This window comes from Pontibacter sp. LHS1 (assembly GCF_058932855.1).
Genome location: NZ_JBZYWF010000007.1, coordinates 1 through 57,671 on the forward strand (window position 1 = coordinate 1; position 57,671 = coordinate 57,671).

Here is a 57,671-nt window from a genome sequence, read left to right on the forward strand (position 1 = left end):
TGGCTATACCTATCAGCTGATTGACAATCTCACAAAAAAGCATTCCTATTTTTTTTGTTTTAGCAAAAGCCCCTCTTCAATCCCTCCTTTTTTTACGAATTTTAAATTAGGATTTTGTGCCAGCCCTGAGCCCGAGATTCATTTTCAACAATTCCTTTAAGGCTATTCGCACCTGATAAACAGGCAATTATAGACAATATTTAATATTGACGTAGTTTTGACGTAGTCGAAAAGTAACCATGCAGTGTCTACTTTTTATGTGTTTATCAATAACATGACTAAAATTATAACACAAAGTAGCCGAAGAGATAAAGCAAAGAGCCTTGCCAATTCAGAGTAACCTGTCATATTCCGATTTGGGATTGAAGGCCAGACAGACTTTGCCTATAGCTATTTCCAAAAGTGCAATTACCAATTTCTCACCTGTATATATTGAGTTTAATTATTTAACCAAATAATTTATGAGAAAATATCTATACACATCTGTGGTTTGCCTTACCATAGCGACCTGTATACCTTGTGCAGCTTTTGCAGCAGAGGCAGGCATGGTAAGGCCAAACAAAGAGAAGTACTTCGCCAAAACAATTTCGGGCAAGGTAACTTCTGACACCGGAGAGCCCTTGATTGGGGCTAGTGTATCCTTAAAAGGAACAAGCACTGGCGCTTCAACCGATGCGAATGGCAACTATACCATCACAGTGCCCGATGAGGGAGGTGTGTTGGTGGTATCCTACATTGGTTTCCTGCGACAGGAAGTCCCTATCAACGACCGCACCACCATTAACATCGTGCTGCAGACGGATGCAAAATCGCTGGAAGAAGTAGTAGTGATTGGCTATGGCGTGCAAAAGAAAAGCGTCGTAACAGGGGCCATCTCAAGCGTTCGCTCCTCTGACCTTGAAAACCAACAGATTACACGTGTGGAGCAAGCCCTACAGGGTAGAACATCAGGCGTAACGGTAGCATCTAACTCAGGAGCGCCGGGAGCAGCGTCAACGGTTAGGGTACGTGGTATTACCACTCTGAATAGTAACGAACCACTTTATGTAGTAGACGGTGTAGTGGTGAGCGGAGGTATAGACTACCTGAACCAATCTGACATTGAGTCCATCGAGTTACTGAAAGACGCTGCTTCGGCTGCCATATATGGTACGCGTGGTGCGGCTGGCGTTATCCTGGTAACGACCAAGAAAGGTCGTCAGGGCAGCATGAGAATCAACTACAATGCTTATCTAGGTACGCAGGCGCCTGTCAGAAAGCTGGATCTGCTCAACGCCACGCAGTATGCAACCCTGCGCAACGAAGCTTATGCGAATGGCTGGCAGCCTGGGCAGCCTTTTAACCTCCCCTACCCTGATCCACAGGCCTTGGGTGAAGGCACTGACTGGCAATCCACTGTTTTCAATGACAATGCCATCATCCAGAACCATGACTTTGCATTGAGCGGTGGCAACGACAAATCTACTTTCTATGCCTCCTATGGCTACCTGAATCAGGAAGGTATTGTCACAACAGCCATTTCGAACTTTGAGCGCCACAACATCCGCCTCAACTCTACTCACAAGGCAACCAAATGGCTGACCATCGGCCAGACACTGGGCTACTCCCATATCAAAAGCCAGGGCGGTCTCAATCCAAACACAGAATTTGGTGGTCCGCTGAGTTCAGCCATCAACCTCGACCCCACTACCCCAGTACTCATCACAGATCCGAACATTCTCAATAACCCTGAGAGTGTGTACAACAGGCAACCTGTAGTCAGAAATGGGCAGGGCTTCCCGTATGGCATCTCCAATACAGTGCAGCAGGAAATGACGAACCCACTTGCTTACGTGCAGACACAACTGGGCAATTATGGTTGGTCTGACAATATTGTAGGCAATGCGTTTGTGGAAGTGGAGCCACTCACAGGCTTGCGCCTGCGCTCTACACTAGGCGGCAAGTTGGCCTATTGGGGCGGTGAAAGCTTCAGGCCAATCTACTACCTCAATGCTTCTACCGCCAGTCCTCAAACTGCCAGAAGCCGTGACCGGAACATGGTGCTGGACTATAATATTGAGAACACCATATCTTATGCCCGCTCCATTGGTGGCCACAATTTCTCAGTTATGCTGGGACAGGGTGCTTACAAGGACGGTGAGGTAGACGGTTTGGGCGTTTCTTACAATGCTATACCTGCCAATAACTTTGGTGATGCTTCTTTCAACCTGCAGGTGCCTACAGCCAATATCACAGCCTATGGTTACGACAACGTAGCGCACACCATCAGCTCGCTGTTCAGCCGTGTGACGTATGATTATAAAGAAAGGTACCTTTTGACGGGTATCATCAGACGTGATGGTTCTTCCAGATTCGGTGATAACAACAAGTATGGCTACTTCCCATCCATCTCCCTTGGTTGGGTTGCCTCTAACGAGTCCTTTTGGCCAACCAATCCAGTTGTAGACTTCCTGAAAGTTCGTGGTTCGTATGGCGTGGTTGGTAACGACAACACCGGCAACTTTGCATTCGTGTCTACAGTGGGTGCTGGCAGAAACTACACCTTCGGTAACGAGGGTTATACCATCGGTTACAGCCCGAACGCCCCGGCTAACCCGGATCTGCGTTGGGAAGAAACTGCCCAAACGAACATTGGCTTCGAAACCACCCTCTTCAATGCCATCAACCTCACGTTCGACTGGTATAACAAGAAGACCTCTGGCATTTTGAGACCATTGGAAATACCGGGCTATGTTGGCTCAACGGGCTTCCCTGTGGCTAACATTGCTGACATGCAAAACCGAGGTATAGAACTGGAACTGGGTTACAATCGCCAGGTGGGTGACTTCAACTTTGGTCTGACCGGTAATGCCTCCTATGTAAAGAACAAGATCCTTTCGCTGGAGGGCGGCAAAGAGTTTACGGAAGACGGCGCTGCTTCGATCCACACCTTCAATGGACGCCTGAACCGCATGATCGTGGGTCAGCCTTACGGCACCTTCTATGGCTACAAGACAAACGGCATCTTCCAGAACGAAGAAGAGGTAGCGAGTTATGTGAACTCTGCCGGCCAGGTGATACAGCCTAATGCCAGACCAGGTGATTTCCGCTGGGTTGACGCAAACGATGATGGTGTGATCAACGAAGCCGACCGCATGGTGCTGGGCAAGCCACTTCCTGACTGGACATTCGGTGTAACCTTCAACGCCTCCTGGAAAAACTTCGACCTGATGGTGTTCGGACAGGGCGTGACTGGCAACAAGATATTCCAGGGACTGCGCAGACTGGATGTGGCGAATGCTAACTGGCAGACCAGAGCACTGGGCCGCTGGACGGGCGAAGGCACCTCGAACGAATACCCAAGACTGTCAACAAGCGATCCGAACAACAATTTCTCCAACCCATCTGACTTCTACCTGGAGGATGGCGATTACTTCCGGATCAAGACCTTCCAGATCGGCTATACCTTGCCAAGCAGCCTGACCGATAAAATATCGCTGCAGAAGGCCCGATTCTACGTGAGTGCCAACAACCTGCTCACCTTCACCAACTACACGGGTTACGACCCGGAGATCGGTGGCAACATCATGGGTGTTGACCGTGCCTTCTACCCGCAGGCGCGCACCCTGATGGCTGGTATTAACATTGGTTTTTAATCTGACAGATTTTTAGAAGCGTAGCGATATGAAAAATAGATATCTCACCTACATGGCATGCATCGTTTTAGGCCTGCCCTTATTAAGCTCTTGCAAAGACGATTTTCTGGACGTGGACCCGAAAGGCACCATCCTGGAGTCAAATTACTACAGAAACCCCGAGGAAGCCTATGCCGGTCTGGTAGCCGCCTACGACCCGCTCGGCTGGCAGGCCAGCAACACCTACCACAACTTTGGGGCAGTAAACGCCGCCTCAGACGATGCCCATGCAGGCGGTGGTGGCCCATCAGACATGAACACCTGGCAGGTATGGAACAGGTTCTCTCTAAACCCAGCCATTGGTCCGCAGGAAGAGTACTGGAACAGAAACTTCAGAGGCGTAGCACGTGCCAACACCATCCTTTCTAAAGTAGAGGCAGGCGTACCCGGCATGTCAGAGGCGATGTCAGCACGGTTTATCGCGGAGGCTAAGTTCCTGCGTGCCTACTACTACTTCGACTTAGTGCGCCTTTTCAGAAACGTGCCCCTGTTCACGGCTCCGCTCGAAACTGCTGAGCTTTTTAACCAGGAACAGACTACCCCAGAGCAGGTATATGCTCAAATTGAGAAAGACCTGAGAGAGGCTATACCTAATCTGCCGACTACGGTGCCTGCCTCTACAGAAGGCGGCCGCGTAACGCAAGGTGCAGGCAAAGCGCTTTTAGGCAAGGTATTCCTGTATCAGAAAAAATGGACAGAAGCCGCCGCACAGCTAGCTGATGTAAACGGCACCCCAGGAGGCACGAGCATGTATGGCTACAGATTGCTGGAAGATTACGGCGCCATCTTCAGCCCGGGCAACAAGTTCAATAGCGAGAACATCTTCGAGATTGTGCACACCTCGCTTGGCAACGCCGGCTGGGGAAGCTGGCCGAACTTCGACGGTAACATTGCTGTGCTCATGTTTGGCCCGAGGGGCTACTCAGGACCAACGTACGAAGCTGGCTGGGGCTTTAACCCACTTACCAATGACTTGGTGACTGCCTTGGACGGTGACCCACGCTACGAGCACACGGTACTTGATATCAAGAGCATACCTGATGCTACCTACGAACCTGGCTTCGACGACACGGGCTACTTTGTGAAGAAATATGCGCCAACAAAAGAATGGCTGAGCACAGGTGGTGGCGACATCATTCTGAACTACCCGAATAACTACATCGAGATCCGCCTGGCAGACACTTACCTGATGGAGGCAGAAGCGCTTGTACAGGGTGGTGGCAACAGCACAAGAGCAGGTGAACTGCTCAATGCCGTTCGTGCCCGGGTAGGGTTGGCTCCTGTAGCTCCTACCCTGGAAAACATTTATCGTGAGCGCAGACTTGAGTTGGCAACAGAAGGTCACCGCTTCTACGACCTGGTGCGTACCGGCAGGGCCGCTGCTGTGCTTGGATCCATGGGCTTTGTGGAAGGCAAGCATGAAGTGCTACCGATACCGCAGAACGAGCTGATCAACACCAAGCTGGTTCAGAATCCTGAGTATAGATAACAGGCAGACACTAAAACTGAAAGACATCATGAAATACAATAAGATCATATCAGGCCTTTGCTTCTACCTGGCAATTGCGCTGACGGCGGTGAGCCACACAGGCTGTACCCCGGATGAAATAGATGGTGGTCTGGCACCTGCACCAAAGTCAGAAATGGTGCAGTTTACTGCCACTCCTACAGCCGACAACCCTAACATCATCACCTTCACCAATACAACCCCTGGTACTTTCAAGGCCATCTGGGATTTCGGGAACGGAAACTCTGCAGAGGGTAACCAGGTGAGCGGGGCCTACCCGGTTGAGGGAAGCTATACCGTGAAGTTAACGGTGATCACCAACGGTGGCCATGCCTCCAACACGCAGACCGTTACCATCGCCGAGACGAACGTGACGATGCTCGACAGAGAGGACTATAATACGCTCACTGGTGGTGGCGCTTCTAATGCAGCTGGCAAAACCTGGGTAATCGATCGTCATAAAGCAGGCCATATGGGTGTGGGACCAATTGCAGCGGCAACGCCAGAATGGTGGTCAGCACCGCCAAACGATAAAGCCTCCGAGGGTCTGTATGACGATGAGATGACCTTTAACCTGAACGGCTTTGCCTATACCTACCAGAACAACGGCAACACTTTTGTGAACGGCTCAAATGCAGCAGGACTGGGTGGTGCTGCGCAAGGCGATGACTATACCTTGTCGTATACCCCGCCGGCCAACATGACCTGGAGCATTGCAGAGGAAGGTGGCAAGAAGTTTCTGGTACTCTCCAACAATGGCTTCATTGGTTATTATACCGGTGTGTCACGTTACGAAATTCTGACGCTCTCAGAGAACGAGCTATACCTGAAAGCCGGTGACGGTGCAAATGCTGCCAATGCCTGGTGGCTGCGCCTGGTGCCGAAAGGATACGAACATCCGGTAGAACCACGTGCCATCAAAATCGAAAACATGTTCGACAGTTTCGACGGGAACGGCAACATGGTCTGGAAGAAGGACAACCTCATGTTCAATGAGAGCTACGACAACCCTGCCCCACTTCCGATCAATACATCGCCAAAGGTTGCCATGTACGTGAAGCAGGAAGGAGAGCAGTTCGCATTTGCAAACCTGTTTGCCGACTATGAATACAACTTCGACCTGACATCGCGCAATGTATTTAAGCTGAAAGTGTTCATGCCTAGCTACAACGACTTCACATCCATGGCAGGCTACGACTGGGCAATCAAGAACATGCTGAAGCAGGTGTCGGTGAAGTTGCAGGACGGCACTTCGGGTGCCCCTTGGGAAACGCAAGTAGAGATCAAGAAAGAGGTGACACAGCTGGATAAGTGGGTGGAACTGAGCTTCGATTTCTCGCCATACGCGGACAGAAAAGACCTGAACAGAATCGTGATTCAGATTGGCGGCGAGGGTCACTTTATCCCCGGCATATTCTTCATAGATGATTTTAAGTTAGAATAGTAGTAGTAGTAGTAGTGATGATTGAAAGCAGCCAGGCTCCGCTGTTGACCTGGCTGCCTTTTCACTATTTCAACAACCTTCCGACACAATACTACATCAGGGAACAAAGCACATGCTTTACACTTACACCATTAAACCAATGCATATATTATTTGCAGTTATAGCCTACTGCCTATCCTTTACTGTATGCTCCTGCTCTTCCGGCAAGGAGGAGCCACAGCCTTTCATATCACAGCCTAAAATCCCCGAAGACCTCAACTGGAAGTTCGAAAGCACCCCGGTCTGGTCCGATGAATTTGACTACAACGGCAAGCCTAATTCAGAGAAATGGGGCTATGACATTGGCGGCACCGGCTGGGGCAACAACGAGCTGCAGTATTATACTGATCACTTGAACAATGCCAGCGTATCGGATGGCACTTTGAAGATTACAGCCCGAAAAGAAAACACGGATAACAGAGAATACTCCTCAGCCAGACTAGTTACCAAAAACAAGGGAGATTTTCTGTACGGCCGCTTCGAGTTCAGAGCCAAGCTCCCCACGGGCAGAGGCACCTGGCCCGCCATCTGGATGCTGCCAACTGACTGGGCTTACGGTGGCTGGCCAAAGTCTGGCGAGATCGACGTGATGGAGCATGTGGGTTACGACCAGAACAATGTGCACATTACTGTGCACACCGAGGCTTATAACCACAGCAAGAACACCCAGAAAGGGAAAAGCAAAATCGTAGAGACAGCCAGCACAGATTTTCACCTATACCGTGTCGACTGGACGCCTTACGCCATCAGGGGCTACATCGACAACATACCTGTGTTCGAGTTCATCAACGAAGGTAAAGGCTCTGATTACTGGCCTTTCGACAAACGCTTTCACCTGCTCATGAACATTGCCGTGGGGGGCAACTGGGGTGGTGCACAAGGTGTCGACCCAAGTGTATACCCACAGACGATGGAAGTTGACTATGTGCGGGTTTATAAGATGATCGAAAAGTAAATTATTGAAGCGCTATACCTGCCAGCGTGCACGGTGTAAACACGCCTTCATGCACTAGCAAATTTCTGCCAAACAAGTTACACTGCCCATGAAACACTTTGCCTCCAAACGGTTCGGGAAAGCCTTATTGTTTCTCTTATTCGTGCCCTTGCTGCTTTCCTGCAAAAAGGAAGTGGCACAAGCCGAACCAGAAGAAACGACAAAAGGTACTAAATCAGGCAAAGTTGATTTCTGGCTGACAGACCCGGCCAATGCGGTGCTGTTCAAGCAGCAGAACACGCAGCTTATCTTCCAGGAAACTGCCAATCAGCACCTTACCATTACAGTAGACACCACTGAGACCTACCAGACAATGGATGGCTTCGGCTATACCTTGACCGGAGGTAGCGCTTTGATGCTCAACAGGATGTCAGCCGCTGACAGGACCATTCTGCTTAAAGAGCTTTTCTCGACGGAGGGCAATGGCATCGGGGTAAACTACCTGCGCCTCAGCATCGGTGCTTCGGACCTGAGCAGCTTTGTATTCTCTTACAACGATCTGCCTGCCGGACAAACCGACCCGAACATGACGAAGTTCGACCTGGGTCCAGACCGTGCCGACCTTATACCTGTGCTGAAGGAAATTCTGGCTATCAACCCGGATATTAAACTGATGGGATCACCTTGGTCCCCTCCTACCTGGATGAAGACCAACAACAGCTCCATCGGTGGCAGCCTGAAGCCAGAGTTTTACGATGCCTATGCCAAATATTTCGTCAGGTATGTGCAGGAAATGGCCGCTGAAGGTATACACATTGATGCCATTACGGTACAGAACGAACCACTGCACCCCGGCAACAACCCGAGTTTGCTGATGCTGGCCCCTGAGCAGGCGCAGTTTATCAAGCAGAGCCTCGGCCCCGCTTTCAGAGCTGCTGGGCTTGATACCAAAATTATCATCTACGACCACAATGCCGACCGCGTCGACTACCCGATCAGCATCCTCAACGACCCGGAGGCGAAGCAGTACATCGACGGTTCCGCCTTTCACCTGTATGGCGGTACTATCGATGCGCTGAGTCAGGTGCACGAAGCGCACCCCGACAAGAACCTGTACTTCACGGAGCAATGGGTGGGCGCACCGGGTAACCTGGCCGGAGATTTACACTGGCACACCAAAAACCTGATCATAGGCGCGACCCGCAACTGGTGCAAAACGGTACTGGAATGGAACCTGGCAGCCGACGCAAACCAGGACCCGCATACCGAAGGCGGCTGTACCGAATGCCTGGGTGCGATCACGATCGATAAAGGTATAACCCGCAACCCGGCCTACTACGTGGTGGCACACGCCTCCAAATTTGTGCGGGATGGTTCTGTGCGGGTGGGCTCCAATATGCCGGATGGCCTGCCCAATGTGGCTTTCAAAACTCCAAAGGGCAACAAGGTGCTGATCGTACTGAACGACGGCCAGGCTGCTTCGACTTTCAACATACAATTCAACGGAAAATCATTTACCACCAGCCTCGCAAAAGGGGCAGTAGGCACTTATGTATGGTAAAGCACGGAGCAAAAAAATCCCTTAAATGGAAACCTGTTAACCTGTGGAAGACGAATCACTTCTGTGCATTCCCGCAGAGCTTTAAGAACAAATCCTACTTCACCAGACGAGGCGAATTGCTGCTCATTCTGAAGCCAAAAGAAACAGAAACAACTGAATAACAGCCGCTATGCAATAGAGCACGGCCTTTGAAATACGTTTACAAAACCGATACAGCATGAAATTAAAAAATGCAACCCTGACAGCTTTTGCAGCCTGTTTGCTGCTCGCTAACTGCCAGACCCCCAAACCAGCCGCTGAGTCCGCTGATAGCACGGCCACGAACGTGCAGGAAGCACCACAACTTTCCGAGATCGACCGGAAAATTGAGGACATGCTCAGTAAGATGACGCTGGAAGAGAAGGTAGGCCAGATGGCCCAGATCACACTCGATGTGGTGGGCAAAGGCGAGAACAGATTCAGCAGTTATGAGCCTTTTGAACTAGATATGGTGGAGCTTCGCAAAGCACTGGTCGACTACAAAATAGGCTCGATCCTGAATACGGCCAATAACCGCGCCCGCACACCGGAGCAGTGGTATACCGTCATCAGCGCAATCCAGGACATGGCCATGAATCAGACCCGCATGAAAATCCCGGTGATTTACGGTGTGGACCAGATTCACGGGGCTACCTATACGGCAGGAGGCACCATGTTTCCGCAGCAGATCGGGCAGGCAGCCAGCCGCAACCGCGAACTGGTTCGTCGTGGCGCCGAGATAACCGCCTACGAAACCCGTGCCAGCTCTATCCCCTGGAACTTCTCCCCTGTGCTGGACCTGGGCCCCGATCCGCGCTTCTCACGCCAATTCGAAACCTTCGGTGAAGACCCTTACCTGATCACAGAACTTGGTTTGGAGATGATCAAGGGTTACGAAGGCGAAGATAACAGCATTGGGCATCACGAGCATGTGGCTTCGTGCATGAAACACTTTTTGGGCTATCAAGTACCCACTTCCGGCAAAGACAGAACACCGACTTATATACCGGAGGAGGCCCTGCGAGAATATCATTTACCCCCATTCAAAGCTGCGATTGAAGCAGGTTCTCAAACCATCATGATCAACTCAGGCATCATCAACGGCGTACCGGTGCACTCCAACCCTGATATTCTGACCAAGCTACTGAAAGAAGAGCTCGGCTTTAAAGGCCTGGTAGTAACAGACTGGGGCGATATCGAGTACCTGCATACCCGCGACAAAGTAGCTCCTACCATGAAGGATGCCATTGCGCTTGCCATCAATGCGGGCGTGGATATGTCGATGATCGCGTACCAGTACGAACCGTTTTGTGAAGGACTGGTAGAGCTGGTGAAGGAAGGCAGAGTGAAGCAGGAGCGGATAGACGATGCCGTACGCCGCATTCTGCGCGTGAAGCACAACCTGAACCTGTTTGAGAAACCAACTACCAACCCGAAGGATTACCCAAAATTCGGAAGCAAAGAGTTTGAGGAGGCCGCCTACCAAATGGCTGCTGAGTCAATTACTTTGCTTAAGAACGACAACAATGTGCTGCCGCTCCGCAAGAGTATGAAAGTGCTGATAACCGGCCCGAACGCCAACAGCATGCGCACCCTAAACGGTGCCTGGACCTACTCCTGGCAGGGCGAAAAAGTAGAGGAATTTGCTGGCAGGTACAACACTATTGTGGAGGCACTGCAGAACGAAATAGGCGCTGCCAATGTGAACTTTGTGCCGGGCGTGAGCTACAAAATGGACGGATTCTACTACGAAGAGTATGCCGACAAAATGGAACAGGCCGTTGCCGCCGCTAAAAAAGCTGACGTGATCATCCTCTGCCTCGGTGAAAACACCTCTACCGAAACCCCAGGCAATATCAACGACATCTACATCTCAGATCTGCAAACCGAACTGGCCAAGAAAATGGCAGCTACAGGTAAGCCGGTGATCCTGGTGCTAAACGAGGGCCGTCCGCGTGTGATCAGCAAGTTTGAGCAGCAGATGCAGGCCATCGTGCAGATTTACCAACCCGGCAACTTCGGTGGCGACGCCCTGGCGGATGTACTGTTTGGCGATGTGAACCCTTCGGGCAAACTGCCTTACAACTACCCACGCTACCCGAATGCACTCGTGCCTTTCATCCACAAGCCGTCTGCTGAGCAGCGAAAGGCCGAGGGGGTGTACAACTACGAAGCGGATTACAACCCGCAGTACGAATTCGGTCACGGCCTGAGCTATACCACCTTCTCCTATGAAAACCTGACCGTGAAGGAAAACATTAAAATGGACGAACCAATTGAAGTGACAATCAAAGTGACGAACACGGGCAAACGAGAAGGTAAAGAATCGGTGCACCTCTATACCTCCGACCTGTACGCAACAGGCATCACACCAGACGTGAAACGCCTCCGCCGCTTTGAGAAGATCAACCTAAAACCACAGGAAAGCAGAACCCTTTCGTTAACCCTAACTGCCGATGACCTGAGCTATACCAACCGTGAAGGTAAAAAGGTAACTGAAGCCGGTGAATTCGAGGTACGCATTGGCAACCAGGTGAAGAAGTTCACCCTGCTGGATGCCGACGCCAGAGTATCGAAGTAATTAGAATGGAAGATTAATTATAGTGAGTATATTGATTAGAAAAAGCGCCCGGTGATGCCGGGCGCTTTCTTTATTATGTATTCTGTTTTTGTCATTATTCAACGCTGCCGAGGTATAAGCTCCTGCACTTAATATCTCAAAATCACATCCGCCAGGTTTTCGTCCTGCTCCAGATTCATTTTCTTCCGGATCCTATACCTGCTCGTCTCTACACCTCTCAGCGAGAGTTTCAGTAGCGCAGCAATGTCTTTACTGGACAAATTGAGGCGGAGGTAGGCGCACATTTTCAGGTCTTTATGGGTGAGCTCGGGGTAATCCTGGCTCAGGCGTTTAAGGAAGTCCTGGTGTACCTGGTTGAAATGGGTCTCAAACTGTTCCCAGTTGTTTTCGATCTTGATCTCCTCTTCCACAGCCCGCAGAATCTTGCGCAATTGCATGCGGGTCTCTTTCTCGCTCACATCGTCCATAACACGCTGCAGTTGCTCCTTCACTTTGTGCACCGCCTCCACATTGTGCATCACGTGAAGGGCTGAGGAGGTCAATTCCTGGGTTTTGTGGTTGAGCTCGCTTTCCAGCTTTTCATTGTTGAGTCGGATGATCTCTTTTTCGGCTTTCAGCACCTCTTCCATGTGCTGCGCCTCTTTGAGCCTAAGCGCCTTCTGCTGTTCCTGCTGCAGCTTTATCTTGGCCAGGTATATTCGGCGGTCCATCATCTTCCAAACCAGATAGCCTGCCAGAAGCCCCAAAAGCACATACGCGGCATAAGCCCAAACCGACCTGTACCACGGCGGGGAAACAGTAAAGGCATAACTTGCTTCTTCACTTTCCTGGTTGTACACATTGCGTGCCTTTACCCGAAAGGTATAGGTGCCCTCCCGCAGATTGGTATACTCCTTTTGCAGGGTACTGCCCCAAGGCGACCAGTCCTCGTCAAATCCCTCCAGATAGTAGCGGTACTGCACATCTTCGATGCCATCGTAGAGAATCGCCCCGAACGTGAACTTAAGTGAATTAAGCACATACGGCAAGGTCGGGATGCTGTGGCCGGGCTGCGCGTTTTCAATCAACCCATTATTCACAAACGAGCCACCATAGATCAGCGAGTCACCGGCCTGTTTTCGCACTTCCACCTGACGGATCAAGGTATAGAACTTCTCTTGCAGGCTGTTCTTCTGCAAAAAGTTGGGCTGGTACTGCACAAAGCCTTCGTCTATACCTATCAGCACGTTTTGGTTGTTGTAGTAGGCCATGTGCTCAAAGCCGCCCACCAGTTTGCCTTCCAGCTTATTGAACACGTTTTTGATCACTTCATAACTGCCGTTGCTCAGCTTCCGGATCAGGCCCATTTCGTCGCCCGCAGAGAACCAGATGTTGCCCTCTTTGTCTTCGACCAGCTTACGTACCTGCACCCGACTGTCAAAGAGCTTATTCAGCTCGTCGTATACCTCAAATCTGTCGATTCTGCTGTTGTACAGGTATACGCCCTGTAGCCCCGTGAAAACCAGCTTGCCGTTTATCTTATACACATTGATGCCCAGGTTGGAAGGCAAACCGTTCTGCTCGCCATAAAAAGCCACCTGGTCCACCTTTGTCAGGTCTTCGGACAGCTTGAGTTTGAACAGACCGATATAGCCGTGTGCCACCCAGATATTGCCTTCACTGTCTTCTTCCATCACCCGGGAGGATTCCCCGAACCCACTGATCTTATTCTGAAAAACCAGTCTACCGTCAACCATTCTATAAAGCATCAGGCCGTGGTAAGTACCGCAGAGGTAGTAGCCTGGGCGGGACTGAAGCGGTAGAAACAGCCATGCGCCCCGGTGTTCCGAAAGCCTGACCGCTTTGTTATCGACGATCTCGAAAGGCCCATTGTGGTGCGAGAGAATAATCTTCCCGCCAATCTGCTGCAGGTTGTATACCTGCCCTTCTGTGTTCTCTACTCGCTGCAGAGGTAGTGGACTCAGCGGGTTTTCGTCGTCAGCAATCGGTTTGTAGAACAAGCCGTCGCTGGTACCCAGGTATAGCGTGGATTGATTTACCAGGGAAGCATAGCCTGTTCCCGGCAAACCCAGCCTGTTGTTGAAAACCTTAAAGGGTGAGTTAACCTCCACGTAATCGATGCCGTAATTCAGGGCCAGCCAGAGGTTCTCTTTGTGGTCCTGATAAATGCTGCGAACGGTGCTGTTCTGCAGGCCCTTGCTGCTGTTGAGGTGCTGAGTAGGCCGGCCGTCCATGTCGATGACCACAAGGCCATTTAAGAGGGTGCCAATGGCATAGCCTTCTGTAAGGGTAGTGGCTGTGTTTACTTTATTTCTGATCAGGAAGTCCTCCACCGGCCAGTTACTAGGGCTAAAGCCGCTATACCCATCATAGATGAAGATCCCTTTTTCCTCTGTTACGATCAGGGCTTTTCCTCCGGGGTATGGCAGGATGGAGGCTATGTTATAGTCAGCGATCCGCTCGCTTCCCTGCACGTGTACCAGCCGCTCGTTTTTCAGTTCGTAAAGCCCCTGCCCTAGCACGGGCACCAAAAGCCTGCCCTGCACATAAAACGGGAAGCCAGTCGGTTCGAAGGGTGTTTTGTATACCTTGATGCTGTCGCCATCGAAATGGTAAACACCCGACACGGTGCAGAAAAACACTTCATCGTCTCTGGTGAAGATGTTCCAGACATCTGCAAATGTTCTGTGTTCACTGCTGATAAGCGGCTTGAGTGACACATAGGCCATCATACCTGATTCGTTGGGCTGCAGGTAGCCGAACTCATCCTGTCCGCCTACATAAACCCGTCCCTCCTTGTTTACGGCCAGCGAGTGTACCGTAGACCGATTCGGGAGTCCGAGTCTGCGCCAGTGGTTGCCGTCGAACTCCAGCACACCATAGTTGTTTCCGAAGTACATGATGCCCCGGTGGTCCTGCACCACGGCCCAGTTTTGCGGGGAAGCCTGGTATTCTTTAAGCGAATAATTTTTGATATAGGGCACTCCCTCTCCCTTTGCCTGGATGCAAAGCGAACAGCATAGAAACAGAATGAAGATTAATAAGAAAGAAAGCTTTTTCACAATGCCCTTGTGTAATTTGAGACTTTGAATATCAACAATTCAAAGCATATTTCAAATTCAGCCAAAACAAGACACCGGTAATACTAAAAAGGAGCACTAACCAGACAAAAAAGTCTTCTGACAGTGAAGCGTTAAATTTAAGGTATAGACTATTATTTTAATAGCTTTATATAAGCCTAACAGCATAGGGAGCGTTATGCCTATGCAGGATTAAGATAAAGCGTGCACAATTCTGACAAGTCGCGACCTGTCCCTACAAAACCACAAATCGCACATCCACTCAATCACTAACTTACTCAATCAGTAATTCCACGGGTATAACTCCGGCTCTTTGGCGCCACGGGTTTTCATGTGGAGCGGGTGTACGCCCTCGGTCTCGTCGAAGTAGAGGAAGGCATCGTAGCGATCAGGTATAACAGTTGGTACGTAGTTGCCGAATTGCTCGAATTTAGGATCATAGACCACCCCGATGGCACGGTGCGGAATGCGGTGCTGCAACTCCGGCACCTCTCTCAGATCCTTGGAAAGGATGATCTTGTCGTCTGTGCTCATTTCGTGGAGCATGTGTTCCCAACTGCCTGGCTGCGCAGGCGGCACGTCCATCTTTTGCATAGGCGCCCCCCACGATCGGCCAGCGATGACATTGCCTTGGTAGGTGCCGAAGCCAACCAGTTTCACCTGCTCACGCCCATACCTTTCACGCGCCAGCTGCCCGATATTGAACATGCCGTCATCGGCCATATCGGTGAAGCGGGCATCGCCGATGTGCGTGTTATGCTCCCATACGATGGCTTTTGCGTCGGGCTCGTGGAATTCCAGCAGGCGGTCCAGCGTCTCCATCATGTGCGTATCGCGCACGTTCCAGGAGTTCACCCCTCCCCTGATCATGGCGCGGTAGTACTTTTCGGCATTTACTGCCACCAGCGCGTTTTGGGTAGTATTAAACTCATGCTCCGGATCATCAGGGTATATGGCCCGCTTCGATACCTGCTCCAGCATTTGTATCACTTCACTTTCGCAGTCGGTCGGCACAAAAGCCGTTGCCTGCGCATAGGTTTGCGGATCGCGGTGGAAGGGCTCGAAACACTGCACGGCGGCTCGCGCAGCCTCTGCGGCTTTGCCATCATGCTGCTCCATATATTTGAGCACCTGCTCCAGCGATTCCCACAGGCTGTAAACATCCAGTCCGTAGAAGCCTATCTTCTGCTGTGCGTTGCGGGTGTGATTGAAATCCCGGATCCACTCCACCAGTGCGGCTACCTCCCAATTTGCCCACATCCAGGTAGGCCAGCGGCGATAGACACCCAGCACATCGGCAATCTTTCGTCCTGAGTTCTGGTAACCTTTTACGAAGCGGTTCACAGCGTAGCATTCGGGCCAATCGCCTTCCACAGCTATGAAAGTAAAGTTTTTGTCTTCAATCAGCCGCCGCGAAATGGCCGTGCGCCAGGTGTAATACTCTGAAGTGCCATGTGAGGCCTCTCCCAGCATCACCACCCGGGCATCACCGATCTCTTCGATCAGCATATCCAGATCCTTCTCTTTGGTGATAGGGCTGTATTTGAAGCGTTTGTTTTCCATAGGTATCAGGGGCGATTAAGCGTAGCTAACTCATTCTTAAAATTTTGTGTATTGTACTTTCAATCTGGTTTTAATGTTTTGCAAAAAAGAAAGCCCACCGTATCAAACGATACAACGGGCTTACAGAAATAGTATAACAGGGATAGCTTAGGACTGATTTTCCTTGGCAAACACCCTGCGAAGCAACTCAGTCGTGCGGGCAATCGGATTTTCGCGGATGTTAGCTTCTTCCTGGGCAATCAGCAGAAACAGACCTTCCATAGCTTTTTGCGTAGCATACTCGTCCAGGTTCGGGTTCACCTTCTGCACCAGCGGAATTTGGTTATAATGGGTCACCAGATCGGTATAATAGCGAGTGGCATTCGTCTTCTCCAGTGACTGTCGGATTACGGGCATAAAAGCAGCCTGCAATTGCGTTGAAGTCGTGCGCTTGAGGTACTGCGTAGCGGCGTCTTTGTCGCCTTTCAGGATACTCCAGGCATCTTGAATCGTCATTTGCTTGATGGCATTTACAAAGATCGGCGCAGCACTTTTGGCGGCATCCTCGGCTCCACGGTTCAGCGTCATCACGAAGCGGTCCACTTCCTTACCCAAGCCTACCTGACGCAGCGTGTTTTCCACCTTTTGCACATCCGGCGGGAAAGGAATACGGATCAGAGAGTTTTTGTAATAGCCGTCTGTCTGAGCGGCTTGGTTAGAGCCTTTGTTTATACCTACTTCCAGGGCCTGTTTCAGGCCAGAAGCTACTTCTTCGCGGGTAACGGCTCCTCCGGTTCCGGCCATCACACCATCTACAGTTCGTTGAATGTCAGCCACTGTGCAGGCCGAGGCACCCAGGGTAAGGGCTACGAGTGAGGTGTAGAGTAATTTTTTCATGGGTTGTGCTTTTTGTTTGTCAGGCTATACCTGCGCATTGGCTAAAATTACGGAAAATAATGCTTGTCCTGCGCCAAATTGCCCGAACATCTTTAACTTGAATGAGTTTTACTTGGCAACGCACAAATCAGACCAAAATTAATTTTATGAAAGCGGTATATGCAGAAATTATCACGGTAGGCGACGAGATCCTGTACGGGCAGATAGTGGACACCAACTCTGCGTGGATGGGAACCGAACTGACCAAAATAGGCGTGCGGGTGAAACAGATCACCTCTGTTTCTGATGAAGCAAGCCACATCGTGCAGGCGCTCGACGATGCCCGCACCCGCGCCGACATCATCCTGATCACCGGCGGCCTTGGTCCTACCAAAGACGACCTCACCAAAAATGTGCTGGCTGACTACTTCCATACAGAGCTCAAACTGGACGAGCAATCGCTGGCTGACGTGACGGAACTGTTCAAAAGTCGCGGCTATGAGCTGACGGAGCTGAACCGGCAACAGGCTTTTTTGCCGGCCTCTTGCACACCGGTGCGTAATGTGCTGGGTACGGCTCCCGGTATGTGGTTTGAGGATGCGGGCAAAGTGTTTGTGTCGATGCCGGGGGTGCCATTCGAGATGAAGCGCATGATGGAAGACACGGTGCTGCCACAACTTAAAGCTTACTTCAAACCCCCGCATATTATCCACAAAGTGATTCAGACAGTAGGTATACCTGAATCGATGCTGGCCGAGAAGCTTGAGGATTGGGAAACGAGTTTGCCTCCACACATCCGGCTGGCCTACCTGCCCCACCTCGGTGGCGTGCGCCTGCGCCTGACCGGCACCAGCGACAATGCCGAACAATTGGAAAAAGAGCTCGAGGTAGAAGTAGGTAAGCTGACGGCTCTCGTACCAAAGCACATCTTTGCATATGGTGAAGTGCCGTTGGAGGAGGCCCTGGGGCAGCTCCTGAAAGAGCGCGGTCTGACTATCTCCGTTGCCGAGAGCTGCACGGGCGGCTATCTGGCGCACCGCATCACCAGCGTGCCGGGCAGTTCAGCTTATTTTATGGGTGGTGTGGTAGCCTACGACAACAGCGTGAAAATGCAGGTGCTAGGCGTGCAACCCGAAACCCTGCAACAGCACGGTGCCGTGAGTGAGGCAACGGTGCTGGAAATGGCCAAAAACGTGCGCCAGAAGCTGGGAACGGATATTGGCGTCGCCACTAGCGGTATAGCCGGACCGGACGGCGGCACAGCCGAAAAGCCGGTTGGTACGATCTGGATCGCCTATGCCGACCAGCATGGAAGCCGTGCAAAACTTTTGCAATACAATAAAAACCGACAACTCAATATTGAGTATACAGCCTTGGCCGTGCTCAACCTCGTACGCCAAAGTTTGAATATAGCGGTTGAGGAATAGGCTAAAATCATTAACTTTGTTTGCAAATTCGGGTCGCCAGGTATAGCGTGGCTTTGCTTTTCTGTGTCTTCCGGCCCAAAAACTGTCCCTTAATAGAACAACGAATAAACAAAATATGGCACTTGTAGAAATGGTTATGCCCAAAATGGGCGAGAGTATCATGGAAGGTACCGTTCTGAAATGGCTCAAAAACGTGGGTGACACGATTGAGCAGGACGAATCGGTGCTGGAAGTAGCTACAGACAAAGTGGACACGGAAGTACCTGCCATTCAGGGCGGCGTGCTGAAGGAGATACTGGTACAGGAAGGTGACGTGGTAGCCGTAGGCGCCCCGATCGCGATTATCTCTACCAACGGCGAAGATACTGCCGCTCCAGCTCCGGCCGCTACAGAGGCTCCTGCCGCCGATCCGGCACCACAGGCAGCCGAACAGCCTGCAGCCGCTTCTTCTGACGCTTCCGTTGCCAAACTCGACCAGCCAGCCTCCGGCCGTTTCTACTCTCCGCTTGTACTCAACATTGCCCGCGAAGAAGGCATCTCTATGCAGGAACTGGAGTACATACCAGGCACTGGAAAAGAAGGTCGTGTATCTAAGAAAGATATTCTGGCTTACGTAGAGAGCCGCAAAAACGCACCACAGCAAGCAGCCGCTCCGCAGGCTCAGCCGCAGGCACAAGCTCCTGCTGCAGCACCGCAACAGCAAGCCGCTCCGGCACCAGCTGCTCAGCCACAAGCGCAGGCTGCTCCTGCCGCCTCCAAGCCAGCTGCTTCTTACAGCGGAAACGTGGAGATTATCGAAATGGACCGCATGCGCAAAATGATTGCCGACCGCATGGTAGACAGCAAGCGCATTTCGCCGCACGTAACTTCTTTCGTGGAAGCCGACGTGACCAACATTGTGAACTGGCGCAACAAATGGAAAAACGAGTATAAGAAGCGCGAAGGTGAGAACCTGACCTTCACGCCTATCTTCATCGATGCGATTGCCAAAGCGATCAAAGACTTCCCGATGATCAACGTGTCTGTGGACGGTGGCAACATCATCCGCCACAAAGACATCAACATCGGTATGGCCGTGGCCCTGCCAAGCGGTAACCTGATCGTGCCGAACATCAAGAATGCCGACCAGCTGAACCTGAACGGTCTGACCAAGAAAGTGAACGACCTCGCCAACCGTGGCCGTATGAACAAACTCACTCCGGACGACCTGGCCGGCGGTACCTATACCGTATCGAATGTGGGTTCATTTGGCAACGTAATGGGCACACCGATCATCATGCAGCCGCAGGTGGCTATTATGGCCGTTGGTGCTATCAAGAAGAAGCCAGCCGTGATCGAAACACCAGAAGGTGACCTGATCGGTATCCGTCACTTCATGTTCCTGTCGCACTCTTACGACCACCGCGTAGTGGACGGCTCGCTGGGTGGCATGTTCGTGCGCCGTGTGGCTGACTACCTCGAGAACTTCGACGTGAACCAAACGATTTAATTTCTGACAAAAGAGTTTTTTGACAAAAGACAAAAGACCTCAGGTATAAACAGAAAGCCTGCCTCCAGAAAATGGGGCAGGCTTTTTTGCAGGTATAGCTTTAAACATACCTTTTTACTAATATTGATACATCTGTTTCAAACCGCTTCCGTTTATGTGGAAGTATAACCCATCATTAAAACTATGAGAGTTGCCATTGCCTGGATTTTAGCTGCTATTTTTCTTTTTGCAGCTGTTTATTTCTACTGGAAGAAGAATGACGCCGAAAGCCGGCTGCGTATAGCCGACAACAAACTGGCCGAAACCGGTCAGCAACTGGAGCAGGAAGAAGCTGAAACTGATACGCTCGGAGACATGATGCTGCCGCCTGATACCATGGCAGTCGTGCCTCCAGGTGGTGTGGAGTTCGTAGACGAGATGGGTAGCCTGAGCGAAAGTGATGTCCAAAGGCTCCGTAAAAAAGGCCTGCGCAACCCTGAAGTAGACCTGATGAATGACCTGAGCCGAAAGCAAGGGCAGCTTATACCTAGGGAGGGCGTAGTAGGCGGAACCATGACTATCCGTGACAGCCGCATTTTGAACGACCGCTATGCCATGGCCTATTATGAGGACGGCCACATCGGTGGCTATATGATCTTGAAATACGAAGTGAATAACGGTAATATCACCTGGAGAGTGATCGATAGCTCAAGTTTGTAGCCTTCTGCACGATATTTGAGTATAGGAAAACAGGTATAAAATCCAAAGATATGGCGCCTCTCTCCTTCCTGCTTCCTGTATTCATCGCTTTCATCTTGAACCAAGGCAGTAATCTGCAGTTGAGTCAGGATCTCAACAAAGACGTCAAGATACTTGCTAACACATCTGTGTTCATCAGCGACAATGCTACACTGAGCCCTTCTATGCGGACTGTAGAAAGCGATCTGGAGTTATTTTACGTCATGGCCAGCATCAACCTTTCAGAAAGTAAGTATAGCGCCAGGCAGCAAGGCAAGCACCATGTGCAGACGTGGCGTTTCGATGAAGGCAATATCAAGGCTATTCACCAGATCGAGACGACCATAGCGCTTGACACCGTTGTTACCCAGCGTTACCTCGAGAACCGGGCACCCACGCAGCAGCGCATCCAAAACAACTTTAAGTTTCGCACCTACGCTGTTTCCACCGCAGATGCGCTGATCAAGCTCTACTACCTCACCGAAGACGAGCAGGGCTTAATCGAATATAAGATTGACGACCGCCACGTGGAACTTATGTATTCGAAGAAGAAGCTAGGCCTGAGTGATGTCATGCCGAAAGTGAAAGACGAGCTGGATCAGTTGGTGGTGGGGTTGAGCAAGGAGTAAGGTATATAAAAACAGCGGCCGTTCCCTCACGAGAACGGCCGCTGCCATTTATAAAAGCTATACCTTACAGAGACGCCAGACTCTGCTCAATCGCATGAATCTTCGCTTCGGCATCCGCTTGCTTCTTACGCTCGTTGGCGATTACCGCTTCCGGAGCACCGCTCACGAAACGCTCGTTACTCAACTTCTTCACCACTGAGTTCAGGAAGCCTCTGGTATACTCCAACTCCTTCTGCAGACGCTCCCGCTCGGCTTCTACGTCGATATTACCCTCCATCGGGATAAAGAACTCGTCGCCGGCCTCTACAAAGCTGATCGCGCCCTCCACATTCTCCTGCACCAGCGTAATTTCGTTGATGTTCGCCAGCTTGCGGATGATGCTGATGAAATCCTCATAGCCGTCCTGGTTCATCACCTTGATCGCCAGATCAAGGGACTTGTTAGGTGATATGTTTTTCGAGTTGCGGATGTTGCGGATGGCGGCCACGATCTTGAGCACACTCTCCATTTTCTCCGTCAGCTGCTTGTCAAACTTGTCCTGCTTTGGCCAAGGGGCTACGATCAGGTACTCCTTCTCCTTACGCTCTTTCAGGTCATGCCAGATTTCCTCTGTGATGAACGGCATGAACGGATGCAATACCTTCAGCACTTTCTCCAGGAATTCCACAGTCGTGTCCAGCGTTTGCTTGTCGATTGGCTGCTGGTAGGCTGGCTTGATCATCTCGAGGTAGCTCGAGCAGAAATCATCCCATACCAGTTTGTAAACTGATAACAAAGCATCTGAAATACGGAACTTGCTGAAGTGGTCTTCTAGCTGAACAAACGCCTCGTTGAAGCGGGAGTCGAACCACTGCATAGCCGTTTCGTTCGGGCAAGGCAGGCTCTCGTCTACTTCCCATCCTTTAATCAGGCGGTAAGCGTTCCAGATTTTGTTGCTGAAGTTACGTCCTTGCTCTACCAGTTTCTCATCGAACAGCAGGTCGTTACCCGCTGGCGAACTGAACAGCATACCGGCACGTACGCCGTCGGCACCGTACTGGTCGATCAGGTCAAGCGGATCTGGTGAGTTGCCCAGTTGCTTCGACATCTTACGACCTTGCGTATCACGCACGATACCGGTCAGGTATACATTGCGGAATGGCGGCTCATTGCGGAACTCAAATCCGGCCATGATCATACGCGCTACCCAGAAGAACAAAATCTCCGGAGCTGTTACCAGATCGTTGGTCGGATAGTAGTAGAGGATATCCTTGTTATCCGGATCTTTGAAGCCGTCAAATACAGAGATCGGCCACAGCCAGGAAGAGAACCAGGTATCCAGCACATCGTCATCCTGGCGCAGGTCTTCTGCCTGCAGGTTGTCGTTACCGCTTTGCTTACGGGCCAGTTCAAGGGCCTCTTCAGCTGAAGTTGCCACTACAAACGAACCATCTGGCAGGTAGTAAGCAGGTATCTGCTGTCCCCACCACAGCTGGCGTGAAATACACCAGTCGTGCACGTTCTCCATCCAGGAGCGGTACATGTTCTTGAACTTCGGCGGGTGCAGGCGGATTTCGTCATTCATCACCGCGTCAAGGGCTGGCTTGGCCATCTTGTCCATCTTGCACCACCACTGCATTGACAAGCGCGGCTCAATTACAGCACCTGTACGCTCAGAAGTCTGCAGTACGCTCGCATACTCTTCTATCTTCACCAGCAAGCCAGCTTCCTGCAGGTCCTTTACGATGTTGCGACGTGCCGCAAAACGGTCCTGCCCCACGTATAGCTGCGCCTTTTCGTTCAGCGTACCGTCGTCGTTCAGAATGTCGATGGTCGGCAGCTGGTGCTTCTGGCCCAGTTCGTAGTCGTTCAGATCATGTGCAGGAGTTACTTTCAGGGCACCTGTACCGAACTCAATCGACACATACTCGTCCAGAATCACCGGAATTTCTTTGCCCAGCAAAGGAATACGCACGGACTTGCCGTGCAGGTGGGTATAGCGCTCGTCATTTGGGTTCACAGCCACGGCCACGTCGGCCATAATCGTTTCCGGTCGTGAAGTCGCCACGGTGATATAAGTTGGCTCTGCAGCACCTACTACTTCATAGTTCAGGTGGTACATCTTGGCCATGGTGTCTTTCGGAACCACCTCTTCGTCAGAAAGAGCGGTTTTACCCTGCGGATCCCAATTTACCATGCGCACACCGCGGTAGATCTGGCCTTTGCGGTACAGGTCCACAAACACCTCGATTACGGCCGCGCTCATGTCGTCTTCCATCGTGAAGCGGGTACGGTCCCAGTCGCAGGAAGCGCCTAGTTTCTTGAGCTGCTCCAGGATGATGCCGCCGTACTTCTCTTTCCACTCCCAAGCATACTCCAGGAACTCCTCACGGGTCAAGTCTGCTTTGTTGATGCCTTTCTCCTTCAGCATGGCCACCACTTTTGCCTCTGTGGCGATAGAAGCGTGGTCAGTGCCCGGCACCCAGCAAGCCTCCTTGCCCTTCATGCGCGCGCGACGAATCAGCACATCCTGAATCGTGTTATTGAGCATGTGACCCATGTGCAGCACGCCTGTTACGTTTGGCGGCGGGATCACGATGGTGTAAGGTTCCTTTTTCGGGTTAGGCGTAGAACGGAAAAAGCCGCGCTGCATCCAGCTGCTGTACCACTTCTCCTCTACTTCTCTGGGGTTATATTTCGTTGAAATCGACATCGTAAACTAGTTTTTTCTGCTATTTGCGCTAAAAGGCAAAATTAGGGATTTTGATTTAATTGTTGATTGCTATTTGTGGATTGTTACCCTACAGGTATAACAAAACTCCTCTGCCTAGTTATACTCAATAAGACAGTAAGTATAAGCGTAGGAGGTATCCATTAATTATACCTTTCAGACGAGTCGAATGTCATACCTCGTCAGCAGGCCTGCCAATCCATTCTGCGAGAATCGGGCTTTTTTGATGCTGTTCAGCTCTGGGTCGATGACGTAATTGTAGGCTGTGGAGAAGTCGGCCTCACTGAGGTTGGTTCGTTCAAAGACAGCCCCGGCAAGGTCTGTGTTGTCAAATCTGGCCTTTGTGAGCGTAGCTTGCTCAAACACTGCATTTCTTAAGGAACAATCAACAAAGTGTATCTTGGGCATTTTACGCCTTAGGAAAGAGGTGTAGTCCATGAGGCAGCTTTCAAACCCCACCGTGAATAGGAACTCTTCGCATTCGCTGAAGTTTATACCTGTAAGCTTGCACTCTCTGAATGTCACGTTGTTTAGTGTTGAGCCGTGTAGCTTAAGCATGGCGAGGTTGCAGCCTATAAACTGGCAGTCAGTAAAGCGATTGTTTGAGAAATCACTGTTAGAGAAATCGCAGTTTTTGAACACACAGTCCTCAAACTCACGCCCTTTGATGGCTTTGCCTGGGTACGTGATTTTATCGAATGTTTTATCCTGGTGTAGTTGTCCTTCCATAGGTATAGCCTGTAAAGATGAAATAAAAAAACCTGCCGTGAAAGACAGGTTTTTACGCTTTTGGTGTTTGCTATACCTTAGCTGGCCTGGTGCAGCCAGTCTTTTTTCGCCAATAGCTCTTCTTCTGTCTCGCGGTAGTCTGGGTCATCGACGCAGCAGTCAACCGGGCAGACAGCAGCACACTGAGGCTCTTCGTGGAAGCCCATGCACTCGGTACACTTATCTGATACAATGTAGTAGAACTCGTCGGAAATAGGAGGCTGTGCCGCATCGCCGGGGATGATCTCGCCACCGTCGATCTCTACTTCTTTTAGAGCCGTGCCACCGCCCCAGGTCCATTCCGCACCGCCTTCGTAAATAGCAGTATTCGGACATTCTGGTTCGCAGGCGCCACAGTTTATACATTCATCAGTGATCATTATCGCCATAATCGTATCTCCTGTATATTTTTAGTACTTTTGTATCGCTTTATTTATCGAACAAAATTAGGAACATTAAGTATCCCTATCAAATAAATTTTAACACAGCGGCCAGCCATGACATTAGAGAACAGAATCGAAGCTTTTGTGAAGTTGGGGAAGCAACTGCAGGACATGACACCTGAGGATCGCCAGGCCCTCGCCTTTGTGGCAAAAGCCCGGAACCCCTGGTTTGACGAGGCCAACGTTTCGGCTGCCCTGCAAGGCATCATCACCCTGCTCGATGAACAGTATCTCCGTGAATGGCTTTACCCCTACCACCTCAAACAGGTTACACCTAAAAAGGTTGGCGTGGTCATGGCGGGCAACATCCCGATGGTTGGTTTCCACGATTTTCTGTCGGTTTTGGTGAGCGGCCACTTCCTGCTGGCCAAGCTAAGCTCCGATGATGATGTGCTCATGCGCCGCCTTGCCAGCATGCTGGTAGGTATAGAGCCGGCTTTTGCCAATCAGTTTGAGTTCGTGGATTTGCTCAAAGAGGCCGACGCCATCATCGCAACCGGCTCGGACAACACGGCCCGCTACTTCGAGTACTACTTTGCCAAGCGCCCGCACATCATCCGTAAGAACCGCACCAGCATCGGCGTGCTCACAGGTCATGAAGAGGAAGAGGACTTGCGCGCGCTGGGCAACGACATTTTCCAGTACTACGGACTCGGTTGCCGCAATGTGTCCAAGGTGTATGTGCCGGAGGGCTATACCTTCGACAAACTGTATGAAGCCAACGAGCATCATAAAACGATCCTCGACCATCACAAGTACCAGAACAACTACGACTATAACAAGTCCATCCTGCTCGTCAACCGTGTGCCGCACTTTGATAATGGGTTCTTGTTAGTGCAGGAGAGTGAGCAACTGGTTTCTCCTATCTCGGTGCTGTTCTACGAAACCTTCACCTCCCTTCCTGACCTGCGCCACAAGCTGACTGCCGTAAAGGAGAAGACACAGTGTGTGGTATCCGCACACGGTTGGCTCGAGGGTAGCATCCCTTTCGGTGAGGCCCAGTGCCCGATGCCGTGGGATTATGCTGACGGCGTGGATACGATGGCCTTTTTGCAGAAGCTGTAAGGTATAGCCGTAAATATGAGGACTCACGTTCTTTGGTCTATACTCGCGCTTATATTAGCCACAGCTTCAGGTTTAGTTGTTTACAGTTTGCTTAAACCTACTTATACCTACAGCCGTCCCGCACAACCAGCTTTTGTCATCAGTTTTGACGATAAGTATGTCAGTGAATGGCATGCTCACAAAGAACTTTTCAAGAAGTACAAGGTTAAAGCCACTTTCTTTATCACAGTGCCACATCAGCTCTCCAAGTCTGAAATAGAAATGCTACAGGAGTTAGCTGCAGATGGACACGAGATCGCCTCCCACGGTTATCAACATGAAAACTCCAGCAAGTTCATCAAGGAGCATGGTGTAGCCGCATATGTTGCACATGAAATCACGCCTGCTATTAAAGCTATGCAGGCAATTGGATTCTCTCCCTCCACATTTGCTTACCCCTATGGCGCACGCTCCCTTAAGCTTGACCAAGAGCTTACAAAGTACTTCCATCTGCTGAGAGGCGATTCGTGGAAGGTGACGGGGAAAGGTATAGAGGAACTGGACAGAATTTTTTACAAATATGATGGCAGCCGATTGGTTCACGGCCTAGGTGTAGATAGCAACAGTGGCGTTACGTTGCAGGATTTGGAGGCAGGCTTTAAGCGGGCTTCTCAAAACAAAGAAGCAATCCTTATTTATGCACACAATATTTCAGAGGAAACAGCAGGCTACAGCATATCACCTGAGACACTCGAAGCAATATTTCAACTCACTCAGAAATACAAATTAAGCTCGCTTACTTTCAGGGAGCTAGTCTTATAAGATCCTCAAATACAGTTCCTCTACAGAACCAAAATATTGGTGTGGCATGTTTTGTGGTTATATACCAGCCCACACTAAAATTTTACGACTATGAAGAGGACCGATAAGAAAGCCAACCTGATTGAAAAGGAGTGCATTCCAATGCTCCACTTTAGCACCGAAGACGTGCTGAAAGATCCCACTGCCCGCAGTATACGCTACTACGAGGCCAATCGTGCCGCCATTCTGGGTAACGCCTACCGCAACAAAGCGATCATTACTTTTTGCACCGATGACGGAGATGTGAAGAAAGTGGAAACGACTGTTTGGTGCTACGATGACAAGTTTGTGCTGCTGAAATCGGGTACATTTCTGCCGTTGAAATCCATCCTGAAAATTGAGAACAGCTAATGGCGCAACAATCTACTCACCTGACCTCCCGCTATACCTGTAGGCGAAACGCATCTAAACCAAAACAGCCCGCCTGAGACGGTAAAAATCTCTGCGGGCTGTTTTGGTTTTCGCGAGTAACAGACTCGCTTTTATCTGTAGGCACGGGAATGATTCCCCGCCAGTACGTAGCCAGTTATAAAAAATTACAGGTCGGTTTAATTGGAGAGTGATTGTAACAGGTATATCTATTTACTTTCTACCTCTTCAACTCTCAAACGCCTAAACTTTCTAGATTCTCTCCAGCACCTTCACAATCAAACTATCAATCACTTCTTCGGCATTTGCTGCGAACTCCTGCGAAATGCGGTTGGCAACAATGGCGTTGAGCGACAGCATTTCGTGCCCCAACAGGCGGCCCATGGCGTAGTAGCCAGCTGTTTCCATTTCGAAGTTAGTAAGACGAAAGTCGCAAACTCGAAAGTCCTGGTATACCTTTAGCAGATCCGGATTGCGCAGTCCACCGCGTAGCACACGGCCTTGCGGGGCGTAAAAGCCCGGACAGGTCAGTGTATTGCCCGGAATCATATCAAAGGCGATCTTCTCGATCAGATTTTTTGAGCCATTCACCACGTACGGCCGGAAGCCTACACCTAACTGTTCTTGCAAGGCTTTAGAGATGCTTTGCTCGTTCTCGTCTTGCTCCAGCGGATAAAACTCCATCAGTGAATCCAGACCTATACCATAGTGCGAAGCCAGATGACTACCCAGCGGAATGTCTGGCTGCAGCGAACCAGAGGTACCGATGCGCACGATCTTCAGCGATATCTTTTCTTCATTCGGCTCACGAGACTGAAAATCGATGTTCACCAGCGCATCCAGTTCGTTCATCAGAATATCAATATTATCGGTACCCATACCTGTCGAGATGACGGTGATGCGCTTGCCTTTGTAGTAGCCGGTGTGGGTCACAAATTCACGCTTGGTGATCTGCACCTCTATCTCATCAAAATATTTGCTCACCATAGGCACACGGTCCGGGTCGCCTACCGTAATGATGGTATCTGAAATGTGCTCTGGCTGCAGGTTGAGGTGGTAGATCGTGCCGTTCTTATTGATAATCAGTTCTGATTCTGGAATTGCCATAGGATTGGTTGCGTTAGAAACAAAGAAAAGCGTGGCTGGAAGGCGCACGCTTTTCTGAGCTTTAGAGAATACTTATTTAGATACGGCAGAAGTCTTGCGACGGTTGAATCCTTTTAGCGGATTGTAGCCATTTAAGTTCTTCTGGTAATAGCCTGTGCCGTCGTACGGACGCTTCTCCGGGTGCTCTTTGCACTCGGTAGAGCAGGCGCCTTCCAGTTCCCAACCGCACTTCTCGCAGATTGGCACGTGCAGGTTGCACACTGGGTTGGCACAGTTCACCATGCGGTCTTCTACAGTACCACAAACTTGACACTTCGAGATTACTGTTGGGTTCACGGAGTTAACATCCACGGCCACACGGTTGTCGAACACGTAGCATTTGCCTTCGAAGTCTTCGCCGCCGGCCTCTTTGCCGTATTTGATGATGCCGCCATGCAGTTGGTACACGTCCTCAAAACCCTGTTCCAACAGGAATGCACTGGCTTTTTCGCACTTGATACCGCCGGTGCAGTAGGTCAGAATTTTCTTGCCTTTCAGCTCTTCTTTCAGGGCGTCGATCTTTTCCGGAAACTCACGGAAGTTCTCGATGTCCAGTGTCACGGCGTTCTTGAAGCGGCCCACGCTGTACTCGTAATCCGAGCGCATATCCATCACCACTACATCGTCGCGGTCTTTCATTTCCTTGAATTCCTTTGGAGAAAGATGGGTGCCGGTGCGCACGTTCGGGTCGATGTGCAACAGGCCGGAGTGTACGATCTCAGCTTTGGTACGCACATGCAGCTTAGCAAATGCGTGCTTATCCGACTCGTCTACTTTGAAATCGACTTTGGCAAAACGTGGATCAGCTTTCACGATCTCCATGTACTTGTCGCAGTCGGCTTTCAGACCCGAAACGGTACCGTTGAGGCCCTCTTTAGAAATGATGATACGGCCGAGCAGATTCAGCTCCAGGCAAAGTAAATGGTGCTCCTCCCGGAACGCCTCAGGGTCTGCTATCGGTGTGTAGCAGTAGTACAGTAGTATGCTGTATGGCTTGTTCATAACTGCTTAGTTTCAGCTAAGTGTTAAAGTTAAATTGTTTGCCCCTGCGGGGCTATTGTTGATTGCTAAATTGTTGGGTGCACGATCCGGACTGGTCACGACCTGTCGCTACGAACGGGCTCGCTTTTATACCTGCCCGACACGACGTTACGGTGTAACGTCGGTACTTTTCAAATTCTAAACCCTTGCAAATTTCCTGCTTTTCTTTTTAACCAAAAATGACTTTGGTCAGTTCGGTTTTCGAAGGCAGGACAGGTATAAAATTATTTTATCGGAGCAGCTGGGTTGCCGAACACAGTGGCTTTTGCTGGTACGTTAGCGACCACCACAGAGCCTGCACCAACGCGGGCATTCTTGCCAATCTTCACCCCTGACACGATCACAGCGCCAGTACCGATAAAGGCACCGTCTTCAACCATCACTTCGGAGTTGATCACAGCACCCGCACCTATTTGCACATTGTCGCCGATCTCAGCTTTGGTATCTACCAGCGCACGTGATTCGATGATGTTGTAGTTACCGATTTTCGCATTGTTGTTCACGATGGCGCCTGCGCCTACCATGTTGCCGTGGCCTAACCAAGCGTGTTCTGACACAGCACTGAATTTATGAATGGCGTTGACAGGTACTACTTTGTACTCGTCTTTGAGCATCTTGATCAGGCCTTTGCGAGCGGCTGAGTCCTCTACGGCCACAAACACGTCGCATTTCTTGCCGATCAGTTTCAGAAATTCGTTATCTTCTGTGCTGCTCATCACCGACACATTGTTCAGTTCCTGCTGCTGCAGGTCCTTGCTGTCGTCGAGGAAACAGTACACCACCACGTTGTTGCTGTTAAATATATCAAGAGCTGCCGTACCCAGTTTCTGGGCACCAAGTATAATTACCGGATTTTGCATAGCCTATTTCAAATAAGGTGCAAAGGTACAAAGAATAGTGCTAATCTGCAGCGATTTGTGAAGGCTCGTCTTCTTCGTGCTGCGGCTGACGAACAGGCAGCAGGTAACGGAGCAGCTCGCTGTTCGTTTTGCAAAGCAGCAGCAGGTATACTGCAAAAGGCAACACAACCACTCTATACCTGTTGAGGGTTCCCAGATTCGGCATACTGTAAGCCAGCAGAACGCCCATCACAAAAACGAAAACAAGCACTGCAGTGAGTAGGTAGCCATAGCGCCACTTTATACGTCCAGCTTCGAAAAGGTCGCGGAGGAACCCAAATGCCAGCACCAACAGCAGGGTATTTTCCAGAGCCGCTGCAAAAGTGCGCACGTTATATACCTCCCATATAAAAGGCCGGAACAGCATACCAATAAAAGCCAGCTGCGAGTGTAGCGCAAAGCTCAGGTAGGTTGGCTCCAGGAAAGGAAAGTCGATGCGGGGCTTGCCCTGCGAGGCCAGCAGACTGACCTGGTAATTGCCATAAACCACATCCGGAAGGGTCTCCAGGTTCAGATTAGGATTGAGTTGTGTCCCCAGCCAGGCTATACCTGAAAACAGCACCAGCAGTGCCAGCCCCTTTAGCAGCCAGTGAATGTGCGCCAGTCTCGGACTGTAGAAGATTACTTTCAGTAGCAAGGCCAGGGCCACAGTCAGTGCAAGTGCCACTGCCACAAAGTATTTCACGAGCCAGATCAGGTATAGGCCCAGCACTGCCAGCAGCAGGTATAGCAAGGGTTTGCGCTTCAGCTTCCCGAATAGCAGGTATAAGCTGCCTCCCAGCAGCAGCCCCATCCCCCCCATCAGCACGCTCTCCTTTAGCACCCCCGAGGACCAGTACACAACTGAAGGGAACACCAGAAAGGCCACTACGGCAGGTATAGCCGTTGTTGGGAAATATCGGGCCAGCGCATTCACAAAGAACCACAGACCAGCAAAACTGAACAGCGACAGGTAAATCGAACTGAAGTAGTAGTTGTCGCCCGTCAGTAGCATTGGCACGCTCAGCAGGCGCGGCATGTTCCAGGCGCTTTCGTAAAAAGGCTTCTGCAAACCTTCCAGTGGCGTGCCGCTTGGGTCGTTGAAAAAGAGGTAATGCAGGTATGTACCTATACCTTCTTCATGAACCAGGTCGGTCATCAAGAGAGCCCGTTTGTAGTAGAGCTGCGTGTCGCCTTTATCGAACACGTAAAAGCTCAGCACCCCGATCAGCACCCCACAAGCCAGCTTGAGCAGCAGCGTCGGGAAAAAGAAAGGCCGCAGCTGCGGGTTCCAGTCCTGTTTCCAGAGCCACCAAATTAGTCCAGCCAGCACCAGCAGGTTCAGGCCGTAGATCAGTATACTCACGTAGTTGGTAGATTTTGCTTCATAATCTTGTTGCCAATGGCGCAGCGCAGGCAGTTGACTGGCTGGCAGTAGCGTTTGTAGAGTCCAAGGGCTGCCTGGTTGTCGGCGGCAGAGGCGGCTTTCCAACCCAGTTCCTCGTACTGGCGCGTGATGCGGTTGCTGGCCTCCTTCACCTTTTCGAGCAGGTCCACCGCTTTATCCAGGTGCTCCAGCTGATCTGTGTGCACAGCATAGGCTGCTAACAAGGGCGCTGCCACATTGATAGTCAGATTCTGCGCACTCGACCTTCCCAGTTGCACCTGCACTGTCTTCGACTCAGCCCCAAAGGTATAATGTTTTTGCCAATAAGCCGACATCGGCGCCTGCCACAGCGCATCGTAGTTCTTTACTCCCTCGGTGTGGATGATAGTGGAAAACAGGCTTTTGTGCTTGTGCAGCAGTGCCGCCAGTTGTGCCAGTCGCACGGTAGGAAAGTTTGCAGGTCGCATGCGCAGGAAGTTCCAGTGGTGCCGCTGCATAGCAAGCTCCTGCAGGTTATACTTGCGGCTCAGGTAGGCATGTTCTCTGGCCAGCCTGGTGCTGTACTCGTCTAGAGGCTCAGCCAAAAAACCCGCCTGACCGAACAGCAGGGACTCCAGCTGAAACAAGTCGTGCTGATGCTTGCGCACTACCTGCATCGGCAGCGCACGGGTCAGCCGCTCGAATGGCTCCTGATTGATCTTGAACCCAAAGGTCTTGCAGAGCACCTGAAAGGCAGTGGCCTCCCAGTCGTTACCGAGCTGACGGTATACCTGCAGCACCTCCTCCCCTTTCAGCTCCAGTCGCTCGGTGAGGGCGCGGCCCAGCATCATGGTCTTAGTGATATCCGGCACCTGCGGCCAAAAGCCGGCGCAGGGTATAGCAAAAGGGGTCCGCCGCAGTTGCTCGTAGGTTTGCAACAGGGCCAAATTTACTCTGTTTTTCAGTTCCAGTGTAGGTATAAAGGTACTATCGGTTCGGCGTACAGCCTCGTCGGCCTCCCACACCACATGCAGTACCACCTGATTATACTTGAAGTCGAGCTGGTGCTGGTGTCTCCGCCAGTCGGAGCCGCGAAGGTGTATCTCCACACTCCCCGACCATTCTACTTCTCCTACCCGGATGATCGCTTCCTTGAAATCAGGCCCTGCATCGGTGTTGTACATCCCTACCCGCAGCACCTGCACCGCTTCCCCCTCTACCGTGTACAAATCCGTTTTGTCGAAATACTGATGCTGCCAGATGTAGTGCAGGAAGTCTTCTTTCATGCGCCTTGGTTGTGGTTGGGAAAGTTTACGAGTTTGGGAGTTTAGGAGTTAGTGAAGTTTGAGAGTTTAGGAGTCATGAATGAAGATATTAGAATGGATAGTTTGGCGAGGGAAAGCAACTTTGCTTTTGGGGAAAGCTTTAAAAAGCGGACAAAGGAATTTGCATTGCGATGTATACGTCTGTTCAGGGTACTGCCTAAGCAGGCCGATGCCTATATTTTAGGAAAACAGTTATTAAGATCAGCCACATCGGTTGCTGCCAACTACCGCGCAGCCTGCCGCGCGCGTTCTAATGCCGAGTTTGTAGCTAAGATAGGTATAGCGCTTGAAGAAGCCGACGAATCACTTTTCTGGTTGGAACTGTTGGAAGAATCAGAAATTGTAACAGCAAGTCGTCTTGCGTCATTGAAGCAAGAAACCAATGAACTGACCGCTATCCTAGTCACAATAAGAAAATCATCCTATAAACGCATCAACTCCTAAACTCTCAAACCCTTAAACTCCCAAACTTTACTATCTTTGCAGCCTTAAAATTAAACGATTATGATTTCAGTTGACGCGGTGAGCGTGGAGTTCAATGGTGCAGCCCTTTTCAGCAATGTTTCTTTCAACATCAACGAAAACGACCGCATCGCCCTCATGGGAAAAAATGGAGCAGGCAAGTCTACCCTGCTCAAAATTATAGCGGGCGCCAGCAAGCCTACCCGTGGCAAGGTGTCAGCGCCGAAAGATGCCGTGATTGCCTACCTGCCGCAGCACCTGCTCATCGACGACAACTGCACCGTGTTCGAAGAGGCTTCCAAGGCTTTCGCCAAAGTCCTCGACATGAAAAAGCAAATGGATGCGCTCAATGCTGAGTTGGAAACCCGCACCGACTACGACTCCGATGAGTATTATAAAATCATCGAACAGGTATCGGAGCTGGGTGAAAAATACTACTCTATTGAGGAGATCAACTTCGACGCGGAGGTAGAGGTTACCCTTAAGGGCCTTGGCTTTACACGCGAAGACTTTACGCGCTCCACCAACGAATTCAGTGGCGGCTGGCGCATGCGCATCGAACTGGCTAAGATCCTGCTTCAGAAGCCGGACCTGATCCTGCTCGACGAACCGACCAACCACCTCGATATTGAGTCGATCCAGTGGCTCGAGGATTTTCTGGTGAACAACGCCAAGGCCGTGATCGTGATCTCGCACGACAAAACCTTTGTGGACAATATCACCAACCGCACCATCGAAGTGACAATGGGCCGCATCTACGATTATAAGGTTACCTACAGCCAATACCTGCAACTGCGCAAAGAGCGTCGTGAGCAGCAGCAAAAGCAGTTTGAGGACCAGCAGAAAGAGATCGCCGATATCCAGACCTTTATCGACCGCTTCAAAGGCACTTACTCGAAGACCCTGCAGGTGCAGTCGCGTGTGAAGATGCTGGAGAAAATGGAGATTGTGGAGGTGGACGAAGTAGATACCTCTGCTCTAAACGTTAAATTCCCGCCTGCACCGCGTTCCGGCAACTATCCGGTTATCGTGGAGGAACTTACCAAAAAGTACGGTGACTATACCGTGTTCAAAGACGCTTCCATGACCATCAACCGGGGTGAGAAAGTAGCTTTTGTGGGCAAGAACGGCGAGGGTAAGTCTACGCTGGTGAAAGCTATAATGGGTGAGATCGACTTTGAAGGCAAGCTGCAACTAGGCCATAACTGCATGATCGGCTACTTTGCTCAGAACCAGGCCGCCTTGCTCGACGGTGAACTGACCGTATTCCAGACCATCGACGAGATTGCTGTGGGTGATGCTCGTACCCGTGTGAAAGACCTGCTAGGCGCCTTTATGTTCAGTGGCGACACGATTGAGAAAAAGGTGAAAGTACTTTCCGGTGGTGAAAAGACCCGATTGGCGATGATCAAGCTGTTATTGCAGCCAGTGAACCTGCTTATTCTGGACGAACCGACCAACCACCTCGACATCAAGACCAAGGACATCCTGAAAGACGCCCTCAAAGCTTTCGACGGCACGATCATCCTGGTTTCGCACGACCGCGACTTCCTCGACGGACTGGCCGATAAGGTGTTTGAGTTTGGCAACAAGCGTGTCCGCGAACACTTTGAAGACATCAACGGCTTCCTCCGTAACAAGAAAATGGAAAATCTGCGGGAGATTGAAAGGAAAACGGTGTAAAACTCCTCACATTGCAATACATAAGCTAAACAGAAGAGCCAATACGATATGTATTGGCTCTTCTGTTTACATTGTTGCCGAGGCCGGCAGCGCCATGACCGCTGAATCTAATGTGCTCGTCTTTGTTCGCTTTCCAATTATTGTGCTGGACAGCCTAATGGCTGGGAGGTATGTTTCTGTATTACCAGAAGCTACGCCACAAGGCAAAGCGCCAGCTTTGGAAAACGCAGGTTGCTTTTAAGAAGGCAACCCCGTCGCTTTATCTAATACAGGCGCTTCTCGTAGCTTTCTTTTAATATAGCGCTGATGTACTCTTCGCTATAGTCCGGTTTCCTGATGTGATCTGCCAGCATTGCAGCCGGGCGTGGCAGCATTTCCTTCTCTGGCCACTGCTCAGGCTTCCAGAGGCCCGAACGCTTAAACGCCTTTGCGCAGTGGATGTAACACTCCTCTACTTCCACCCCTATACCTACAACAGGCACTTTTCCCTGCGCCGCAAGCTGCGTCAGGATGATTTCGTCTTTGATGATACAAGCCTTGCCATTTACACGGAGCGTTTCTTCCAAACCCGGAATAATGAAGATCAACCCGACTCTAGGGTTCTCCAGAATGTTCCGAAGCGAATCGCATCTTTTGTTGCCGGGTCGCTCCGGTATAACCAGTCGTTTTTCGTCGAGCACCAGCACAAAGCCAGCCGCATCTCCCCGAGGGGACACATCGCAATTGCCTGCGGCGTCACTCGTGCTTACAAAAAGCATAGGCGCTTTGGAAATGAAGTCACGGCAGTGCGCATCCAGGTAATCTATCGATTTGTTGTTGACCAGCTCGCTAGGTGTGCCCAGCAATGCTTGCAATTCCTCTTTCGTGCTGATAATCTCTGAAAACCCGTTGTTCATGCTATTGTCTTATTATACCTATCACAATATAAAATATAAACGCCATACCTGCGTGCCTGGCTTGGGTATGGCGTTCTATTATTATTTCTCAGGAATTGACTCTAAATTCTTACAAATGCGTCACATATTGCTCCAGGTACTGCTCCATCTCCTTCTGCACTTCCAAAGCAGCTTCTCTGGCACGATCTGCGAAATCGCGACCGGAGGAAGCATAGATAATGGCACGGGAGGAGTTGACTAGCAGTCCGCATTGTTGGTTCATACCTAAGCGGGAAATCTCTTCGAGACTGCCGCCCTGTGCACCTACGCCCGGTACCAGCAGGAAGTGATTCGGCACAATGGCTCGCACCCTTTCAATATACTCGCCCTGCGTAGCGCCCACCACATACATCATCTGCCCTACGCTGGCCCAGTTGGCACTCTCGCGCAGCACTTGCTCAAACAGGTATTCCTCATTACCATCCGACAGCTTCAGCATTTGAAAGTCCTTACTGCCCGGGTTAGACGTAAGCGCCAGCAAGATCACCCAGCGGCCCGGCTGTACCAGGAATGGTTTCACCGAATCGGAGCCCATGTAAGGTGCTACCGTCACGGCATTGAAGTTCATGGTTTCAAAGAAAGCGCGGGCATACAGCTCAGAGGTGTTGCCAATATCACCACGTTTGGCATCAGCAATGGTAAAGATCTCTTCAGGTATAATCTCCAGTGTCTTCTCCAAACTCACCCAACCTTTCGGGCCCTGTGCTTCATAGAAGGCGATGTTCGGTTTGTAGGCCACACACAGGTCGGCAGTAGCTTCCACGATCTGGCGGTTGAACTCAAACACAGGGTCTTCGTGGTCGAGCAGATGCTCGGGCAGGCGCTTGGGGTCGGTGTCGAGGCCAATGCACAGGTATGATTTTTTCTGGAGTATCTGCTCAAACAGCTTTTCTCTGGTCATGATAGGTATAGGAGCTAAAGTTCAGGTATAGCAAAGCTAGTTTTTTTAGAGGCAGCTACAAATTTTTTATCCCTGCAAAGACCACTAATTATAGCCCTTGCCCAAATCCGCCAAGCCTTGCAACCATTTCAGCACAAAAGGGATCGACATAATAACCAGCACCTTAAAACGAAAAGCTATGATACGACACCTGTGCACCCTCACATTGATTCTCTTAACTGCCTCCGGATGCTCCAAAGAAGATTCAGAACCTCCGGTGCAGGAGCGCCCTGCTCCTATTGTCCGTGTAGAGGCCCCTGCAACCGCACAAGTAGGTGAAACTGTAACTGTGAACGTTCACTTTCAGGTTAGCGGAGGCTGTGGCCAGTTCGGCTCTTTTAATGTCAGCTCTTCTGGTAAGGAAACAGTCATACGGGTGGTGGCGAAGTATAAAGGGAACGTCTGCACCGATGATCTGCCTATCCGTACGGCTCCCTATACCTTTCGCCCAACCGAGGCAGGAATCTATACATTAAAGTTCCGTTCCACTCCTCAAGTGGGGTTTATCATTGCAACTATAGACGTCGGGGGCTTTTAAGCGTCTTTATAAACCAGCAACAAAAAAGAGCTGCTCTAAACAGAGCAGCTCTTTCCTTTTATCATAAATCGGTCGGGTTATCTCAAATCTACCACCTGCACGCCTTTATACTTGGCTTTGTTGAAGCTGAAAGCGTCGGAGGCTAGCTCAGGGTTAGCCTGGAAGTTTTTGATGGTATAGGTATAGCGGTTGCCGTTGTTACGGAACATCTGCCAACTCTTCAGGGACTTGTCTTTCTGATTGATATACAGACGCACCTTAAAGATAGGGTTGCTGCGGTCTTCCGGAGCCAGCTCGATCACATCAAACGTGTCAGCGCCTTGCTTCTCAGAGCCGGCGTAGGCATACTTGTAACCTTTCTTATACATGTCGAAGATTTTGCTTGGCGCCATGGCCTCAGCTTCCGCGTCGGTCTCCGTGATGGTAACTTCGTTCACTTCTTTCAGGTAAGTCCACATCAGTTTACCATCGCTGATGATCTCCTGTCCGCTTACGGCCAGTCTATACTTAGGACCGCTTACCAAAATGTCGCCTTCCATTGTTTCTTTTACCTTGGCAGAAGGGTTCTCCAGCGTCTGTGCAAAAGTAGCTTTGAAAGCTTTCATACTTCTGTACTTCTGGCTCATCTGGTCCAATATCTTGCCTGCTTTCGGGTCCTGCTGCGCATTCGCCAGGTTCACAAACATAAATACGGCCAGCAAAAGGGATAATACTCTTTTCATGATGTTCTTTGAGTGTCGTGTTTTATTCTTTTCTACAGCGTATTCAATAACTGTTCCAAACTGTACTCGTCCGGAATTAAAACTTCGCGGGCTTTGCTTCCTTCGAACGGCCCCACTATACCTGCGGCTTCCAACTGGTCGATCAGGCGGCCGGCTCGGTTGTAGCCCAGCTTGAGGCGGCGCTGCAGCAGCGAAGTACTGCCCTGCTGGTGCTGCACAATAATGCGGGCTGCTTCCTCAAACATCGGGTCTTTGGAACTCGGATCGAAATCGGTTTTCTCAGAGCCGCTTTCATCGCCCACAAATTCCGGCAGCAGATAGGCGTCGTTATACCCTTGTTGCTCGCCAATGAAGTCGCAAATGCGGTCTACTTCCGGCGTGTCCACGAAGGCGCACTGAATACGGATCATGTCCGAGCCGATCGAGAAGAGCATATCACCCTGACCAATCAGCTGGTCAGCACCGCCGGCATCCAGAATGGTGCGGGAGTCAATCTTAGAGGTTACTTTAAAGGAAATACGCGCCGGGAAGTTCGCTTTGATAATACCTGTGATCACGTTCACCGACGGACGCTGTGTGGCTACTACCAAGTGTATACCAATGGCTCGAGCCAGCTGCGCCAGACGGGCAATCGGCGTCTCCACCTCTTTACCGGCTGTCATCATCAAGTCCGCCAACTCGTCAATCACAAGCACGATGTACGGCATAAACTTGTGCCCTTTTTTCGGGTTCAGCTTACGCTCCACAAATTTCTTGTTGTACTCTTTCAGGTTGCGGCAGCCGGCATCCTTGAGCAGGTCGTAACGCATGTCCATCTCCATACAGAGCGAGTTAAGCGTGTTCACCACCTTTTTTGTATCCGTGATGATCGCTTCTTCTGTATCCGGCAGCTTGGCCAGGAAGTGGCGCTCAATTTTGTTGAATAGCGAGAGCTCCACCTTTTTCGGGTCGACAAGCACAAACTTGAGCTGCGATGGGTGTCGCTTGTAGAGCAAGGAGGTCAGGATGGCGTTGAGACCAACAGACTTACCCTGACCGGTGGCACCCGCCATCAGCAAGTGTGGCATTTTGGCCAGGTCGGTGATGAACACTTCGTTTGTGATGGTCTTACCGAAAGCGATCGGCAGGTCCATATCACTCTTCATAAACTTCTCCGTCGACAAGATCGATTTGATCGACACCATCTCCTTCTTCGTATTCGGCACTTCTATACCTATGGTACCCTTACCCGGTATAGGCGCGATGATACGGATACCCAGGGCTGCTAAGCTCAGGGCGATATCATCTTCCAGGTTCTTGATTTTGGAGATACGCACACCGGCATCTGGCACAATTTCGTAGAGCGTTACGGTCGGGCCGATGGTGGCCTTGATGCTCGCTATACCTATGTTATAGTGACCAAGTGTGGCCACGATCTTGTCCTTGTTAGCTTCGAGTTCTTCCTTTGTTACCGACACTTTGGTGGTGCCGTAGTCGTTGAGCAAGTCGATGGTCGGGTATTGGTAACGCGCCAGGTCCAGCGTCGGGTCGTAGTTTTCGGTGGCCATCACATCGGCGGCTTCCTCTTCCGGCGTCTTTTCGATCTGCAAATTGAGGTCATCTTCTTCTCCCTCGGCTGTGTCGAACTCCGCTTCTGCCAGTTCTTCCTCAAACTCTGTTTCAATGTCGAGCTCCAAAGTAGGCGTTGGTGCAGGTGTGGCAGTTTTTGGTGGCTCTGGCTTGAGGGCACTCAGTTCCATCTCCAAGGCACGGTTGATCGCCTCTTCCTCCTCTTCATCAAAGGCTAGCTCATCTTCTTCCTCGGCATCCAACGAAGCAGTTGGATCGGCGTTGTGGTTGATATTACGGGCTGAACCATGCACCACATCCCGCAGCGACGAGGCACCTCCACGTTCAACTTCTACATCATCGGCTTCCTCAGCAGCCGGTTTACTCCAGTTGATGCTCGTGATATTAAAGAAGAACACCAGGAAGATAAGCAGCAGGAAACCCAGCAGCAGACCACTGCCCCAACCGATCAGGCTGCTTAGCCAAATGGCAGTTTCTATACCTATACCACCACCCAAAAAGCCTAATTCGCCTACCGTACCTGTCGTGAGCACAATGTACCCCAGCGTCAGGCTCAGCCACAGCATCGAGAAGGTGCAGAGGCCCAGTATATAAGACATCGAAATGGATTTCCAGCGGAACACAATGCGGCTGCCGGCAAAAAATGCGATCGGGATCAGGAAAAAGGCTCCTATACCTAATAAGTCATAAATAAAATAATGGGAAACCCAGGCACCGAACAGCCCCAGCCAGTTCTCAGCCTCCTGCCCCGATTCCTTCAGTCCGGTACCCTGCACCGACTCCACCACACTCTGATCAGCCTGGCCTGTAAACAGGTAAGACACAAACGCAATGGTCATAAAGAAGGCGATCAGCAGAAAAGAGAAGCCGATGAACAGCTTAAAGCGGCGGTCTGTCAAAAAAGCAGGTGCCTTCAGGTTGAACCGGAAAGACGGCAGCCTAAAAAAAGGCTTTTTCTGTTTCTTCTGTTTGGTTTTTTCACTGGTAGAGGCAGTGCCGCGTGGTTCATTACGGCCACGCACTTCATTCCTCGCCCTTCCCGTGCTCACCGCATCGTTTCTGTAAGTGTTCTTTGCCATACCCTTCGACTAATTAAGATTTCAAATTTACATTTTTTCGGCACACGCCGCTCAGCAAATCCGAAGGCTTTTCAGGAAATGTGCTAAAAAACCTCCCCCTGCCCCCTCCTAAAAACAGGAGGGGGTGTTAAGAGTATATCCAAACTGCTTTTTTAGAACAATGAATAGCTTAATGAAACGCAATCAACCGCGCTAGAAAGTAAGTTTACTCCCTCACCTAATGGTTTTAAAGCTATTAAAGAAAGAACACTCGAATAAATATGTTTCCATTTGAATACCCCCTCCTGTTTTTAGGAGGGAGGCGGGGGGAGGTTAACCTAATAACCTCTTATTTATACCCGCGACAAGCGCTGGACCTTCATAAATAAAACCTGTATACAGCTGTACCAGATCGGCGCCGGCATCAAGTTTCTCCTTGGCATCCTCCGGCGTCATAATACCACCCACACCAATGATCTTGATATGCTGCGGCAGGTGCTGACGCAGGTAGCGGATGATTTCGGTGGCGTGTTTGGTCAGCGGTTTGCCGCTTAGTCCGCCGGCGCCGATCTCTGAAACTTGAGTAGAAGAGGTATGCAGACCATCGCGGCTGATGGTGGTGTTCGTGGCAATAATACCACTTAGCTTGGCGGCGATGGCAATCTCGATTATATCATTTAACTGAGCTTCGTTCAGATCCGGGGCGATCTTGAGCAGCAGGGGCTTTTGCTTCGGCATAGAGCTGTTCAGCTCCTGCAGTGCCATCAGTAATTGCTGCAGCGGCTCTTTTTCCTGCAGGGCACGAAGGTCGGGTGTGTTGGGCGAACTCACATTTACTACAAAGTAATCCACCACATCATACAGCGCTTTGAAGCAATAGAGGTAGTCATTTAGCGCATCTTCGTTAGGTGTCACCTTGTTCTTGCCAATGTTACCACCGACGATGATGTTGCTCTTCCGCTCCCGCAGTCGCTTCACGGCAGCGTTCACGCCTTCGTTGTTAAAGCCCATGCGGTTAATAATGGCTTGGTCTTCCGGCAGACGGAAAAGGCGCGGTTTTGGGTTGCCTTCCTGTGGTTTTGGAGTAAGCGTACCGATCTCGATAAAGCCAAATCCTAATTCAGCTAGCTCATCTACCAGTTTGGCGTCTTTATCAAAGCCAGCTGCTAGACCTACTGGGTTAGGAAATTTCAGGCCGAATAGCTCCCGCTCCAGCCGCTTGTCCTCTACCCGGAACATACTGCGGCTGATGCTTTTGGCAAAAGGAAGGCCAAAAGCTGTGCGCAAAGCATCTGTGGTGAGGTAGTGAACTTTCTCAGGATCTAGTTTGAAAAGAAGCGGACGGATGAGGCTCTTATACACGGCAGCGGATTTGGTTAGAGTTAGCTGCCCGCAAAGATAGAAAGCGAATTTATACTATCCTCGATAATTATGCCTCGCTTAGCTACAGTACTATGCAGCCTGTTAATCTACTTGCTACTCTGATAGCAGCTCATCGATCTTTGCTTTTAAATCATCACTCCTAAACACATAACTCTTTTCTCCTTTCGCATCCGTTGAGACCTCAACCGGCATAGTGCCGTTATGTACCTCTCTCACCATTCCTGCCTTATCAATTAAAATTGTTTGAGGCACGGAGTTGACAAAATTCATCATATAATTGGCACTGCCTGGAAGTATGATGAAATCAAATACATGCTTTTTCAGAAACCTTTTGATGACCGGCTTATCTTCGGGCGACATCGAGACAAACACTACATCCTTTCCCGTATAACTTTGCTTTAACTTATTTAGCTCTGGCATTTCCAGGATACAAGGTTTGCAGAAGGTGCCCCATAGATTGAGTACCACCACTTTCCCTCGCAACTCATTGGATGAATAAGTTACACCTGTTATGTCTTCAGCTGCAAATGGTATCATAGGAGCTCCCACATGCTTGTCAACTAACTGCTGCTGCGCCTGAACTGTAAAGGCAAGGCACAGGGCAAAAAGTATAAACAGGATTCTCATGATAAATTTCATTTTAAAGCGCTTGATTCGGCTGTAGTATACCAGAACTTTTACCTGTTTATCTTCCTTTCAGCTGCTCCCAGTGCCGCTCCAGTACCGGGTTCTTTTTGTAGGGCTGCTTCCTCTCCCCTATCAATTCATTCAGAACCTTAATGCGGTCTCCTGTATTGGGGTGCGTGCTCACAAAAGCAAGCACCTCAGATTCACTCCCCATTTGCAGGCGCTCCATCAGCAAAACGGCGCCCTGTGGGTTCAGCTCGTTCCGGCGAAGCAACTCCAGCCCTTCCCGGTCGGCTTCCAGCTCCAGGCTGCGGCTGTACTCCAGGTTGCGCAGTGCCGATGCATTGTCTACCAGCACAGCGGCCACACCGCTCACATCCCCGAACAGAACCGAGGCCAGCATGTAGTAGGATAAGCTCCGCGTCATGGCCCGGAGTGAATGCCGGTTTTGGATATGCGCCAGTTCGTGCCCCATCAGAGCGGCCAGCTCCTCGTGGTGCTCCATTTTATCGAGTATCCCTTCATACACCACCACATAGCCACCAGGTATAGCAAAGGCATTTACCTCGTCGCTGTTCACAACGGCAGCTGTGATCGGGTAATCCAGATCGGTGTTCAGTTCGCTCAGGTACTCATTCAGTGCGGCTGTTTTCTCGTCGTTCACCTGATAGCCCTGTAGCAGCTTGGCATAGAGTTGCTGGCCGAGCTGGCGTTCGTAACTTTGCGGAAAATGCATCGCCACCCGGTCGGCAAGAGCCGGCACGCCCCAGATGATAAAGGCTACCAGCAAGCCAAGTAGACTCAAGCCCATGATGCCTATACCTGTGCAGCCCAGACTCAGCACGCTGTTGTAGCCGGACTTCAGGAAGGCCGCACCGCGATAGTGCTGCTGCAGCGCTTCCTTAAACCCTCTGTCTACTACTGATATACTCTGTTGCGGGAATTTCCCATAACGCAGCAGCGTGGTTGCATCGTTGAACTCCGACTGGTGTATACCTGCCGTTTCCCAATGCACTGAACCACATACCTCGTCTGCGCAATAGTCGATGCGCAGTCCGTCTGCCAGCATAGTGATCTGTGCCGGCATGCCTTTGGAGCTTTGCCCGTTATAGTATTTCCCCTCAAATGTCATGTTAGATAACACCGATATCCATCATATCCGTCATGCTTTCATAAGTAGCCGAATCATAGGCTTCTTCGGTCTGCACCAATGCGTCGGCGTCGAAGTGTCCGCTCATCACGGTGTTGTTCATGATCAGCGACAGGGTGCGGGTGGTGGTAAGCGGTATGCCCAGCCCCAGCGTGAACACCACGATCAGGATGTTGCCAACCGTCAGCTTCAACACTTCCCAACCCGAAACATGGCACTGCAAGCGGCTGTAGGTGCCGTCTTACTGCAGCACCACAATATTGTTCACATAAAAGTGCAGTAGGTTTTTGGTGTACCAGAAAAAGTATATACCCAGCGTGAAGATTGATAAGAAATAGCCTTTGAGGTTGATCAGGAACAGATCGGCGCCATCGCGCAGGCTCACATTTCCGAAACGCACATTATCAATCATCTGTTTGCGCAGCTTCACCACAAACCACGATCCGTAGATGCCGAATGTGAAAATCGAAAGGAAGAAACCCACCAGGTAGGTCGTGAACATGTCAGAAAGCTCCCCACGATAACCCATGTGAATGCCACGCCAGCTTGTGCGGGATGTGCGGTAACGCATCATACCATGTAACGCCACGGGTATAAGCGCCAGGAAACCCAGCAGAAACACAGCATATGAAATCAGCAGGGTACCAACATCTTCTGAGAAGATACCATATAACAGTACGCCATAAAGAAAGGCAAACACTGCCAATCCTTTGATGAAGCCGATGAACATTTCTTTGCCGGTACCATGAAACACGAATGATGTACCAGCCAGCTCCGTTTTACGGTACAGGTACTGCATGGACTTGGCTTTTGCCCAAGATAGTAAAGCCCCAGCGTCACGACAGTGAGCAGAAGGTTTACAATTTCGATGGCGAAGTACTCAGAGCCTTTGCCGGTAAAAGAGAAGTAGGTAGTCTGTTTTTCTTTTTCGAGTAAAGTTGTTGTCATAAGAAGCTTAGGAATAGGTGAAAAATGGTTGAAAAAAATAACACAGGCCATGCATGAAACACAGCCTGTGTTATTACAGCTTCTAAATATAATAAATATCAATTACCTACTATACATTCCGCTGACTTTCGCCCAAAATTTAAAGCCTCATTTTTCAGCCGTCCACTGCTCGAAATTGGGAAAGTATTTCGCCTTCCAGAAGGTATAGCGCGGAATGATGGCTGTTTTGAGTCTGCGTTTGAAGTCCGCATAATCTTTTTTCCCCTGTGGCGACCACAGCACCTCACTCAGGGCTGTCATACGTGGGAAGATCACATACTCCACCTTGGCTTCACTGCCTATGTATTCGGTCCACACATTGCCCTGTGCCCCGATGATGAAGTGGTCAAGCTTTTGTTCACGCAGGGCCTTTGGTACCGGCTCGAAAGCATACACCGCATCCACCGGGTTATAGCCGTGTATGGCCAAACTGTCGTTCGGGTCTTTGGACTGGTAGTGGTCGAAGTAGAGCGGCTTACCCGGCGACATGATAACCTGGTGTCCACGTTTGGCAGCGGCTATACCTTCTTTCTCCCCTCCCCAGTTCATGATCAGGGTCGAGGTGTTCAGATCGCCTTCCAGAATCTCGTGCCAGCCGATCACTTTCTTGCCTTTGGCGGCCAGGTAGCCTGCCACCTGCTCCACAAAGTAGGTCTGCAATCCTTTTTCGTCTTTCAGATTATGGTCTTCGATGAATTTCTGTGACACCGGATCGGCTTTCCACCACATTTTGCTCGTTTCATCGCCCCCGAGGTGAAAGTACTCCGAAGGGAACAGATCAGCTACCTCGTGGAATACTGTCTCTAAAAACTGAAATGTAGCCGGATTAGGCTGCAGCACATTGTTCTGCCGATTGTACATACCCCAGGTCGTGGCTACGTTCCAGGTCGTATCAGGGCGGGTGCTGAACTCCGGATAAGCGGCAATGGTAGCGCGGCTATGACCAGGAATATCAATCTCCGGTATAATATTGATGCCGCGTACAGAAGCATAATTGATTACTTCCAGCACCTCGTCCTTGGTATAGTAACCACCGTAGCGCTTGCCATCATACCTGGCTGGCTGGTCTTTGAAGTGCCCGATCAGTGTTTCCTTGCGCCACGAGCCGATCGTGTTCAGTTTCGGGTACGACTCAATTTCGATGCGCCAGCCCTGATCATCAGTCAGATGCCAGTGAAAGGTGTTAAACTTATGGAACGCCAAATAGTCGATGTACTTCTTGATGAACTCCAGCGGAAACATATGGCGTACCACGTCGAGGTGCATGCCCCGGTAAGCAAAACGTGGATAATCCTTGATCTGCACGTCGGATATCTTCACCTCACGTACCTGTTTGAGCGGGAATAACTGCAGCAAAGTCTGGATGCCGTATACCATACCGCCGGTGTCTTTGGCGCGGATAGTCACGTCTTTGCCCGATACCGTTAAGGTATACATCTCGGCTTTATCAACGGACTTACTATCGAAAACTAACCGGATGTGGTGACTGGCTCTGGGCTTGTCTGGCGTGTTCGGGTGTACGGGCAAGTTCAGTCCAGTCTGGGCGGCCAGCATCTCCTGCAGAAACTCAGCCTGCGCACCATATTGCTTATCGAAAACGATCTGAGCTTTCCCGTCAATAGTTACATGGCCTCTGGCCTCCTTGATCACCTCCACAGGTCGCGGCGTAATGTCGTCAACGGACTGACCGGTGGCGATGTAAGGTATAGCTAAGGAAAGCAGTACAATGGTGAGTATTCGGATGAAATTAGCTAGCATGCGGCTGTTTTGAAATTGTGTTGCTTATTGACTTCTGGAGAAACGATTGGTTTAATGGCTTTGGTATTGGGTTGGTCTAGCTCCGATGGACCAAACGGTAATGCTGCGTAGCACTACGACGTTACACTGTAACGTCGCTACAACCAAACTCTCTAACTCTTAAACTCCTCTCAGCTTCTAGGATGGTAATCTTTGATTACCTGCTTCAGGTAATCGCGGTCAAGGTGGGTATAGATCTCGGTAGTGGTGATGGACTCGTGGCCCAGCATTTCCTGCACGGCCCGCAGGTCGGCACCGCCTTCAATCAGGTGGGTGGCGAAGGAATGGCGGAAGGTATGGGGACTCACCGTTTTCTGTATACCTGCTTTGGCGGCCAGGTCTTTGATGATCGTGAACACCATCACCCGTGTCAGTTTAGCACCGCGGCGGTTGAGGAACACAAAGTCTTCGTGGCCTTTCTTGATCGTGAGGTGGCAGCGCACACCTTCTCGGTAGAGTTGTATGTGCTTGAGCGCATCGCGTCCGATCGGCACCAGGCGCTCCTTGTCGCCTTTACCGGCCACTTTCAGGAAGCCCATGTCCTCGTAGAGGTTGCTCAGCTTCAGCTCCAGCAGTTCCGACACACGGAGTCCCGAACTGTAGAGCGTTTCCAGCATGGCGCGGTTCCGAGTCCCTTCTGGTGTAGAAAGGTCAATGGCGGCCAGCAGCTGCTCTATTTCATGAAAGTGCAGCGTGTCGGGCAGTTTGCGGCTCAGTTTCGGGGCTTCGATAGTCTCTGTCGGGTCGGCGGTGAGCATGTCTTCCATGATCAGGAACTTGTAGAAAGCCCGTATACCTGACAGCGTACGCGCCTGTGAATGCGGCGTCATACCCAACTCAGCTACCCACTCCAGAAATTCCCGTAGTATAGGCGGGGTCATCTGCTCCGGCTGCACGCTTATACCTTTGATATCCAGAAAATCAGTCAGTTTGCGAATATCGCGCAGGTATGCTTCCACGGAGTTCCCGGAAAGCGACTTTTCGAGACGCAGGTATTGCTCGAACTGGGTAATGCAGATGGACCACTTCATAAGTTAAAATTTGGGCAAAAGAGGAGCTGACAAAACTTTCTTTTGTCAAAAAAATCAAAGCAAAGATAGTTAATCCTTAAATTGCAACCGCTTAATTGAGCTGAAATCACAAAACGCCCCAAAACTATGAAAATCCTCATCCTAAACGGCCCAAATCTTAACCTGCTCGGTATCCGCGAGAAGTCTGTCTATGGCTCCGAGTCATTCGAATCATATTTTGAAGAGCTGAAGGAGGCTTTCCCGGCCATGGAGTTGTCCTATTTTCAGTCCAATACCGAAGGGGTGCTGATTGACAAACTGCACGAAGTAGGTTTCAGCTACAATGGCATCGTGTTCAACGGCGGCGCCTATACCCATACCTCGGTAGCCCTCTCAGACGCCATCAAGGCCATCGAAACACCGGTGATTGAGGTGCACATCTCCAATGTATATGCCCGCGACGCCTTTCGCCACAAAAGCATGTTCGCTGCTTTTTGCAAAGGGGTGATCACTGGTTTTGGGCTGGAGAGCTACCGGCTGGCGCTGCAGTATTTTGAGCGCATGAAGCCGAAGCAGATCGGTTTTAACTCAAAAAAATAGCGTTACGACAGCAAAATTCCGTTTACTAAATAATTGCCTCCGCATATAGTAGGCATTCTATACTTTCTTTATATTACCCTCCATGTTGAATTTCTATCCAGGACCATCTAAGATTTATCCGGAAGTGCGCAACTACCTTGTGGATGCGTATGACGAGGGTATATTGGGGGCTCCGCACCGCGGAGAACAGTTTGTGCAACTATCACGCACGGTGGTGGGCTCGCTCAAGCGACGCCTCAACATTCCGCAGGACTATTCTATTTTCTTTACCTCCTCCGCCACCGAGTGCTGGGAGATCCTGATCCAGAGTCTCACCAAAAAGAAGAGCTTTCATATTTACAATGGTTCTTTTGGGGAGAAATGGTACGAGTACGCTAAAAAAATGCGGCCCGATGCCCAAGGTGTTCGCTTCGACATTAACGAAGCCATGCCAGTGGAGGAACTGGACATCAGTACCGACACCGAACTGATCTGCTTCACACAAAACGAAACGTCAAACGGTACGCAGGTAACGGCCTCTTCCATTCTCAATCTGCACAACCGTTTCCGTGATACACTTACGGCCGTAGATGCGACTTCTTCTATGGCAGGCCTCAACTTGAAGTACATTAAAGCAGATATCTGGTTTGCCTCCGTGCAAAAGTGCTTCGGTCTGCCGCCGGGGCTGGGTATACTGGTTTGCTCGCCGCGTGCCATCTTCAGGGCCAAGCAAATGAACGAGCGCAACCATTACAACAGCCTGGTGTCGCTCTACGAGAAGATGCTCAACTACCAGACCGTGCACACACCGAACACGCTCAACATCTACCTGCTCAAGCGCATGCTCGAAGACAGGCCTTTTATCAAGCAACTCGATATTGACCTGATTGATCGTGCCAATGAACTGTACGAGTTCTTCGGGCAATTTACCGACTTTAAACTGCTGATCGAAAACGAAGAGGTACGCTCTAAAACGGTGATTGTACTGGAGGCGAACGAGCGACTGGTGGAGGACATCAAGAAGCGGGCACTGCACCACAACATCCGGCTGGGCAACGGCTACGGACCATGGCAGCGCAACACTTTCAGGGTGGCCAACTTCCCCGCTATTGCTAACGAAGAGTACGAAGAGCTAAAGCGCTTTTTCCTGCATTATTACGCCTAAGAATCCTACCTTTGCGGCTTGTTAACAAATTGCGCCAGCGCTTGCAGGTATAGCTATACCCCATTTGCTGGCTTTAACATTTTAACAACCACCAAACCCATGCTTCAGGAACTGTTCAGTTTCAAGGAAATCGCATCTGTCACGCTTATCCTGTTTGCGGTAATCGACATACTTGGCTCTATCCCCATTATCATCGACCTGCGCAAGCGGGAGGGCAAGATCGAGTCAGAAAAAGCCACGATCATTTCTGGTATCCTGATGATCGTGTTCCTGTTTGTGGGCGATGGTATTCTGAAGCTCTTTGGCATCGACTTTGAGTCCTTTGCCATGGCCGGTGCCATCATCATTTTCCTGATCGGTCTGGAGATGATCCTGGGCAAAGACCTTTTTCACTCCGACCCGGAAGTAAAAAGCGGCTCGATCGTACCGCTGGCCTTTCCGCTTATCGTGGGAGCCGGTACCATGACGACACTGCTCTCTTTGCGTGCCGCCTATTCTTTGCCAAATGTGCTGGTGGGTATAGTACTGAACCTGATGTTCGTCTACATCGTTCTCAAGGCTTCGGCATGGCTGGAGCGTAAACTCGGCAAAGCCGGCGCCAACGTGCTCCGCAAGGTATTTGGTGTTATCCTGCTGGCCATCGCTATCAAGCTGTTCAAAACGAATTTACCAATTTAGTTGTGAATGAGTGATTGAGTGAATGAGTGAGTAATTTAGATGACGTTAAGACCTCTAAGTTTAGGGTAATAAATGACGACGAACACTCATATGCTCTTCACAACTCAAAATACACTCAGCCATAAGTTAAAACTCACTCATTTACTAATTCACTCATTTAAAATATGATCGAGCTTTTTACAGACGGTGCTTCAAGAGGAAATCCGGGTCCGGGAGGTTATGGCGTGATACTGCGCTGGAAAAACCATGTGAAAGAGCTATCAGCCGGTTTCCGGAAGACCACCAACAACCGCATGGAGCTGCTCGCCGTGATCGTAGGGCTCGAGGCGATTACCAAGCCCGGTATACCTGTCACGGTATACTCTGACTCCAAATACGTGGTAGATGCCGTGGAAAAGCGCTGGGTTTTTGGCTGGCAGAAGAAAGGCTTCGCCGGCAAAGCCAACGGTGACCTCTGGGCCCGTTTCCTAAGGGTGTATGCCAAGCACAACGTGAAGTTCGTTTGGATCAGAGGCCATGCTGGTCATCCTGAGAATGAGCGCTGTGATGAATTAGCGGTTGCCAGTGCGCTGTCGCCGAATTTATTGATTGACGAGGGCTTTGAGTCTGGGCAGTTTAATTCAAAATAATGGAGAGCGAATAGTTCAAACTTACCCGTTCTTACTCTCCATACCTTTTCAACCATTCCTAATTCTTAATTCCCTTGCCTAACACCTATTTCCAATTCAAACAATTCCGCATCAATCAGGACCAGTGTGCCATGAAGGTATGCACCGACTCGTGTGTGTTTGGGGCGTATGTGGAGGTGCATCGGGCGAAGCGGGTACTGGATATTGGAACAGGCACGGGTTTGCTGGCCTTGATGGTGGCGCAGCGGTCGGAGGCGGCAGTGGAAGCGGTGGAGATCAACCCGGAGGCACAGGCGCAGGCGGTGCAAAACTTCGCTGAAAGCCCTTGGGCGGAGCGACTGAAACTACACCCGATGCCCTTGCAGGAATTTGCGAAAACCTGTACGCAGCAGTACGACGTCATTCTGTCGAACCCGCCATTTTTTCTGGCTTCGCTTAAGTCCGATGATGCCGCTAAGAACGCAGCCAAGCACATAGGCGATCTGCTCTTTGAAGACATCCTGACTTTTACACAGAAGCATCTTACTCAAGACGGTAAGCTATACCTGCTCCTTCCGCCAGCCGAGGCAAATCACTTCGCGGCACTTGCCAAAACGCACGCGCTGTACCTGACCGAAACACTGGAGATTTATACCCGCACCGGGGGCAAGTGCATTCGTTATGTGCAAACCTATACCTGCAAGCCGACGGAGAAGGCTGGTACAAAGAACTTAAACATTCGTGAAGAAGACGGCACGACCTATACAGCTGACTTCACAGCCCTGCTACGGGATTATTATTTGATCTTCTAAAATTACCTGGCAGCTATACCTGTTAGTGAATCGTCTTCACCCGCTCATCTTCCAAAAAGTCAATCCCATAGCCCTTCAGTTCTTCTAACACGGGTTCATACAGATCCGGGTAAATCGGTATAACTACACCGTGGCGGTCGATCCTGCCTTGTAGCAGGAGCTTTGCCAGTATACCTACCGGTAATCCCACGGTTTTGGCCATAGCCGTTTGTACAGCATCATCTCCCAGCACCACCAGTGAGGAAGTCAGCTCGTGCTGCTCACCGTTCAGTTCGAACTCAAACAGATGCTGCATCACAATCATGTCTTTGTCACCTGGCTCCAGTTTCCATTTGGCAACCAGTATTTTTTCAAGCACCTGCGCAGGTGTGGCGGCTTGCATATCGAGCGGTGTTTCTTCAAACAGCCCCAGCCACTCCAATTTTTCCATGATCTCACCTTCAGGCGCGATACCCAGATAGCGGCACAGGCGCTGCTGCAGTGTTTCGTCGGCAGTGGAGGCCGGCGGCAGGAACGCTTCCAGGTAGCTGCGATTGGTTATGCGATCCACACCTTCCAGGTCGTAGCTGTCGTCGGTGAGGCCTAATTGCACAAACACATCCCAGGCGGCACAGTAGCCAATGCGGCGCAGTGTACCACGCAGCATGGTAGGGATGTCCTTTAAACCGTAATGCTCCCGATAGCTGAGCGAATCGCGGTTCGCGTAACCGTCAAAGTGGCCGTAGCCCTCTACAAACAGTTCGTCGGTGCGCTTAAAGAGCTGGTGGTATGGAATATACTTATACTCTCCGTTCTTGATGTACTTGGCTGTCCCCTGCCCCGCCAGCACCACGTTGCGCGGGTTCCAGCTGAATTTGTAATTCCAGGGGTTGTTGTCCGACTCCGGTGCCACCAGTCCACCCGTGTAGGACTTGAAGGACGTGATGCGGCCGCCCATCCCTTGCACCCGCTGAATTACCGCCATAGCAGACATATGGTCTATACCCGGGTCCAGGCCCGACTCCATCAGGATGGTCAGGTTCTTCTGCTTTGCCTCCTCGTGCAGCTCTCTGAACTCCGGCGAGACATAAGAAGCCGTAATCAGATGCTTCTCCTGCTTCAGACACTCACGCGCTACCTCAATGTGGTAGATCGCCGGCAGGAGTGAGATCACCAGATCGGCTTTGCTTACCTCTGCAGCCCGCTGCGCCTCGTCGTGCACGTTGAAAACGATCGCCTCGGCAAAGTTCAGCTGGGCGATTTTGTCCTGCAGATGGTCCACGTTGATGTCGCCGATGGTGATGTGCCAGTTCTCAGATGGCGCGTGCTGTAACAGGTATTGGATAAGCGATGAGGCGGAGCGGCCGGCCCCGAGGAGAAGTATTTTTTTCATAGCGTTCGTGTCGTTGCGCTTGAATTTAGCAATAACCACCTGCAAGGCCAACCTTTCGCATTGTTTTATCAGAATATTCCGTTAAATTTATAGCCCTTTTCTAATTTTTACACCTACAAGGTCTTAAATGGCAAGTGAGCTGAATATACATATCTGCATCGACGTACTGGACTCGGCAGACGAACTAACCCAACAGGAGCGCGAAGCAATGGAGCTGGCCCAACAGGCAGCCAATGATGCCTACGCCCCTTATTCCAACTTTCTGGTAGGTGCCGCCTTGGTGCTGGAAGATGGCACCATGTTCAAAGGCAGCAATCAGGAAAACGCAGCCTACCCTTCCGGCCTATGTGCGGAGCGTACCGCCCTGTTCGCCATGAGCGCCCATCACCCCAACAAAAAGATAAAGATGATCGCCGTGACAGCCCGCCGTAGAAGCGAAGCGCACTTCCTTCCGGCTATGCCCTGTGGTGCTTGCCGCCAGGTGATGGCAGAATACGAGCACAAACAAGGCGAGGCTATACCTGTGCTGCTGCAGGGACCAGAAGGCAAATTCTACCGCCTCCGCAGCGTAAGCGACCTATTGCCTTTCCAGTTCACGAAAGAACACTTGTAAGTTTGAGAGTTTAGAAGTTTAAGAGTTAAAATGTAGCGCCGTTACACCGTAACATCGTAGTAGCGTGAGGAATTACAGCTTCAATGCAGAGACAAGCGTGACCCGTCATACTCTTGCACTGGCAATCGTGCGGAAAACCCTGTTTTGATTGGAAGTGAACAACAATTAACAACTCAAAAATGCATGAGCATAAGCTGATGGTGCCTCGCACGGCACGCTACTATACCTTGGGAACGCCTTCAGAGCAGACGCGCGACCTGTGGGTGGTGTGCCATGGCTATGGTCAGCTGGCCCGTTATTTTCTGCGGCACTTCGCGGTGTTGGATGATGGAGCTACAGTGGTAGTGGCCCCGGAGGGACTCTCCCGCTTTTACCTGGACGGTTTTTCGGGCCGTGTCGGTGCTACCTGGATGACGAAAGAAGATCGACTTTCTGAAATAGAGGACCAGTCCGCTTACCTCAACCTGCTGTTGCAGCAACTCTTACAGCAAGTCCCTTCTGACGTGCGGGTGCATGTGCTGGGCTTCTCACAGGGCGGTGCAACAGTTTGCCGCTGGCTCGCAACCGAACGAGTGCCTTGCCAGCACATCATACTCTGGGCCGCCTCTTTTCCGGAGGATATCAACTTTGAATCAGGTAAAGCGGCTTTTGAAGGTATACCGGTAGATGTAGTATATGGCACGCAAGATGAGTTCATCACTCCCGAAAAACTGCAGCATCAGCGAGAAATCATGCAGCGGCTCGGCATTTCCCCACAAGTCCATACCTTCGAAGGCGGCCATACGATCGCACCGGAACTACTGCTCAGGCTAAAGTAATAAGACAGTAGTTACAAAAGATCCGCTAATCTGTACAATAATCAATTTGTTTTTGCGCGGCTGAATCAGCTCATAACATCTGCTACATTTCATTTTATAGCAATTATCTAGTACCCACTTCTGGGTATTTTTATTGATATACAAATTGTTATATATAAATTTAAATAAATTGATTTAAATTTGTGGTTATATCATCACAATCAACCAACCTCTTTTATATTTTTTACTCACTTTATTTTAGTCCTATGAGGAGAATTCTTTACTTATCCTTCATTTTCTGCTTTCTCGCGTTCTCTGCTTTCGCACAAAGCAAAATCAATGTTGCCTCTAACTTTCCGGATGCAAAATTCTTTTTGCTGAACGATGCTGACAATACCCGGATAACTGAACTGGGTATCGGAAGTATTGAGTTGAAGCTGAACAAAGACTCCCGCAATCGCATTGCCATTGTAAAAGAAGGTTATGAACCTGTAATCCGTGAGTTTCCGCGCACCATGAAGTGGGACAAGGAGCAAAAGGTAGAACTGGTAAACCGCCTGATTGACATCAGTGTTGAGCCTTATGATGCAGAGATCTACATTGATGGTCGTCTGGCTGGCACAAAGCGTATCAACCTGATTGTGGAGAAGGACAAATTCCTGAACGTAGAAGTAAAGAAACCAGGCTTTGCACCACAAACCAAGGTATACTACAACCAGAAAGACCGCGAAGCGCCTCCTGTTAAAGACTTTTTTGAACTGAAAGACCGCCAGGTACGCCTGGAAGTGATTCCGGCTGACGCCTCTGTATCACTAAATGGTGTGGTAAGCGGCCGTGGCAACACGGATGTGAGCGTACCATTTGGCACTTGCGTAACGGTGACTGTAACGAAGGACGGTTTTGCCGAAGTGGTACAGGTGTTCTGCAACAAGCCGTCTACTGACCCGCTTCCTCCGCTTCGCAGTCGTGCCATGCTCGAAGATCGCCTGGTGAAAATCACATCCTCCCCTGCTGATGCCAACATTGAGGTGGCTGGCAAAGTAGTAGGCGTAGGCAAATATGACCTGAAAGTACCTAAGAACGGCTGTGTAGAAGTACGCGTGACCAAAGACGGCTTCCTGCGCTACATCAAAAACTACTGCAATCAGGAAAACATGCAGGCTCCGGAGCCAACCGAATTTGTTGAGCTTGCCGTGGACGAAGCCTATACCTCCTCTATTTCCTCGGACATGGCCAACGTGCGCATCACCATCCCTGTAAACAAAGCCGTCGATCCGGCCGATGCATGGAGAATTCTGAGTTCGATCATCACCAAGCGCTTTGATGTACTGGAGACGGTAGACTACAACACAGGCTACCTGACCAGCGCCTGGCAGGTGCAGAACTTCAACGGCGCCAACATGATCCGCACGCGTGTGATCGTGAGCAGCGGCGGCAACTCCAACGACCTGACCTACGTGGTGAAGATTGTGAGCCAGCGTCACGAGCGTGAGAACAACACCTCCCGCAACATCAGTGTTAAGGATGACGAGGACTTCAAAGACTGGGGGCGACTACTGAAACGCTACGATGGTCTGATCGAGGAAATCCAGGCGCGACTGCAGTAAGCATTTCTTTAGCTCAAATTTAGACAAAGCCCCGGTCATTAGGTCGGGGCTTTGTTATTATCAACACCTTTCTTAAAATACAAGCGCAGAATTTCAGGCCCTGTTTAAACTTAAATTGAAATTTAGTTTTAGCTTTAGTTTATGAACTGTTAGTAGACAATCATAATGTCAATGCCACAAACAGAGCCTTTCTTTCGATTTGATTGGTTTGCAGCCATCCTACTGGTGGGCGTGGTGCAGGGCTTCTTTATGAGTCTGCTGTTTTTGGCCAGGCGCCCGCACCGGCAACCTTACCACCACCTGCTGCTTGCGGCGCTGGTCTTCACTTTTGCCTGCATGGTGCTGGAGGTCTTTCTGTGCTACAGCGGCCTTATGTTCCGGGTGCTTCCGCTCGTCGACTTCTCGGAACCTCTAAATTTTGCCGTCGGTCCGCTCACCTACCTGCTTTTCCGGAGCCTGAACGGTAACAAATGGACGTGGAAGCAGTGGCTGCATTTCATTCCCTTTGTGGTGTACTTTCTCTACCACATCCTTTTTTATATACAGCCGGAGGAGGTTAAGTACAACGCTTACATTGGGGCTTATTTCCCGGAGATGGAGCGTCTACCAGTTACCATTGAGCTTTTCTGGGACCCGCTGCAGTGGACGAGGTATGTGAATGAGCTGACCATGCTGCACATCCTGCTCTACATTATTCTCTGCTTTTTGCTTTTGAGGAAACAGCGCACATCCGAGTCCCCGAACCCCTACTTCTATACCTGGGCCAAATTCCTGCTTTTCTTTTTTGTTGCCACGCTGGTGCTGATCGTGATCGTTAAACTCAGCTATGAGCGCGACCTGGGTGACCACTTCCTGGCCGTGTTCCTGGTGCTGCAGCTCTTCTTTGCCAGCTACAAAATCATCACCGATTCTGCTTTCTTTCAGCCGGTGGTGCAGGTAAAGTATGAAAAGTCTGCCTTAAGCGAGGAGGCTAAGCAGGACTTGATTCAGAAACTGAAAGCAGCCGAGCAGGAAAGATTTTATACCCAACCATCAGCCTCACTCCCGTCACTGGCCAAACAACTGCATACCTCTCCCCACTACCTTTCACAGAGTCTGAACGAGCGCCTG

48 protein-coding genes and 1 pseudogene (1 of these 49 running past the window's edge) are annotated in these 57,671 nt (G+C 50.5%); 25 read left to right on the plus strand and 24 right to left on the minus strand.

The window, feature by feature from the left end; translation table 11 throughout:
• Window positions 1–461 precede the first annotated feature (461 nt).
• From AC5FXQ_RS14010 to AC5FXQ_RS14035, 6 genes are all read left to right on the plus strand, one after another.
• Window positions 462–3,635, plus strand: coding sequence for a SusC/RagA family TonB-linked outer membrane protein (locus AC5FXQ_RS14010; RefSeq protein WP_493603055.1), 3,174 nt, complete (start codon window positions 462–464; stop codon window positions 3,633–3,635).
• 28 nt (window positions 3,636–3,663) lie between these two features.
• Entirely contained in the window at window positions 3,664–5,163 is a 1,500-nt protein-coding gene (locus AC5FXQ_RS14015) for a RagB/SusD family nutrient uptake outer membrane protein (protein WP_493603056.1), read from the plus strand.
• Window positions 5,164–5,191: 28 nt separating this feature from the next.
• Entirely contained in the window at window positions 5,192–6,625 is a 1,434-nt protein-coding gene (locus AC5FXQ_RS14020) for a PKD domain-containing protein (protein ID WP_493603057.1), read from the plus strand.
• A gap of 139 nt (window positions 6,626–6,764) precedes the next feature.
• Window positions 6,765–7,619: a glycoside hydrolase family 16 protein gene (locus tag AC5FXQ_RS14025; protein WP_493603058.1), complete on the plus strand. Its 855-nt coding sequence runs from the start codon at window positions 6,765–6,767 to the stop codon at window positions 7,617–7,619.
• An 88-nt stretch (window positions 7,620–7,707) separates the two neighbouring features.
• On the plus strand, window positions 7,708–9,159 hold the full coding sequence (locus AC5FXQ_RS14030) for a glycoside hydrolase family 30 protein (RefSeq protein ID WP_493603059.1): 1,452 nt from the start codon (window positions 7,708–7,710) through the stop codon (window positions 9,157–9,159).
• A gap of 217 nt (window positions 9,160–9,376) precedes the next feature.
• A complete protein-coding gene (locus AC5FXQ_RS14035; protein WP_493603060.1) occupies window positions 9,377–11,758 on the plus strand; it encodes a glycoside hydrolase family 3 N-terminal domain-containing protein in 2,382 nt (793 codons plus the stop codon).
• Between the two features lie 128 nt (window positions 11,759–11,886).
• Here AC5FXQ_RS14035 and AC5FXQ_RS14040 read toward each other — a convergent pair whose 3' ends face one another.
• From AC5FXQ_RS14040 to AC5FXQ_RS14050, 3 genes are all read right to left on the minus strand, one after another.
• On the minus strand, window positions 11,887–14,742 hold the full coding sequence (locus AC5FXQ_RS14040) for a ligand-binding sensor domain-containing protein (RefSeq protein ID WP_493603061.1): 2,856 nt from the start codon (window positions 14,740–14,742) through the stop codon (window positions 11,887–11,889).
• A 378-nt stretch (window positions 14,743–15,120) separates the two neighbouring features.
• Window positions 15,121–16,401, minus strand: coding sequence for an erythromycin esterase family protein (locus AC5FXQ_RS14045; protein ID WP_493603062.1), 1,281 nt, complete (start codon window positions 16,399–16,401; stop codon window positions 15,121–15,123).
• 147 nt (window positions 16,402–16,548) lie between these two features.
• Window positions 16,549–17,277 carry a DUF4197 domain-containing protein gene (locus AC5FXQ_RS14050; RefSeq protein WP_493603063.1) on the minus strand — a complete coding sequence of 243 codons (729 nt, stop codon included), beginning with the start codon at window positions 17,275–17,277 and terminating at the stop codon, window positions 16,549–16,551.
• Window positions 17,278–17,423: 146 nt separating this feature from the next.
• Here AC5FXQ_RS14050 and AC5FXQ_RS14055 point away from each other — a divergent pair, with 146 nt between their 5' ends.
• From AC5FXQ_RS14055 to AC5FXQ_RS14070, 4 genes are all read left to right on the plus strand, one after another.
• Window positions 17,424–18,683, plus strand: coding sequence for a competence/damage-inducible protein A (locus tag AC5FXQ_RS14055; RefSeq protein WP_493603064.1), 1,260 nt, complete (start codon window positions 17,424–17,426; stop codon window positions 18,681–18,683).
• A 115-nt stretch (window positions 18,684–18,798) separates the two neighbouring features.
• On the plus strand, window positions 18,799–20,172 hold the full coding sequence (locus tag AC5FXQ_RS14060) for a dihydrolipoamide acetyltransferase family protein (protein WP_493603065.1): 1,374 nt from the start codon (window positions 18,799–18,801) through the stop codon (window positions 20,170–20,172).
• Window positions 20,173–20,355: 183 nt separating this feature from the next.
• Window positions 20,356–20,871: a hypothetical protein gene (locus AC5FXQ_RS14065; RefSeq protein WP_493603066.1), complete on the plus strand. Its 516-nt coding sequence runs from the start codon at window positions 20,356–20,358 to the stop codon at window positions 20,869–20,871.
• Window positions 20,872–20,921: 50 nt separating this feature from the next.
• Window positions 20,922–21,518, plus strand: a complete 597-nt coding sequence (locus tag AC5FXQ_RS14070) for a hypothetical protein (protein ID WP_493603067.1) — start codon at window positions 20,922–20,924, stop codon at window positions 21,516–21,518.
• Window positions 21,519–21,582: 64 nt separating this feature from the next.
• Here the strand turns inward: AC5FXQ_RS14070 and AC5FXQ_RS14075 are convergent, their stop codons facing one another.
• The 3 genes from AC5FXQ_RS14075 to AC5FXQ_RS14085 form a co-directional block, all read right to left on the minus strand.
• A complete protein-coding gene (locus AC5FXQ_RS14075) occupies window positions 21,583–24,210 on the minus strand; it encodes a valine--tRNA ligase (RefSeq protein WP_493603068.1) in 2,628 nt (875 codons plus the stop codon).
• Window positions 24,211–24,384: 174 nt separating this feature from the next.
• Window positions 24,385–24,957 (minus strand): pentapeptide repeat-containing protein, encoded by a 573-nt coding sequence (locus AC5FXQ_RS14080; protein WP_493603069.1) that lies wholly within the window; start codon window positions 24,955–24,957, stop codon window positions 24,385–24,387.
• Window positions 24,958–25,034: 77 nt separating this feature from the next.
• The gene (locus AC5FXQ_RS14085) at window positions 25,035–25,385 is read right to left on the minus strand and encodes a 4Fe-4S dicluster domain-containing protein (RefSeq protein WP_116542782.1); all 351 of its coding nucleotides are present in this window, start codon (window positions 25,383–25,385) and stop codon (window positions 25,035–25,037) included.
• Between the two features lie 108 nt (window positions 25,386–25,493).
• On the opposite strand from AC5FXQ_RS14085, the gene AC5FXQ_RS14090 reads away from it, so the two are divergent.
• The 3 genes from AC5FXQ_RS14090 (at window position 25,494) to AC5FXQ_RS14100 (ending at window position 27,695) form a co-directional block, all read left to right on the plus strand.
• Complete coding sequence (locus AC5FXQ_RS14090; protein ID WP_493603070.1) at window positions 25,494–26,504, plus strand: acyl-CoA reductase; 1,011 nt, start codon at window positions 25,494–25,496, stop codon at window positions 26,502–26,504.
• An 87-nt stretch (window positions 26,505–26,591) separates the two neighbouring features.
• Window positions 26,592–27,305: a polysaccharide deacetylase family protein gene (locus AC5FXQ_RS14095; protein WP_493603071.1), complete on the plus strand. Its 714-nt coding sequence runs from the start codon at window positions 26,592–26,594 to the stop codon at window positions 27,303–27,305.
• 90 nt (window positions 27,306–27,395) lie between these two features.
• On the plus strand, window positions 27,396–27,695 hold the full coding sequence (locus tag AC5FXQ_RS14100; protein WP_493603072.1) for a hypothetical protein: 300 nt from the start codon (window positions 27,396–27,398) through the stop codon (window positions 27,693–27,695).
• A gap of 270 nt (window positions 27,696–27,965) precedes the next feature.
• Here the strand turns inward: AC5FXQ_RS14100 and AC5FXQ_RS14105 are convergent, their stop codons facing one another.
• The 5 genes from AC5FXQ_RS14105 to AC5FXQ_RS14125 form a co-directional block, all read right to left on the minus strand.
• Entirely contained in the window at window positions 27,966–28,820 is an 855-nt protein-coding gene (locus AC5FXQ_RS14105; protein WP_493603073.1) for a nucleoside phosphorylase, read from the minus strand.
• Between the two features lie 72 nt (window positions 28,821–28,892).
• Window positions 28,893–29,861, minus strand: a complete 969-nt coding sequence (trhO, locus tag AC5FXQ_RS14110; RefSeq protein WP_493603074.1) for an oxygen-dependent tRNA uridine(34) hydroxylase TrhO — start codon at window positions 29,859–29,861, stop codon at window positions 28,893–28,895.
• Window positions 29,862–30,124: 263 nt separating this feature from the next.
• Window positions 30,125–30,760 carry a NeuD/PglB/VioB family sugar acetyltransferase gene (locus AC5FXQ_RS14115; RefSeq protein ID WP_493603075.1) on the minus strand — a complete coding sequence of 212 codons (636 nt, stop codon included), beginning with the start codon at window positions 30,758–30,760 and terminating at the stop codon, window positions 30,125–30,127.
• Between the two features lie 40 nt (window positions 30,761–30,800).
• Window positions 30,801–32,144 carry a hypothetical protein gene (locus AC5FXQ_RS14120; protein ID WP_493603076.1) on the minus strand — a complete coding sequence of 448 codons (1,344 nt, stop codon included), beginning with the start codon at window positions 32,142–32,144 and terminating at the stop codon, window positions 30,801–30,803.
• Entirely contained in the window at window positions 32,141–33,430 is a 1,290-nt protein-coding gene (locus tag AC5FXQ_RS14125; RefSeq protein ID WP_493603077.1) for a DUF2851 family protein, read from the minus strand. Before AC5FXQ_RS14125 ends, AC5FXQ_RS14120 begins: the two co-directional genes overlap by 4 nt.
• A gap of 75 nt (window positions 33,431–33,505) precedes the next feature.
• Between AC5FXQ_RS14125 and AC5FXQ_RS14130 the strand changes: the two genes are divergently transcribed.
• Window positions 33,506–33,913, plus strand: a complete 408-nt coding sequence (locus AC5FXQ_RS14130) for a four helix bundle protein (protein WP_493603078.1) — start codon at window positions 33,506–33,508, stop codon at window positions 33,911–33,913.
• 60 nt (window positions 33,914–33,973) lie between these two features.
• On the plus strand, window positions 33,974–35,614 hold the full coding sequence (locus tag AC5FXQ_RS14135; protein WP_493603079.1) for an ABC-F family ATP-binding cassette domain-containing protein: 1,641 nt from the start codon (window positions 33,974–33,976) through the stop codon (window positions 35,612–35,614).
• Between the two features lie 263 nt (window positions 35,615–35,877).
• Here AC5FXQ_RS14135 and AC5FXQ_RS14140 read toward each other — a convergent pair whose 3' ends face one another.
• Together AC5FXQ_RS14140 and pyrF are read right to left on the minus strand one after the other, a co-directional pair.
• On the minus strand, window positions 35,878–36,510 hold the full coding sequence (locus AC5FXQ_RS14140) for a pyridoxamine 5'-phosphate oxidase family protein (RefSeq protein ID WP_493603080.1): 633 nt from the start codon (window positions 36,508–36,510) through the stop codon (window positions 35,878–35,880).
• Window positions 36,511–36,619: 109 nt separating this feature from the next.
• Entirely contained in the window at window positions 36,620–37,450 is an 831-nt protein-coding gene (gene pyrF / locus AC5FXQ_RS14145; RefSeq protein ID WP_493603081.1) for an orotidine-5'-phosphate decarboxylase, read from the minus strand.
• Window positions 37,451–37,628: 178 nt separating this feature from the next.
• Here pyrF and AC5FXQ_RS14150 point away from each other — a divergent pair, with 178 nt between their 5' ends.
• Window positions 37,629–38,027, plus strand: coding sequence for a hypothetical protein (locus tag AC5FXQ_RS14150; RefSeq protein WP_493603082.1), 399 nt, complete (start codon window positions 37,629–37,631; stop codon window positions 38,025–38,027).
• Between the two features lie 77 nt (window positions 38,028–38,104).
• On the opposite strand, the gene lolA1 is transcribed toward AC5FXQ_RS14150, so the two are convergent.
• The 10 genes and pseudogenes from lolA1 to xerD all read right to left on the minus strand — a co-directional run bounded on the left by lolA1 (window position 38,105) and on the right by xerD (window position 48,351).
• Entirely contained in the window at window positions 38,105–38,749 is a 645-nt protein-coding gene (gene lolA1 / locus AC5FXQ_RS14155) for an outer membrane lipoprotein periplasmic chaperone LolA1 (RefSeq protein ID WP_196114518.1), read from the minus strand.
• A 32-nt stretch (window positions 38,750–38,781) separates the two neighbouring features.
• Window positions 38,782–41,397, minus strand: coding sequence for an FtsK/SpoIIIE family DNA translocase (locus AC5FXQ_RS14160; RefSeq protein ID WP_493603083.1), 2,616 nt, complete (start codon window positions 41,395–41,397; stop codon window positions 38,782–38,784).
• A gap of 312 nt (window positions 41,398–41,709) precedes the next feature.
• Window positions 41,710–42,738, minus strand: a complete 1,029-nt coding sequence (locus tag AC5FXQ_RS14165) for a quinone-dependent dihydroorotate dehydrogenase (RefSeq protein WP_493603084.1) — start codon at window positions 42,736–42,738, stop codon at window positions 41,710–41,712.
• Between the two features lie 114 nt (window positions 42,739–42,852).
• Window positions 42,853–43,398, minus strand: a complete 546-nt coding sequence (locus AC5FXQ_RS14170) for a TlpA family protein disulfide reductase (protein WP_493603085.1) — start codon at window positions 43,396–43,398, stop codon at window positions 42,853–42,855.
• A gap of 46 nt (window positions 43,399–43,444) precedes the next feature.
• Complete coding sequence (locus AC5FXQ_RS14175) at window positions 43,445–44,518, minus strand: M48 family metallopeptidase (RefSeq protein ID WP_493603086.1); 1,074 nt, start codon at window positions 44,516–44,518, stop codon at window positions 43,445–43,447.
• A gap of 1 nt (window position 44,519) precedes the next feature.
• Window positions 44,520–44,759 carry a DUF898 family protein gene (locus AC5FXQ_RS14180; protein WP_493603087.1) on the minus strand — a complete coding sequence of 80 codons (240 nt, stop codon included), beginning with the start codon at window positions 44,757–44,759 and terminating at the stop codon, window positions 44,520–44,522.
• Between the two features lie 18 nt (window positions 44,760–44,777).
• Window positions 44,778–45,335 carry a DUF898 family protein gene (locus AC5FXQ_RS14185; RefSeq protein WP_493603088.1) on the minus strand — a complete coding sequence of 186 codons (558 nt, stop codon included), beginning with the start codon at window positions 45,333–45,335 and terminating at the stop codon, window positions 44,778–44,780.
• Window positions 45,336–45,400: 65 nt separating this feature from the next.
• Window positions 45,401–45,535: pseudogene (locus AC5FXQ_RS14190) on the minus strand (hypothetical protein); the annotation flags it as partial.
• 96 nt (window positions 45,536–45,631) lie between these two features.
• Complete coding sequence (locus AC5FXQ_RS14195) at window positions 45,632–47,281, minus strand: beta-N-acetylhexosaminidase (RefSeq protein ID WP_493603089.1); 1,650 nt, start codon at window positions 47,279–47,281, stop codon at window positions 45,632–45,634.
• Window positions 47,282–47,451: 170 nt separating this feature from the next.
• Complete coding sequence (gene xerD, locus AC5FXQ_RS14200) at window positions 47,452–48,351, minus strand: site-specific tyrosine recombinase XerD (protein WP_493603090.1); 900 nt, start codon at window positions 48,349–48,351, stop codon at window positions 47,452–47,454.
• A 126-nt stretch (window positions 48,352–48,477) separates the two neighbouring features.
• Between xerD and aroQ the strand changes: the two genes are divergently transcribed.
• The 5 genes from aroQ to AC5FXQ_RS14225 all read left to right on the plus strand — a co-directional run bounded on the left by aroQ (window position 48,478) and on the right by AC5FXQ_RS14225 (window position 52,172).
• The gene (gene aroQ, locus AC5FXQ_RS14205) at window positions 48,478–48,930 is read left to right on the plus strand and encodes a type II 3-dehydroquinate dehydratase (RefSeq protein WP_493603091.1); all 453 of its coding nucleotides are present in this window, start codon (window positions 48,478–48,480) and stop codon (window positions 48,928–48,930) included.
• An 82-nt stretch (window positions 48,931–49,012) separates the two neighbouring features.
• Complete coding sequence (locus tag AC5FXQ_RS14210) at window positions 49,013–50,074, plus strand: aminotransferase class V-fold PLP-dependent enzyme (RefSeq protein WP_493603092.1); 1,062 nt, start codon at window positions 49,013–49,015, stop codon at window positions 50,072–50,074.
• Between the two features lie 111 nt (window positions 50,075–50,185).
• Window positions 50,186–50,752: a MarC family protein gene (locus AC5FXQ_RS14215; protein ID WP_040574344.1), complete on the plus strand. Its 567-nt coding sequence runs from the start codon at window positions 50,186–50,188 to the stop codon at window positions 50,750–50,752.
• A gap of 164 nt (window positions 50,753–50,916) precedes the next feature.
• Window positions 50,917–51,381 (plus strand): ribonuclease HI, encoded by a 465-nt coding sequence (gene rnhA / locus AC5FXQ_RS14220; RefSeq protein ID WP_493603093.1) that lies wholly within the window; start codon window positions 50,917–50,919, stop codon window positions 51,379–51,381.
• Between the two features lie 74 nt (window positions 51,382–51,455).
• Complete coding sequence (locus AC5FXQ_RS14225; protein WP_493603094.1) at window positions 51,456–52,172, plus strand: tRNA1(Val) (adenine(37)-N6)-methyltransferase; 717 nt, start codon at window positions 51,456–51,458, stop codon at window positions 52,170–52,172.
• 22 nt (window positions 52,173–52,194) lie between these two features.
• Here the strand turns inward: AC5FXQ_RS14225 and AC5FXQ_RS14230 are convergent, their stop codons facing one another.
• Window positions 52,195–53,544, minus strand: a complete 1,350-nt coding sequence (locus AC5FXQ_RS14230) for a saccharopine dehydrogenase C-terminal domain-containing protein (RefSeq protein WP_493603095.1) — start codon at window positions 53,542–53,544, stop codon at window positions 52,195–52,197.
• A 127-nt stretch (window positions 53,545–53,671) separates the two neighbouring features.
• Here AC5FXQ_RS14230 and cdd point away from each other — a divergent pair, with 127 nt between their 5' ends.
• The 4 genes from cdd to AC5FXQ_RS14250 all read left to right on the plus strand — a co-directional run.
• On the plus strand, window positions 53,672–54,157 hold the full coding sequence (gene cdd / locus AC5FXQ_RS14235; protein ID WP_493603096.1) for a cytidine deaminase: 486 nt from the start codon (window positions 53,672–53,674) through the stop codon (window positions 54,155–54,157).
• A gap of 179 nt (window positions 54,158–54,336) precedes the next feature.
• Window positions 54,337–54,975 (plus strand): alpha/beta hydrolase, encoded by a 639-nt coding sequence (locus tag AC5FXQ_RS14240; protein ID WP_493603097.1) that lies wholly within the window; start codon window positions 54,337–54,339, stop codon window positions 54,973–54,975.
• A gap of 245 nt (window positions 54,976–55,220) precedes the next feature.
• The gene (locus tag AC5FXQ_RS14245) at window positions 55,221–56,561 is read left to right on the plus strand and encodes a hypothetical protein (RefSeq protein WP_493603098.1); all 1,341 of its coding nucleotides are present in this window, start codon (window positions 55,221–55,223) and stop codon (window positions 56,559–56,561) included.
• Window positions 56,562–56,726: 165 nt separating this feature from the next.
• Window positions 56,727–57,671, plus strand: partial view of a helix-turn-helix transcriptional regulator gene (locus tag AC5FXQ_RS14250; protein WP_493603099.1) — the 5' portion only. 210 nt of this gene lie beyond the right edge of the window; only the first 945 of its 1,155 coding nucleotides appear in the window; the start codon lies at window positions 56,727–56,729; the stop codon falls past the right edge of the window.

Bases quoted from the DNA above. Each gene is read 5' to 3' on its own strand.
- AC5FXQ_RS14115 (WP_493603075.1), bottom strand. From the start codon at position 30,760: ATGCAAAATCCGGTAATTATACTTGGTGCCCAGAAACTGGGTACGGCA.
- lolA1 (WP_196114518.1), bottom strand. From the start codon at position 38,749: ATGAAAAGAGTATTATCCCTTTTGCTGGCCGTATTTATGTTTGTGAAC.
- AC5FXQ_RS14050 (WP_493603063.1), bottom strand. From the start codon at position 17,277: ATGAAAAAATTACTCTACACCTCACTCGTAGCCCTTACCCTGGGTGCC.
- AC5FXQ_RS14160 (WP_493603083.1), bottom strand. From the start codon at position 41,397: ATGGCAAAGAACACTTACAGAAACGATGCGGTGAGCACGGGAAGGGCG.
- AC5FXQ_RS14195 (WP_493603089.1), bottom strand. From the start codon at position 47,281: ATGCTAGCTAATTTCATCCGAATACTCACCATTGTACTGCTTTCCTTA.
- AC5FXQ_RS14030 (WP_493603059.1), top strand. From the start codon at position 7,708: ATGAAACACTTTGCCTCCAAACGGTTCGGGAAAGCCTTATTGTTTCTC.
- AC5FXQ_RS14210 (WP_493603092.1), top strand. From the start codon at position 49,013: ATGTTGAATTTCTATCCAGGACCATCTAAGATTTATCCGGAAGTGCGC.
- AC5FXQ_RS14245 (WP_493603098.1), top strand. From the start codon at position 55,221: ATGAGGAGAATTCTTTACTTATCCTTCATTTTCTGCTTTCTCGCGTTC.
- cdd (WP_493603096.1), top strand. From the start codon at position 53,672: ATGGCAAGTGAGCTGAATATACATATCTGCATCGACGTACTGGACTCG.
- xerD (WP_493603090.1), bottom strand. From the start codon at position 48,351: ATGAAGTGGTCCATCTGCATTACCCAGTTCGAGCAATACCTGCGTCTC.
- AC5FXQ_RS14045 (WP_493603062.1), bottom strand. From the start codon at position 16,401: ATGGAAAACAAACGCTTCAAATACAGCCCTATCACCAAAGAGAAGGAT.
- AC5FXQ_RS14020 (WP_493603057.1), top strand. From the start codon at position 5,192: ATGAAATACAATAAGATCATATCAGGCCTTTGCTTCTACCTGGCAATT.
- AC5FXQ_RS14185 (WP_493603088.1), bottom strand. From the start codon at position 45,335: ATGCAGTACCTGTACCGTAAAACGGAGCTGGCTGGTACATCATTCGTG.
- AC5FXQ_RS14090 (WP_493603070.1), top strand. From the start codon at position 25,494: ATGACATTAGAGAACAGAATCGAAGCTTTTGTGAAGTTGGGGAAGCAA.
- AC5FXQ_RS14175 (WP_493603086.1), bottom strand. From the start codon at position 44,518: ATGACATTTGAGGGGAAATACTATAACGGGCAAAGCTCCAAAGGCATG.
- AC5FXQ_RS14130 (WP_493603078.1), top strand. From the start codon at position 33,506: ATGAATGAAGATATTAGAATGGATAGTTTGGCGAGGGAAAGCAACTTT.
- AC5FXQ_RS14085 (WP_116542782.1), bottom strand. From the start codon at position 25,385: ATGGCGATAATGATCACTGATGAATGTATAAACTGTGGCGCCTGCGAA.
- AC5FXQ_RS14125 (WP_493603077.1), bottom strand. From the start codon at position 33,430: ATGAAAGAAGACTTCCTGCACTACATCTGGCAGCATCAGTATTTCGAC.
- AC5FXQ_RS14230 (WP_493603095.1), bottom strand. From the start codon at position 53,544: ATGAAAAAAATACTTCTCCTCGGGGCCGGCCGCTCCGCCTCATCGCTT.
- AC5FXQ_RS14080 (WP_493603069.1), bottom strand. From the start codon at position 24,957: ATGGAAGGACAACTACACCAGGATAAAACATTCGATAAAATCACGTAC.
- AC5FXQ_RS14135 (WP_493603079.1), top strand. From the start codon at position 33,974: ATGATTTCAGTTGACGCGGTGAGCGTGGAGTTCAATGGTGCAGCCCTT.
- trhO (WP_493603074.1), bottom strand. From the start codon at position 29,861: ATGAACAAGCCATACAGCATACTACTGTACTACTGCTACACACCGATA.
- AC5FXQ_RS14015 (WP_493603056.1), top strand. From the start codon at position 3,664: ATGAAAAATAGATATCTCACCTACATGGCATGCATCGTTTTAGGCCTG.
- AC5FXQ_RS14240 (WP_493603097.1), top strand. From the start codon at position 54,337: ATGCATGAGCATAAGCTGATGGTGCCTCGCACGGCACGCTACTATACC.
- AC5FXQ_RS14100 (WP_493603072.1), top strand. From the start codon at position 27,396: ATGAAGAGGACCGATAAGAAAGCCAACCTGATTGAAAAGGAGTGCATT.
- pyrF (WP_493603081.1), bottom strand. From the start codon at position 37,450: ATGACCAGAGAAAAGCTGTTTGAGCAGATACTCCAGAAAAAATCATAC.
- AC5FXQ_RS14140 (WP_493603080.1), bottom strand. From the start codon at position 36,510: ATGAACAACGGGTTTTCAGAGATTATCAGCACGAAAGAGGAATTGCAA.
- AC5FXQ_RS14025 (WP_493603058.1), top strand. From the start codon at position 6,765: ATGCATATATTATTTGCAGTTATAGCCTACTGCCTATCCTTTACTGTA.
- AC5FXQ_RS14150 (WP_493603082.1), top strand. From the start codon at position 37,629: ATGATACGACACCTGTGCACCCTCACATTGATTCTCTTAACTGCCTCC.
- AC5FXQ_RS14075 (WP_493603068.1), bottom strand. From the start codon at position 24,210: ATGTCGATTTCAACGAAATATAACCCCAGAGAAGTAGAGGAGAAGTGG.
- AC5FXQ_RS14060 (WP_493603065.1), top strand. From the start codon at position 18,799: ATGGCACTTGTAGAAATGGTTATGCCCAAAATGGGCGAGAGTATCATG.
- aroQ (WP_493603091.1), top strand. From the start codon at position 48,478: ATGAAAATCCTCATCCTAAACGGCCCAAATCTTAACCTGCTCGGTATC.
- AC5FXQ_RS14010 (WP_493603055.1), top strand. From the start codon at position 462: ATGAGAAAATATCTATACACATCTGTGGTTTGCCTTACCATAGCGACC.
- AC5FXQ_RS14035 (WP_493603060.1), top strand. From the start codon at position 9,377: ATGAAATTAAAAAATGCAACCCTGACAGCTTTTGCAGCCTGTTTGCTG.
- AC5FXQ_RS14055 (WP_493603064.1), top strand. From the start codon at position 17,424: ATGAAAGCGGTATATGCAGAAATTATCACGGTAGGCGACGAGATCCTG.
- AC5FXQ_RS14105 (WP_493603073.1), bottom strand. From the start codon at position 28,820: ATGGCAATTCCAGAATCAGAACTGATTATCAATAAGAACGGCACGATC.
- AC5FXQ_RS14070 (WP_493603067.1), top strand. From the start codon at position 20,922: ATGGCGCCTCTCTCCTTCCTGCTTCCTGTATTCATCGCTTTCATCTTG.
- AC5FXQ_RS14170 (WP_493603085.1), bottom strand. From the start codon at position 43,398: ATGAAATTTATCATGAGAATCCTGTTTATACTTTTTGCCCTGTGCCTT.
- rnhA (WP_493603093.1), top strand. From the start codon at position 50,917: ATGATCGAGCTTTTTACAGACGGTGCTTCAAGAGGAAATCCGGGTCCG.
- AC5FXQ_RS14065 (WP_493603066.1), top strand. From the start codon at position 20,356: ATGAGAGTTGCCATTGCCTGGATTTTAGCTGCTATTTTTCTTTTTGCA.